This is a genomic window from Pseudomonas fluorescens HK44 (assembly GCF_000217955.3).
Classification (GTDB): domain Bacteria; phylum Pseudomonadota; class Gammaproteobacteria; order Pseudomonadales; family Pseudomonadaceae; genus Aquipseudomonas; species Aquipseudomonas fluorescens_AQ.
This window is the reverse complement of record NZ_AFOY02000004.1, coordinates 1-49,330: the sequence shown is the minus strand read 5'-3', so window position 1 is coordinate 49,330 and position 49,330 is coordinate 1. Positions and strand designations below refer to the sequence as shown.

The 49,330-nt window shown below is 58.0% G+C and carries 79 protein-coding genes, 1 tRNA gene and 2 pseudogenes (1 of these 82 cut by a window edge); 44 read left to right on the top strand and 38 right to left on the bottom strand.

Annotated features, from left to right (window positions below; translation table 11 throughout):
* The 31 genes from HK44_RS02010 to HK44_RS01860 form a co-directional block, all read right to left on the bottom strand.
* A protein-coding gene (locus tag HK44_RS02010; protein WP_019689942.1) for a hypothetical protein crosses the window boundary here: on the bottom strand, window positions 1–73 show its start. Its footprint begins 320 nt before the window's first position; the window shows 73 of its 393 coding nt (coding positions 1–73); the start codon lies at window positions 71–73; its stop codon lies beyond the left edge, outside the window.
* A gap of 17 nt (window positions 74–90) precedes the next feature.
* Entirely contained in the window at window positions 91–336 is a 246-nt protein-coding gene (locus HK44_RS02005) for a hypothetical protein (protein WP_019689941.1), read from the bottom strand.
* Between the two features lie 51 nt (window positions 337–387).
* On the bottom strand, window positions 388–1,542 hold the full coding sequence (locus HK44_RS02000) for a hypothetical protein (protein ID WP_019689940.1): 1,155 nt from the start codon (window positions 1,540–1,542) through the stop codon (window positions 388–390).
* A 15-nt stretch (window positions 1,543–1,557) separates the two neighbouring features.
* On the bottom strand, window positions 1,558–2,316 hold the full coding sequence (locus HK44_RS01995; protein ID WP_019689939.1) for a DUF6651 domain-containing protein: 759 nt from the start codon (window positions 2,314–2,316) through the stop codon (window positions 1,558–1,560).
* Between the two features lie 121 nt (window positions 2,317–2,437).
* The gene (locus HK44_RS01990) at window positions 2,438–3,733 is read right to left on the bottom strand and encodes a DUF4055 domain-containing protein (protein WP_242031532.1); all 1,296 of its coding nucleotides are present in this window, start codon (window positions 3,731–3,733) and stop codon (window positions 2,438–2,440) included.
* Between the two features lie 95 nt (window positions 3,734–3,828).
* On the bottom strand, window positions 3,829–5,310 hold the full coding sequence (locus HK44_RS01985) for a terminase (RefSeq protein WP_019689937.1): 1,482 nt from the start codon (window positions 5,308–5,310) through the stop codon (window positions 3,829–3,831).
* Window position 5,311: 1 nt separating this feature from the next.
* Complete coding sequence (locus tag HK44_RS01980) at window positions 5,312–5,911, bottom strand: hypothetical protein (RefSeq protein ID WP_019689936.1); 600 nt, start codon at window positions 5,909–5,911, stop codon at window positions 5,312–5,314.
* A 12-nt stretch (window positions 5,912–5,923) separates the two neighbouring features.
* Window positions 5,924–6,355 carry a hypothetical protein gene (locus tag HK44_RS01975; protein ID WP_019689935.1) on the bottom strand — a complete coding sequence of 144 codons (432 nt, stop codon included), beginning with the start codon at window positions 6,353–6,355 and terminating at the stop codon, window positions 5,924–5,926.
* Between the two features lie 20 nt (window positions 6,356–6,375).
* Entirely contained in the window at window positions 6,376–6,552 is a 177-nt protein-coding gene (locus HK44_RS01970) for a hypothetical protein (protein ID WP_019689934.1), read from the bottom strand.
* 62 nt (window positions 6,553–6,614) lie between these two features.
* Window positions 6,615–6,998 (bottom strand): hypothetical protein, encoded by a 384-nt coding sequence (locus tag HK44_RS01965; protein ID WP_019689933.1) that lies wholly within the window; start codon window positions 6,996–6,998, stop codon window positions 6,615–6,617.
* On the bottom strand, window positions 6,995–7,267 hold the full coding sequence (locus tag HK44_RS01960) for a hypothetical protein (protein WP_019689932.1): 273 nt from the start codon (window positions 7,265–7,267) through the stop codon (window positions 6,995–6,997). Before HK44_RS01960 ends, HK44_RS01965 begins: the two co-directional genes overlap by 4 nt.
* 1 nt (window position 7,268) lies before the next feature.
* Complete coding sequence (locus tag HK44_RS01955; RefSeq protein WP_019689931.1) at window positions 7,269–7,583, bottom strand: hypothetical protein; 315 nt, start codon at window positions 7,581–7,583, stop codon at window positions 7,269–7,271.
* A gap of 405 nt (window positions 7,584–7,988) precedes the next feature.
* Window positions 7,989–8,534, bottom strand: a complete 546-nt coding sequence (locus HK44_RS01950) for a hypothetical protein (protein WP_019689930.1) — start codon at window positions 8,532–8,534, stop codon at window positions 7,989–7,991.
* Window positions 8,535–8,685: 151 nt separating this feature from the next.
* On the bottom strand, window positions 8,686–9,825 hold the full coding sequence (locus HK44_RS01945) for an oxidoreductase (protein WP_019689928.1): 1,140 nt from the start codon (window positions 9,823–9,825) through the stop codon (window positions 8,686–8,688).
* Window positions 9,825–10,019 carry a hypothetical protein gene (locus HK44_RS01940; RefSeq protein WP_019689927.1) on the bottom strand — a complete coding sequence of 65 codons (195 nt, stop codon included), beginning with the start codon at window positions 10,017–10,019 and terminating at the stop codon, window positions 9,825–9,827. The genes HK44_RS01945 and HK44_RS01940 overlap by 1 nt, the downstream gene beginning before the upstream one ends.
* Window positions 10,016–10,213 (bottom strand): hypothetical protein, encoded by a 198-nt coding sequence (locus HK44_RS01935; protein ID WP_019689926.1) that lies wholly within the window; start codon window positions 10,211–10,213, stop codon window positions 10,016–10,018. The genes HK44_RS01940 and HK44_RS01935 overlap by 4 nt, the downstream gene beginning before the upstream one ends.
* Entirely contained in the window at window positions 10,210–10,794 is a 585-nt protein-coding gene (locus HK44_RS01930) for a recombination protein NinG (protein WP_019689925.1), read from the bottom strand. The genes HK44_RS01935 and HK44_RS01930 overlap by 4 nt, the downstream gene beginning before the upstream one ends.
* Window positions 10,791–11,012, bottom strand: a complete 222-nt coding sequence (locus HK44_RS01925; RefSeq protein ID WP_019689924.1) for a hypothetical protein — start codon at window positions 11,010–11,012, stop codon at window positions 10,791–10,793. Before HK44_RS01925 ends, HK44_RS01930 begins: the two co-directional genes overlap by 4 nt.
* Complete coding sequence (locus HK44_RS01920) at window positions 11,009–11,281, bottom strand: hypothetical protein (protein WP_019689923.1); 273 nt, start codon at window positions 11,279–11,281, stop codon at window positions 11,009–11,011. Before HK44_RS01920 ends, HK44_RS01925 begins: the two co-directional genes overlap by 4 nt.
* The gene (locus HK44_RS01915; RefSeq protein WP_019689922.1) at window positions 11,278–11,748 is read right to left on the bottom strand and encodes a hypothetical protein; all 471 of its coding nucleotides are present in this window, start codon (window positions 11,746–11,748) and stop codon (window positions 11,278–11,280) included. Before HK44_RS01915 ends, HK44_RS01920 begins: the two co-directional genes overlap by 4 nt.
* Window positions 11,741–11,968, bottom strand: coding sequence for a hypothetical protein (locus tag HK44_RS01910; protein WP_019689921.1), 228 nt, complete (start codon window positions 11,966–11,968; stop codon window positions 11,741–11,743). The genes HK44_RS01915 and HK44_RS01910 overlap by 8 nt, the downstream gene beginning before the upstream one ends.
* Window positions 11,965–12,180: a TraR/DksA C4-type zinc finger protein gene (locus HK44_RS01905; protein WP_019689920.1), complete on the bottom strand. Its 216-nt coding sequence runs from the start codon at window positions 12,178–12,180 to the stop codon at window positions 11,965–11,967. Before HK44_RS01905 ends, HK44_RS01910 begins: the two co-directional genes overlap by 4 nt.
* On the bottom strand, window positions 12,180–12,413 hold the full coding sequence (locus tag HK44_RS01900) for a hypothetical protein (protein ID WP_019689919.1): 234 nt from the start codon (window positions 12,411–12,413) through the stop codon (window positions 12,180–12,182). Before HK44_RS01900 ends, HK44_RS01905 begins: the two co-directional genes overlap by 1 nt.
* Window positions 12,410–13,132, bottom strand: coding sequence for a replication protein P (locus HK44_RS01895; protein ID WP_019689918.1), 723 nt, complete (start codon window positions 13,130–13,132; stop codon window positions 12,410–12,412). Before HK44_RS01895 ends, HK44_RS01900 begins: the two co-directional genes overlap by 4 nt.
* Window positions 13,129–13,971, bottom strand: a complete 843-nt coding sequence (locus tag HK44_RS01890; protein ID WP_019689917.1) for a replication protein — start codon at window positions 13,969–13,971, stop codon at window positions 13,129–13,131. The genes HK44_RS01895 and HK44_RS01890 overlap by 4 nt, the downstream gene beginning before the upstream one ends.
* A gap of 243 nt (window positions 13,972–14,214) precedes the next feature.
* Window positions 14,215–14,502, bottom strand: a complete 288-nt coding sequence (locus HK44_RS01885; protein WP_019689916.1) for a hypothetical protein — start codon at window positions 14,500–14,502, stop codon at window positions 14,215–14,217.
* A gap of 303 nt (window positions 14,503–14,805) precedes the next feature.
* Complete coding sequence (locus HK44_RS01880; RefSeq protein WP_141651653.1) at window positions 14,806–15,234, bottom strand: hypothetical protein; 429 nt, start codon at window positions 15,232–15,234, stop codon at window positions 14,806–14,808.
* A gap of 106 nt (window positions 15,235–15,340) precedes the next feature.
* The gene (locus HK44_RS01875) at window positions 15,341–15,556 is read right to left on the bottom strand and encodes a hypothetical protein (RefSeq protein ID WP_019689914.1); all 216 of its coding nucleotides are present in this window, start codon (window positions 15,554–15,556) and stop codon (window positions 15,341–15,343) included.
* 18 nt (window positions 15,557–15,574) lie between these two features.
* Window positions 15,575–15,934 carry a hypothetical protein gene (locus HK44_RS01870; protein ID WP_019689913.1) on the bottom strand — a complete coding sequence of 120 codons (360 nt, stop codon included), beginning with the start codon at window positions 15,932–15,934 and terminating at the stop codon, window positions 15,575–15,577.
* Between the two features lie 265 nt (window positions 15,935–16,199).
* Window positions 16,200–16,415, bottom strand: a complete 216-nt coding sequence (locus tag HK44_RS01865) for a hypothetical protein (protein ID WP_019689911.1) — start codon at window positions 16,413–16,415, stop codon at window positions 16,200–16,202.
* Window positions 16,416–16,447: 32 nt separating this feature from the next.
* On the bottom strand, window positions 16,448–16,657 hold the full coding sequence (locus HK44_RS01860) for a transcriptional regulator (protein ID WP_019689910.1): 210 nt from the start codon (window positions 16,655–16,657) through the stop codon (window positions 16,448–16,450).
* 90 nt (window positions 16,658–16,747) lie between these two features.
* Here HK44_RS01860 and HK44_RS30350 point away from each other — a divergent pair, with 90 nt between their 5' ends.
* From HK44_RS30350 to HK44_RS01695, 34 genes and pseudogenes are all read left to right on the top strand, one after another.
* Complete coding sequence (locus HK44_RS30350; protein ID WP_031319271.1) at window positions 16,748–17,386, top strand: S24 family peptidase; 639 nt, start codon at window positions 16,748–16,750, stop codon at window positions 17,384–17,386.
* 65 nt (window positions 17,387–17,451) lie between these two features.
* Window positions 17,452–17,754, top strand: a complete 303-nt coding sequence (locus HK44_RS01850; protein ID WP_019689908.1) for a hypothetical protein — start codon at window positions 17,452–17,454, stop codon at window positions 17,752–17,754.
* Window positions 17,755–17,824: 70 nt separating this feature from the next.
* Entirely contained in the window at window positions 17,825–18,013 is a 189-nt protein-coding gene (locus HK44_RS01845) for a hypothetical protein (protein WP_019689907.1), read from the top strand.
* Between the two features lie 38 nt (window positions 18,014–18,051).
* Window positions 18,052–18,279, top strand: coding sequence for a hypothetical protein (locus HK44_RS01840; protein WP_019689906.1), 228 nt, complete (start codon window positions 18,052–18,054; stop codon window positions 18,277–18,279).
* A 167-nt stretch (window positions 18,280–18,446) separates the two neighbouring features.
* A complete protein-coding gene (locus tag HK44_RS01835; protein WP_019689905.1) occupies window positions 18,447–19,427 on the top strand; it encodes a P63C domain-containing protein in 981 nt (326 codons plus the stop codon).
* Window positions 19,428–19,697: 270 nt separating this feature from the next.
* Complete coding sequence (locus tag HK44_RS01830) at window positions 19,698–19,943, top strand: hypothetical protein (protein ID WP_019689904.1); 246 nt, start codon at window positions 19,698–19,700, stop codon at window positions 19,941–19,943.
* A 595-nt stretch (window positions 19,944–20,538) separates the two neighbouring features.
* On the top strand, window positions 20,539–20,694 hold the full coding sequence (locus tag HK44_RS01825; RefSeq protein WP_019689903.1) for a hypothetical protein: 156 nt from the start codon (window positions 20,539–20,541) through the stop codon (window positions 20,692–20,694).
* 74 nt (window positions 20,695–20,768) lie between these two features.
* Window positions 20,769–21,212: a hypothetical protein gene (locus HK44_RS01820; RefSeq protein WP_019689902.1), complete on the top strand. Its 444-nt coding sequence runs from the start codon at window positions 20,769–20,771 to the stop codon at window positions 21,210–21,212.
* Window positions 21,213–21,754: 542 nt separating this feature from the next.
* Complete coding sequence (locus HK44_RS01815) at window positions 21,755–22,333, top strand: hypothetical protein (RefSeq protein WP_019689900.1); 579 nt, start codon at window positions 21,755–21,757, stop codon at window positions 22,331–22,333.
* Window positions 22,334–22,667: 334 nt separating this feature from the next.
* Window positions 22,668–23,117, top strand: coding sequence for a hypothetical protein (locus tag HK44_RS01810; RefSeq protein WP_019689899.1), 450 nt, complete (start codon window positions 22,668–22,670; stop codon window positions 23,115–23,117).
* Complete coding sequence (locus HK44_RS01805; protein WP_024264687.1) at window positions 23,114–23,317, top strand: hypothetical protein; 204 nt, start codon at window positions 23,114–23,116, stop codon at window positions 23,315–23,317. Before HK44_RS01810 ends, HK44_RS01805 begins: the two co-directional genes overlap by 4 nt.
* The gene (locus tag HK44_RS01800; RefSeq protein WP_019689897.1) at window positions 23,305–23,466 is read left to right on the top strand and encodes a hypothetical protein; all 162 of its coding nucleotides are present in this window, start codon (window positions 23,305–23,307) and stop codon (window positions 23,464–23,466) included. Before HK44_RS01805 ends, HK44_RS01800 begins: the two co-directional genes overlap by 13 nt.
* Entirely contained in the window at window positions 23,463–23,660 is a 198-nt protein-coding gene (locus HK44_RS01795) for a hypothetical protein (protein ID WP_019689896.1), read from the top strand. Before HK44_RS01800 ends, HK44_RS01795 begins: the two co-directional genes overlap by 4 nt.
* 246 nt (window positions 23,661–23,906) lie before the next feature.
* Window positions 23,907–24,092 (top strand): hypothetical protein, encoded by a 186-nt coding sequence (locus HK44_RS01790; protein WP_019689893.1) that lies wholly within the window; start codon window positions 23,907–23,909, stop codon window positions 24,090–24,092.
* A complete protein-coding gene (locus HK44_RS01785; RefSeq protein ID WP_019689892.1) occupies window positions 24,089–24,286 on the top strand; it encodes a hypothetical protein in 198 nt (65 codons plus the stop codon). The genes HK44_RS01790 and HK44_RS01785 overlap by 4 nt, the downstream gene beginning before the upstream one ends.
* Window positions 24,287–24,442: 156 nt before the next feature.
* Entirely contained in the window at window positions 24,443–25,006 is a 564-nt protein-coding gene (locus HK44_RS01780) for a hypothetical protein (protein WP_019689890.1), read from the top strand.
* Between the two features lie 7 nt (window positions 25,007–25,013).
* A complete protein-coding gene (locus HK44_RS01775) occupies window positions 25,014–25,910 on the top strand; it encodes a hypothetical protein (protein WP_019689889.1) in 897 nt (298 codons plus the stop codon).
* Entirely contained in the window at window positions 25,907–26,548 is a 642-nt protein-coding gene (locus HK44_RS01770) for a lambda exonuclease family protein (RefSeq protein WP_019689888.1), read from the top strand. Before HK44_RS01775 ends, HK44_RS01770 begins: the two co-directional genes overlap by 4 nt.
* 13 nt (window positions 26,549–26,561) lie before the next feature.
* Window positions 26,562–27,200, top strand: coding sequence for a hypothetical protein (locus HK44_RS01765; RefSeq protein ID WP_019689887.1), 639 nt, complete (start codon window positions 26,562–26,564; stop codon window positions 27,198–27,200).
* Between the two features lie 348 nt (window positions 27,201–27,548).
* Entirely contained in the window at window positions 27,549–27,737 is a 189-nt protein-coding gene (locus HK44_RS29515) for a hypothetical protein (protein ID WP_242031531.1), read from the top strand.
* The gene (locus HK44_RS01760) at window positions 27,667–28,182 is read left to right on the top strand and encodes a DUF1566 domain-containing protein (protein WP_024264684.1); all 516 of its coding nucleotides are present in this window, start codon (window positions 27,667–27,669) and stop codon (window positions 28,180–28,182) included. Before HK44_RS29515 ends, HK44_RS01760 begins: the two co-directional genes overlap by 71 nt.
* Window positions 28,183–28,258: 76 nt before the next feature.
* Window positions 28,259–28,879 carry a DUF1566 domain-containing protein gene (locus HK44_RS01755; RefSeq protein ID WP_019689885.1) on the top strand — a complete coding sequence of 207 codons (621 nt, stop codon included), beginning with the start codon at window positions 28,259–28,261 and terminating at the stop codon, window positions 28,877–28,879.
* Window positions 28,880–28,932: 53 nt separating this feature from the next.
* The gene (locus HK44_RS01750; RefSeq protein ID WP_019689884.1) at window positions 28,933–29,289 is read left to right on the top strand and encodes a four helix bundle protein; all 357 of its coding nucleotides are present in this window, start codon (window positions 28,933–28,935) and stop codon (window positions 29,287–29,289) included.
* 370 nt (window positions 29,290–29,659) lie between these two features.
* Window positions 29,660–30,406 (top strand): annotated as a pseudogene (locus HK44_RS01745) (RNA-directed DNA polymerase); the annotation flags it as partial.
* Window positions 30,407–30,491: 85 nt separating this feature from the next.
* Window positions 30,492–31,151 carry a hypothetical protein gene (locus HK44_RS01740; protein ID WP_019689883.1) on the top strand — a complete coding sequence of 220 codons (660 nt, stop codon included), beginning with the start codon at window positions 30,492–30,494 and terminating at the stop codon, window positions 31,149–31,151.
* Window positions 31,148–31,393 carry a hypothetical protein gene (locus tag HK44_RS01735; protein ID WP_019689882.1) on the top strand — a complete coding sequence of 82 codons (246 nt, stop codon included), beginning with the start codon at window positions 31,148–31,150 and terminating at the stop codon, window positions 31,391–31,393. The genes HK44_RS01740 and HK44_RS01735 overlap by 4 nt, the downstream gene beginning before the upstream one ends.
* Window positions 31,390–32,178 carry a hypothetical protein gene (locus HK44_RS01730; RefSeq protein WP_019689881.1) on the top strand — a complete coding sequence of 263 codons (789 nt, stop codon included), beginning with the start codon at window positions 31,390–31,392 and terminating at the stop codon, window positions 32,176–32,178. Before HK44_RS01735 ends, HK44_RS01730 begins: the two co-directional genes overlap by 4 nt.
* 77 nt (window positions 32,179–32,255) lie before the next feature.
* On the top strand, window positions 32,256–32,693 hold the full coding sequence (locus tag HK44_RS01725) for a hypothetical protein (RefSeq protein ID WP_019689880.1): 438 nt from the start codon (window positions 32,256–32,258) through the stop codon (window positions 32,691–32,693).
* Window positions 32,694–32,739: 46 nt separating this feature from the next.
* Complete coding sequence (locus HK44_RS01720; RefSeq protein ID WP_019689879.1) at window positions 32,740–33,129, top strand: DUF7694 domain-containing protein; 390 nt, start codon at window positions 32,740–32,742, stop codon at window positions 33,127–33,129.
* The gene (locus HK44_RS01715; protein ID WP_019689878.1) at window positions 33,126–33,335 is read left to right on the top strand and encodes a hypothetical protein; all 210 of its coding nucleotides are present in this window, start codon (window positions 33,126–33,128) and stop codon (window positions 33,333–33,335) included. The genes HK44_RS01720 and HK44_RS01715 overlap by 4 nt, the downstream gene beginning before the upstream one ends.
* Window positions 33,332–33,961 (top strand): hypothetical protein, encoded by a 630-nt coding sequence (locus HK44_RS01710; RefSeq protein ID WP_019689877.1) that lies wholly within the window; start codon window positions 33,332–33,334, stop codon window positions 33,959–33,961. The genes HK44_RS01715 and HK44_RS01710 overlap by 4 nt, the downstream gene beginning before the upstream one ends.
* A 9-nt stretch (window positions 33,962–33,970) precedes the next feature.
* The gene (locus HK44_RS01705) at window positions 33,971–34,294 is read left to right on the top strand and encodes a hypothetical protein (protein ID WP_019689876.1); all 324 of its coding nucleotides are present in this window, start codon (window positions 33,971–33,973) and stop codon (window positions 34,292–34,294) included.
* On the top strand, window positions 34,294–34,536 hold the full coding sequence (locus tag HK44_RS01700) for a DUF4224 domain-containing protein (RefSeq protein ID WP_024264682.1): 243 nt from the start codon (window positions 34,294–34,296) through the stop codon (window positions 34,534–34,536). Before HK44_RS01705 ends, HK44_RS01700 begins: the two co-directional genes overlap by 1 nt.
* Before the next feature lies 1 nt (window position 34,537).
* Entirely contained in the window at window positions 34,538–35,587 is a 1,050-nt protein-coding gene (locus HK44_RS01695) for a phage integrase (protein ID WP_024264681.1), read from the top strand.
* A gap of 100 nt (window positions 35,588–35,687) precedes the next feature.
* On the opposite strand, the gene HK44_RS01690 is transcribed toward HK44_RS01695, so the two are convergent.
* Window positions 35,688–35,761 (bottom strand) — tRNA-Cys (locus HK44_RS01690).
* Window positions 35,762–36,226: 465 nt separating this feature from the next.
* On the opposite strand from HK44_RS01690, the gene HK44_RS01685 reads away from it, so the two are divergent.
* Window positions 36,227–36,901 carry a DUF3313 domain-containing protein gene (locus HK44_RS01685; RefSeq protein ID WP_019689873.1) on the top strand — a complete coding sequence of 225 codons (675 nt, stop codon included), beginning with the start codon at window positions 36,227–36,229 and terminating at the stop codon, window positions 36,899–36,901.
* Between the two features lie 48 nt (window positions 36,902–36,949).
* Here HK44_RS01685 and HK44_RS01680 read toward each other — a convergent pair whose 3' ends face one another.
* The 3 genes from HK44_RS01680 to HK44_RS01670 are packed head-to-tail and all read right to left on the bottom strand — an operon-like array spanning window position 36,950 to window position 40,193.
* Entirely contained in the window at window positions 36,950–38,296 is a 1,347-nt protein-coding gene (locus HK44_RS01680) for a glutamine synthetase family protein (RefSeq protein ID WP_019689872.1), read from the bottom strand.
* A gap of 24 nt (window positions 38,297–38,320) precedes the next feature.
* Window positions 38,321–38,878: a helix-turn-helix domain-containing protein gene (locus tag HK44_RS01675; protein ID WP_019689871.1), complete on the bottom strand. Its 558-nt coding sequence runs from the start codon at window positions 38,876–38,878 to the stop codon at window positions 38,321–38,323.
* A 25-nt stretch (window positions 38,879–38,903) separates the two neighbouring features.
* Window positions 38,904–40,193: an NAD(P)/FAD-dependent oxidoreductase gene (locus HK44_RS01670; RefSeq protein ID WP_024264680.1), complete on the bottom strand. Its 1,290-nt coding sequence runs from the start codon at window positions 40,191–40,193 to the stop codon at window positions 38,904–38,906.
* 240 nt (window positions 40,194–40,433) lie between these two features.
* Here HK44_RS01670 and HK44_RS01665 point away from each other — a divergent pair, with 240 nt between their 5' ends.
* From HK44_RS01665 to HK44_RS01650, 4 genes and pseudogenes are all read left to right on the top strand, one after another.
* Window positions 40,434–41,975 carry an FAD-dependent oxidoreductase gene (locus tag HK44_RS01665; protein WP_019689869.1) on the top strand — a complete coding sequence of 514 codons (1,542 nt, stop codon included), beginning with the start codon at window positions 40,434–40,436 and terminating at the stop codon, window positions 41,973–41,975.
* Between the two features lie 143 nt (window positions 41,976–42,118).
* A pseudogene (locus HK44_RS01660) lies at window positions 42,119–42,217 on the top strand (hypothetical protein); the annotation flags it as partial.
* 40 nt (window positions 42,218–42,257) lie between these two features.
* Window positions 42,258–42,419: a hypothetical protein gene (locus HK44_RS01655; RefSeq protein ID WP_019689868.1), complete on the top strand. Its 162-nt coding sequence runs from the start codon at window positions 42,258–42,260 to the stop codon at window positions 42,417–42,419.
* A gap of 218 nt (window positions 42,420–42,637) precedes the next feature.
* Window positions 42,638–43,051 (top strand): VOC family protein, encoded by a 414-nt coding sequence (locus HK44_RS01650; RefSeq protein WP_019689867.1) that lies wholly within the window; start codon window positions 42,638–42,640, stop codon window positions 43,049–43,051.
* Between the two features lie 143 nt (window positions 43,052–43,194).
* Here the strand turns inward: HK44_RS01650 and HK44_RS01645 are convergent, their stop codons facing one another.
* Window positions 43,195–44,217, bottom strand: a complete 1,023-nt coding sequence (locus HK44_RS01645; RefSeq protein ID WP_019689866.1) for an AraC family transcriptional regulator — start codon at window positions 44,215–44,217, stop codon at window positions 43,195–43,197.
* A 133-nt stretch (window positions 44,218–44,350) separates the two neighbouring features.
* On the opposite strand from HK44_RS01645, the gene HK44_RS01640 reads away from it, so the two are divergent.
* From HK44_RS01640 to HK44_RS01630, 3 genes are read left to right on the top strand one after another with little or no spacing between them, the layout of a single operon-like run.
* Window positions 44,351–45,535, top strand: a complete 1,185-nt coding sequence (locus HK44_RS01640) for an acetyl-CoA C-acyltransferase family protein (protein WP_019689865.1) — start codon at window positions 44,351–44,353, stop codon at window positions 45,533–45,535.
* Between the two features lie 16 nt (window positions 45,536–45,551).
* Complete coding sequence (locus HK44_RS01635; protein WP_019689864.1) at window positions 45,552–46,403, top strand: 3-hydroxybutyryl-CoA dehydrogenase; 852 nt, start codon at window positions 45,552–45,554, stop codon at window positions 46,401–46,403.
* The gene (locus HK44_RS01630; protein WP_024264679.1) at window positions 46,390–47,010 is read left to right on the top strand and encodes a TetR/AcrR family transcriptional regulator; all 621 of its coding nucleotides are present in this window, start codon (window positions 46,390–46,392) and stop codon (window positions 47,008–47,010) included. Before HK44_RS01635 ends, HK44_RS01630 begins: the two co-directional genes overlap by 14 nt.
* Before the next feature lie 28 nt (window positions 47,011–47,038).
* On the opposite strand, the gene HK44_RS01625 is transcribed toward HK44_RS01630, so the two are convergent.
* Complete coding sequence (locus tag HK44_RS01625) at window positions 47,039–47,563, bottom strand: transporter suffix domain-containing protein (RefSeq protein ID WP_019689862.1); 525 nt, start codon at window positions 47,561–47,563, stop codon at window positions 47,039–47,041.
* A gap of 286 nt (window positions 47,564–47,849) precedes the next feature.
* On the opposite strand from HK44_RS01625, the gene HK44_RS01620 reads away from it, so the two are divergent.
* Window positions 47,850–48,563, top strand: coding sequence for an SOS response-associated peptidase family protein (locus HK44_RS01620; RefSeq protein WP_019689861.1), 714 nt, complete (start codon window positions 47,850–47,852; stop codon window positions 48,561–48,563).
* Between the two features lie 91 nt (window positions 48,564–48,654).
* Complete coding sequence (locus HK44_RS01615) at window positions 48,655–48,855, top strand: hypothetical protein (protein ID WP_024264678.1); 201 nt, start codon at window positions 48,655–48,657, stop codon at window positions 48,853–48,855.
* Window positions 48,856–48,936: 81 nt separating this feature from the next.
* Here HK44_RS01615 and HK44_RS01610 read toward each other — a convergent pair whose 3' ends face one another.
* Window positions 48,937–49,128 (bottom strand): SPOR domain-containing protein, encoded by a 192-nt coding sequence (locus HK44_RS01610; RefSeq protein WP_019689859.1) that lies wholly within the window; start codon window positions 49,126–49,128, stop codon window positions 48,937–48,939.
* Between the last annotated feature and the right edge of the window lie 202 nt (window positions 49,129–49,330).

Genomic DNA, 49,330 nt, shown 5'->3' with positions numbered 1-49,330 from the left:
CCAGCACCACGTCGCCTTGCATCGGGTAACCGGCATAGCGGCGGGCGTCAGACTTTTGTTGATCGGTAAGCATGGTGAGCCCCTTGGGTTTTACTGAGCAGCGTCAAGCAGGGCCTGAAGCTGTTCCTGCGTATCCGACTCGCCGAAGGCAACGCCCTTGGCGGTCAGTGCGGCCTGAGTGTCAACCAGCAACTTGGCAGCTTTCACTTCCTTGGCGGTCGGTTTCTTGGCTTCCAGCAACTCATGGAAGTCCTCGTTGAAGTCGTCTTCGTTGATGATCACGAAGTCGCCCTGCCCTTCACCCCACGGCTTGACCTGAATAGTCTTGTCGCTCATGCGTATCCCCTGAAAAGAGTGAGCCCGGAGCCGAAGCCCCGGGCTCAGTCATCACGCCAGCAGCAGCGCGGTGTGCTCTGGCTTGACCATGGCAACACCCCAGGCCAGCGCGATCTCGTACTGAATCTGGCGGTATTGCTTGTACAACGAGATCTCGAACGACAGGCCGCTGGTTGGGTCGGTGATGATCATCCGATCCGATGCACTGTCGCCGCCTTCTGGCAGGGCTGGTGCGCGGGTTGCCACGGCGAGGGCCGATCGAGCGAACGCCATGCTGCGAGTGGTCGCAGCGATGACGGTGATGGCCGTCGCAGAAGCAGGGATCGCCTTGCGCAGGCCGGGAGCCGCCAGGGTGAAGGTGCCACCGTTGGAGACATCGCCATCACCGGAGGCCAGCACGTACTTGTTGGTGTCACCGGCGATGGTGATGATGTCGCCCGCCAACAGGGTGCCAGTGCCGGCTACGGCCAGAGTGATGACTGTCGCACCAACGGCATAACCGGCGGTGTTGGTGGTCGCCGAAGCGCCAGTGCCAGCAATGACGGTCTTGACCTGCGCCGATTCACGGATTGCGAAACCGTGCACGTCGAGCAGAACGCCACGGCGCAGCATGGTGGTATCAGCCGCTTCGTTCGCCTTGGTCAGTTGACCGAGGGTGCGCATGCTGGCGCCGGCCGAGGTGTCCAGCACCATCTGCAGGTCGCTCATCGGCGCGCCGTTGTCGGCCAGGATTTTGCGCATCTGCGCGGCTTCGGCCAGGTTGGTGGCGAATGGCACGGTGCCTGGAGTGCCGTAAGCGCGGGAGGCACCGAGGCAGAGGTTGGAGATATCGCTTTCAACCTCGTTGACCAGCGCACGCATGCCCTGAGCGAGCTGGTCGCGCAGGATGACGTTGTACGAGGCGCCGTTGTTGTCCAGGCCGCGTTTCTCTTCACCGTTCCAGCGAACCGGTACACGGCGAGACTTGGTGATGGTCATCGACACACTGCCGATGGTCTGATCACCATCGTTTGGCGCTGTCACCGCAGGCGTGAAGTCGGACGCGGTAGCCGCAGGTGCGACTGGCGAGGTCACGGTTTGACCTTTCGCGGCACGCTCGAAGGTCATGTCTGCCGAAACGGCGGGGATAAACCCAACCAGTTCGCGGGACACGACGTCCAGTGCGTTGTAGATCGTGGTTGTCAGGCCGGTGAGAGTGTTGCTCATGGATTACTCCTAGGATCAGTCGGTCACTTCACCGCCCGCAGTGACGTGCGCATGCTTGCCCATGGGGTCAAGTGCGTCGAACTGCGTGCGGGAGATAGTTTTTTTGCCTTGGCCGCCATTCCCACCGTTGTTCGTGGCGCCAGAGCCGGTGGCTCCAGAACCCTTCAAGATGTGATCGCGGTGCGGGTATTGCTCAACAAGGGTTTCGATTGCTTCGTCGAAGTCAGCGATTTCGCCAGGGCGGGTACGGCTGTAGATCTTCTGGCCGTGCTGGTCATAGGCGATGGTTTTGCCATCCTCGACTTTGAAGGCGGCGCCGAATTTGGACTGGACCAGGTCTGCGGGGATTGCCAGCTTCTCGCCGATGTACTTGGAACGGCTGAATGCACCGCCGATCTTTTCTTCGTAGAGCTGCTTTTCGAAGGCCTGCGCCTTGGTGGACCATTCATCAACCTGGCCTTGGAAGGCCTTGCTGATTTCGGTGCGCACCACGTCGATTTCGCCGGCATCCACCAGCTTTTTCTGATCGAGCTTCGACACAAGCTCCAGGGCTTTCTTGGCGGCAGCGCCGTCCGTGATCCCCTCGAAAGCTTTCAGGGCTGTTTCAGCAGCCTCTTTGCCTTCGCGGTGGGTCTTGGCTTCAGCGTTCAGTCGAGTGATCGTGTTGACGGTGCCAGGCGCATCGAATGCGACCTCTTTACCATCGTCGTACACGTACACCGGCTTGCCGTCTTGCAGTACAACGTGGCCTTGGTCGTCCAGTTTCAGTTTCATTGATGCATCTCCGGGCATCCGCCCATTTGTTGAGCCATCCGGCCCGCAGCGGCGCTATCCATCCGGAATCGCGCCCATAAAAAAGCCCCGGCGAGTGCCAGGGCTGTTATTCGGTGTTCGGTTATTGCTGATCGAGCGGTCGAGCGGTCGGTTTCACCGGCTGAGCCTTGATTTTCTCCAGCTCTTCCTCCCAATCGAGGTCTTCGCTAAGCATGCCGCGGCGCTGGACCTCGGCAAACAGGCTTTGATCGGACAGCACGCCGTTGATGTTCATGTTGAGCAGGAACGGCATGGTCATTTCGGGCGAGAAGTCGATATCGAAGTTGCCATTGACCTGAACGTGACCGCCTTCCGGAAGCTTCATCCAGAGCGCGAAGTACTGCAGGATCTGGTCGAGCGCATCTTCAAACTGGCCGGCCATGGTTTGCAGCGGGCTCAGCTCTTGAGCCGCTTCGTCCTCGGCCTGCGTGGCAGTCTTGAGCGTCTGCTTTTCCTTCTGGAGCAGCTTGGCCCCAGCGAGGCGCATGTCGTCGACGAGATCCATCAGCGATTGCCGACCGGCCTCAATGGACTTGCCGGTGTGCTCAACCCACTTCATGTCGCAGTCTTTTGGCAGTCTGGTGGCCGCGCCGGCACCGACGGTGATCGAATCACCCTCATCGAGGCCAATCACCGCCAGCATCGGCACTCGGGCGACGTGCAGGATGTTGTCCTGGTCGCTCTGGGACTGCCAATGCTTGATGTTCATGTTCGCCAGTTCAAGGAGTGGCGGTGTTGCCGTCATGAAACCGGTGCGCTTGGTGTAGAAGGTGGTCAGCGGGATCACATCGAGGCTTGTCAGGCCCTCGGCGTTCTTCTGCCAGGTCTTCTTGCCGTTGCCATCATCAACCTCGACGTAAGTGGCCCAGGCGCCCGGAACGAGCACGCGAATCTGCGGCACGCTCTTGGTTCCAAACTCGCCGTCGTCGACTTCGACGCTCTCCATGTAGCGGAACTGGGTCAAAACCTGTTCACCGCCCTTGTTCGCAGAGCGCCAGCCGAGCACCTGGCCCGGCTTGATGATCACCGCGTAGGGGCGCACACCCGCCGATTTCTCGTCAGCCTTGGTCTTGAGCCCATCCGCCTGCGGATAGTCGACCAGTACGTGACAGATCGCATGCGACAGGCCAATGCTGAACAGCGACTGAGCCCAGACCTGCAGGTTATTGCCCTGGAGGTCGAAGTCCTCGGCCATCTCTTGGATTGGCTTGGGAACATCCTCGGTGAACTTGATCGGATCAGCAAAGACGCGTCCGGTCATGTTCTGCACGGTCTCGCTCAGCGCTGGTAGCAGCGTCGAGGCATTGAGCCGCGCTTGGTAGATATCACTCTCTTCCTTCGGCCATTGCGGCAAGAACTTCTTGCCAGCATCGCGCATGGCCCTCGTCCCACCCATGAGAGCGTCAACGATGGCCCAGTCCTTTCGCATTTCATCTACGACAGGGAGCGTTTTGCTCGGGTCATCACTCATATTCACATTCTCAGAGGTTCGCTGGTGGCGATGCGTTTGCGGCGGCCTTTGGCCACGGCGAAGTAACGGAAGGCGTCGGCGGCGTGGGATGACCAGTCGTGCAGCGGCTTGTCTTTCCAGCAGCCGCGCTTGTCGTCCCATTCCTTGCGGTAGTTTTCCAGGGCGGAAACCCCTTTCTCGCACTTGGAATCATCGAAGGCGCAGCGGGCCAGGATCTCCCGGGCCTGCTCAATGCCTTCGTCGATGCCGAGTTTTGGAACGACGCTGAATTTGATGCTGTATTTGCTGCCGTCGATCTCGTAGCCCTCACGGGCCAGTTCACGGCGGGTCTTGCCGTCGCTGCCAAACTCGCGGTTGTCGATGTCGTGCGGACCCCAGTGCTCGCCGTAGGTGTAGCCTCGATCCTTCAGCGTCTTCATGTAGTGCCGCAGGCCTTCGCCGCTGTTCTCGTAGAAGTCGACGATGTGGTATTCCTCACCAACCATCCGGACGAACCAGATCGCCGTAGAGTCGCCGACGCCGATGTCCCAGAACGTGTGCACTGGTAGGTGATCATTGTTCGGAATGACGCCGACGCGCTGGTTGGCGTAGAGCTTGGCGAACTGCTTGGCGTAGTAGGCGCCTTCGATCGACTGCTGGAACGCTTCGGCCGGCACTGACGGGTATTCCCGCTTCATGTCGTCGCCGAGTGTCTTCTCCTTGGCTGCATACCAGGCTGCCTGAGCGGCGCTGATGCTGATCCCATGCTTCGCCTTCAGCTCTGCAAAATAGTCAGCCAGTCGCTGCGGGAGCACGGCAAGCGGCTCAATTGCGTACTGCGCGTTCTTCCACCAGCTGAAAAAGAAGAACTTCCAGTCCAGCGGGCCGAGCGCAGCCCCTGAAGAGGCCTGCTTTTCTGCCATCTGGCTGTAATCGAAGAAGTAGCCGGCCCGGCCCTCCGCCGTCGACTCAATGGTGACGAAACAGTCAGTGGCCACGGCTTCGAAGGCGCCGGTGACAATCTCGCGGGCCTTGTGTGGAAACTTGGCACAGATCTTCCCGAACTCGGACACATGCAGGTAACGCAGCGTGCCGCCCCGGAAGGACGTGGAAACGTAGATCGATCCGCCCTTGCTGAACACCAGCTCGCCAGATGCATCGTTGCGCGCCGGGTTGGCCTTGCGGATCTCAAGCGGCAGGTTGTCGTAGGCGTACTTCACCTTCTCCCGGAACAGGCGCTTGGCGTCGTTCAGGGTATGAGCAATCAATGCGCACTTGGCCGACTCGAACAGAGCCGCGTCCAGTTGGATAATGCAGCATTCGGTGGTGAAGCCGAGCTGGCGAGCTTTCAGGATGATGTTGCGGGTATGCAAACCATCGAAGTACTCGACCTGCTCGTCCGTCATCCGGAAGCGGACCTTCTTGCCCTGCTTGTCCGTGATGAAGTAGAGATTATTAAGGCGCCATTTCTTGTCCCGGAGCAGCTTCAAGTGCTCGGGCTTCATGTCAGGCTTCCTTCGATAGATCGTCAATCATTCTGGACAATTCATCCGAGTCTCCGGGCTGCTCTTTGTCGTCCAGGCCGAATGCCTGGCGCTCAAGGACCTGCAGGTTCTTCATTGCCGACGACAACTGAAACAAAGTCTTGGCATTGCTCGGAAGGCCAACAGCCGAGAGCATCGAGCTTCGGCGCATACCATTGCTATCTTCCTTGGTCTCTTCGTCAATCGCATCTTCGATGGCTTCACGCTGCTGAATGGTCATCAGCAGATCATCCATCAGTAGGTTCGCAAGGTTCGTGGCCTTGCGGATGTCGCGGCGATGACTGCGAACTACCTGAGCGCCCTCTTCTGCGGCCTCTTCGATGATCTCTGCATCAGGTTCGCAGTTCGCGCCTTGGCTGTTGCGAACCTCTCCGCGAACCAGCTTGCTGCGAACCTCTTTACGCACCTGCTCAGAAAGGTCTCTTGTCCATCCGTGAGCCTTGGCTTTCTTTCTGATCGCCGTGTCGCTTACGTCGTGTCGTTCGGCGATGGTTCTGATGGAAAGCGCGCCAGCCCGGTAGGCTCGTTCAATCGCCTCCCAGTCGGGTTGCTTTACTGCCATGTTGAATTCCTTCTACTGCTCCACCTTCACGGTGAGCGTTCTGATCTTGCCGCCAGTGCAGCTGTCACGCTTCATGGCCATCTCGACGGCTTGGTAAGCGGATGCGCCCATGTCCATTGCGGTGAGTGCGTGGCTGGAGCCTGAACCGATGGCATAGGACTTGTCGGCGAGGATGATGCTCTTCCAGATTCCGGTGTCGTCATCGTGGCCGATATACCAGACTTGCCCGTCCTCTACAGCCATGGCGCTTGCACTGATATCAGTTGCCGGCTCACCGAAGTAGGCGCCTGTGAGCTTCGCGTAATCAGAGGTGTGCCCGGTAATCACGAATTGGACGCCGTCACGCTCCACGCATTTTTCGTAATCGTCATACGAGATCTGTGTGCCGCTGGTGATCCGAGAGTCATAGGCGATCACGCCGTCTTTGTAGGCAATGGTCGTCATTAAGTCTCACCTTTTGGCACTTACTGTTGATCTTCGCGGATCTCAAGCTTGCGAAACCGGATGGCCTTGCGGGCCTGCTCGGTCACCTTGCCGGTATCGACGTCCAGGTTAGTCATCCAAGCGAAGACGTAGACGGCTCTCAGGTAAAACACGAACCACCACGGGAGATAGGCCTGCAACTGGAAGGTCTTGGCCATATCGTCACCGTGGATGTGTAGAGTGGCGCCCGCACGAAGCCAGGCGCCCTTTGGTTTAACTGTTAAGCCTTCTTCGCCAGCGCTACAGCCTCAGCCCAGAACGCAGGGAGTTCGTGGCCCAGTGCACCTAGGATGGTTTCGAGCTTGGTGATGGTGCCGGCCGGGATCATGGCGTCCAAGGCAAGGACCGCATCAACTGCGGGCGCAGCTGCGGGATCGACCAGCTTCACGGCTACAGCAGCCAGACCGAGCAAATCGACAGGCTCTGAGGCTGGGGACGCTGAACCCGCATCGAGCAGTGCTGGGGCGGCAGCTGGAGCCAGCGTTGCTTGCAGATCGTTCACGGTCATTTCAGCTGCTGGCGCGCCATCATTGGTGTCAGTCATGGTCTTACTCTCGGTGAAGTGCTTCGCAATCCATGCGATGAGTGAATTCAGAAGGCTCATTTCTGAGCCATCCCGACAGAGTCGAAGATGTGCTCCCGGCGTACCCAGGCGTACAACACGAGGGCCGCATGCAGCAGGACTGCGTACGGGCTGACAATCTGGCCATGCAGCGCCTGAACGAAACTGCCGAATGCGGCAATCGCCACCATGTAAAATGATAGGCTCAGCAACGGCTGATCAGCCGGTCGGACCTTGCGCAGGTACTCGACAGCGGCCGTGACGACCAGCACGCACAGGAAAGCGTCAATAGAGACAAGAATGATGTTCATGTCAGGACGCTCCTGTAGAGCCGAACTTCCCTGCCAGCGCCTTCAGGCCCGGAATGATGTTCATTGCGAGGAGGCCAATCAGGAAGGCGACGCCGTATTGAATGGCCCCGTCAGCCGGCAGCGCGAAGTAATGCAAGGCAAGCGGCGTGGTGAACACTGAAGAGGCGAAGCCCGTCAAAAATGCGCTCGCAGCCTGCTTTCTGGTCAGCCCCTGCAAGAAGGTTAACGACAGCAGCGCTCCAGCGAAGCCAGCAATGAATGCGCCGTACTTCACGAGCAGCATGCCCGCGGCAGTTGTGCTCGCTGGTTCGGCCATGGTTTGACTCCAAGGAATAAAAAAGGCCGCAGTGTGAGCGGCCAAGACTGCTTGGGAGCAGTAGATGGGAAAATAAATACTTGCGGGTGCGACCTTGATGTGCAAGACGGCGTCCACTGTCCTAGGACGAAGGACATAAAAAAGCCCAGCTGGTTTAGGGCTGGGCTTTGCCGGACGATTTGTGCATCGTCGAGAGGCTGTCCGGACTTGAACAGGTGCGGGTGTTCGCGCGACCCGGTGTACCACGTATGTCTGGATATCGCTCCTGAGAGCCCCGGCACGACAGTCATGGCGCATCACCCGCATAGCAAAAAGCCCGACGCTTGGCCGGGCTTTCTTCCTGCGCTACCTACACACGTAAATTCAACAGGATGACGAGATAATGGCTCATTGGCTCAGCCATTGTCAAGCAGCTTCTGTGCCAATTAGGTCTTCTTGATCAAGAATTTCTTGGGCAGCCTGCAAGGCGTTGTCTACCGCCGACTCCAGGCTCTTGCGAATCTCTCTGCGCCACCGCTCTTGTGTCTTGATTGGATGCGGCTCATCACTCCAGTTATCGAGCTCGTACCATGCGGCCGGTAGCACATTCGTCGAGCGCTTTCCTTCCACGCCTGGCAGCTTCGGGAGCGCCCAGGTGACCACTGCGCAATGGCGAAACCGTTCTGGCGCAGGCGAGCGGATAGCGCGCGTCAGTTCAGCAATGGCCGCATGCTTACGATCGGTGTGCGTGGAGAACTTCGCAACCAGAGCGCGCCACTGTGAGGCTTCAAGCCCTTTATGCAAGCGGCCGAACACCCAGCAGTCAGTGAGGAAAGCAGCTTCCTTCCCGACGATCTCCCCCTTCTGCTTGGCACACTGGACCTTCGGTTCAAAATCACACCCACCTGCAGAGTTGATGGTCTCGGCGGCCAGAGCGCGCACCACTGCGGAAACGACGTTTCTGTAGGTCATGCTGCCACCCCCAACACATGCTCAGCGAAAAGAACCCATGCCACCGGTGGGATGACGGAACACAAGACTGTCATCCAGAAACCCTTCGCTAGTGCAATGCCGCAAACCCATGCAGTCACCATCGCAAGCCATGAAATAGACGATTGAGTTTTCATGCCGCCCCCACTTTCAACATGTCGGAATTGATCGTCAGGCGCCCTACCTCGCCGTACTGCTTGTGGTAGGTGATGACCTTGGCGTCACGCCCACTGATCCAGCCACCACGGCTGGCATACGCGTCAGGCGCGGCCAGGGTACGATGCTGCTCCACGATCATCAGGTTGTTTTCCTTGATGTCGACGTGATGCAGGTGGCCGAGGTGTGCGTAGCTGTGCTGGGTGCGGCCGAAGACGTCGCGGAACTTGGCCACGAACACGTCTGACACCGACGCTGGTTTCTTTTTGTGCCCGTGATGAAAGAACAGGCTGGTCTGGCCGTGCTCGACGCAGTAGTAAGGATCGGGGCTGCGGTCGACGGTAATACGCGGCTCGTTCTCGTAGATCGCGGAGAACCATTCGCGCAGCCAGATTGAGCTAGCGGTGTCGTGGTTGCCCTCAGCCATCAGGACGTGCACCTTCTGGTGCTTGGTTAGCAGCATGTCGACGACGCGACGAGTCACGCGGATTGCCACACGCACTAGCTTCTGGAACCGGGTGTCAGCGTCGAGCAGATGCTTGCTGGCCGGAGTCACGGCATCGAGGCCGTCCCAATGCAAATAATCCCCGAGTTGTGCGAACACCCCGATCTCGGCATCAGGCGCCATGGTGATTGCAGTGGCGAACCAGGCAACCAGCTGCTGTTCTGCAATGTTCAGGTCGTAGTCCGCGCCCGTTTCCTCGTGCCAGGAGAGAAGGCCGAGATGGTAATCGGTCACCACGTAGCAGTTCAGCAGATCGGTATTGCACGCGGCCGGCGCCGGAGCGAATGCCATGCGCGGCAGGTCTTCGCCCATTGCTGCGATAGCCGCTTCCATCAACTCGCGCTGCCGCTCATGGTCTATCGAACTTTTCACCCACTGTAAAACCGGCGCCTTGACGCCCTCCTTATACAAACTTGAGGTGCCCTTCAGGTGGAAACCGTCCGGTACCGCGTGCGTCATGTCGTGTTCGGGGCTGAACCCTTTACGGGCCAGTTGAGCCTTGCGCTTCAGCAGCGAACGCGGATGCATGCCCAGATGAGCCGCCGCCGTAGGGTTATCCATCGTCTTCAGCGCTTCGATGATCTGCTCGTCGGTGACGGTGCGGACTGGCATCAGACATGCTCCCCGGCGATGGTGTTGGCGGCACAGAAGCCAATCCAGCAGCCGTGCATATAGGCGTGTTTGCTGTAGTCGTCACTTTCCCCGCGCAAGTGCTGCATTTCCTCGATCGACAGATGGTTGCCTGTGACTCGCAAGTGCTGCAGCGCGAACCAACTCTCGAATCTTTGACGGACTGACTCGCTCATGCTGCTTTCCCCTGGGTCAATTCAAAATGGTCAACACATGCTGCTTTGGCCTTTGCCGCGTCGTCGCCAGCGTGGATGAGTTTCCCTTTCGGGCAGCGCACGGTGTAGCCATACCCGTGCTGCAGGGCGTACCGGCTGACCAGATAGCCCTCTTCGGAGGACATGCAGTTTTTGCTGATGGCTTTCCAGATCATGCGATCGCCCTCTTCAGTTCACGGGTCTTTGCTCGGTATTCAGCGGTGATGGCTTTCAGGTCTTCGATGGTGTATCGCTGGGGCTCATGAGGCCCTTCAATCCAAGCCAGCATTTCAGGCCCGATCTTTTCCAGTAGGCGCGGGCGATAGGCAACGATGTTCCCGGACTTCTCCATGTTGCAGTTCTTGTTGCATTGGAGATGCACGTTGTGGGGTTCGAAGCGGAGCTCTGGGCATGATCCAACTGTCCGATAGTGGCCGGCGCAATACTGGACATTCGCGGTTGTGCCGCATGAGATACATGGCTGCCCGGCGTCTCTGAGGCGAATCCAGGTGTTGAAGGATCGTTGCGCATCCTTCATGTGGTCGGCGCGCGTCTTGACCTTTTCCTTCGCCGCACGCAGCTCCTTGCGCCCCACATCGGCAAGAGCCTTGCCTGCCCTCTCGTGATTCTTCGGAGCATCAAGAATCGCGCAGGCCGGGCTGCAAACTGCCTGACCCAGACGCGAAGGGACAAATAAGGCCCTGCATGATTCGACGCGACATTTCTTGGGGCGTGGCTGCTTGGCTGGAAGACTCATGCTGCAGCCTCGAACAGATCCAATTGTCCATGCTGCACATCGAGATAGGTCTGTGCTCGGCGATGCGCCATGCACTTACGGAAAGCGGCGCGCTCAAGGCGACGATCAGCAGGACCCGCCCCGTTGTACCGGTAGCAAGCCAGATTGAAACGCGCACGATCAGTCCAAAACTGACGATTCGCTTCAGGACAGAGCCTGATTTCTTCGCCGGTTTTCATGCGACCACCTCCAGCACCCTCTGCTGCTCTGGGGCGAAGTCTTTGCGCAGCGGCATCAGCTCCCCGTCGCCGTAGGCCAATTGGAAGGCAAGACCTTCGCGAGATACCAGCCAGCCAGCGCCAGGCGAAGGGACTTCCTTCCAGTCACGCGTCTCGAGCAGATCGCCTTTCTGAATCCGCGACTCGATCTGCACCACGCTGTAGGCCGGCAGCTCGACGTCGTGAACGATGGTCAGGGCAAGATCGCCCGCGTTGAAGTTGTGGTTCATGCCGCCACCTCCCCGAGGATGTCGCTGAAGAAGACGCCCTTGGCTGTGAACTCATCCACGATGCGATCGGTGAAGGCGATGCCCTGCGCGCGGTTGAACAGGCGCGTCACCGGGAAACCATCGGGGCCGAACAGCGCGTTCGCGCCCATCAAGTCCAGCTTTTCCTCGTAAGACAGGTGCCGCATGGTTCGGTACCAACCAGTGCGAAAGTCTTCGTCCTCGTTCAGCAGGATCTGCACGCCAAAATGGAGCTTGCAGTAACGCCGCGCATCCTCGACAACACCGATCTGTGTCATTTCGGAGATACGCTGATACAGGGCGAACCACAGGGCGTTTTGATCGAGGGTGCGGTCCTTGCCCGGACGCAGCGACACCACCACGAACTTCTTCTCGCGGAACATGGCGGTCAGCTTGGTGATGGCCTCGGAGAGTCGGGCTGAGCTGTTGACTGATATCTTGTCAGTCATGATCCACCTCGTCGTATTCCTTGCGCCCGCTCCAGGCTGTGCACAGGATCGGAATCCATGGAAGCGCCGCGACTGCCGGGTACACGGTCAGCCAGAAAATCAGCGGTGGCATATCGTTACGGACCAGCATTGCGACAGCGAGTAGTGCCGGCCACATCCAGCCAATAGTCAGGCCGGGGTGATTGGCGAGGGATAGGCGGAACAGCTTCCAGTTGCTCATGCTCTGCGCACTCCCTGTTTCACCAGCGCTTCACGCTCAGCACAAGGCGTGCACAGCTTCACCCCCGGAATGGCCAGGCGACGTCCTTCAGGGATCTCCTCGCCACACTCGCATTCAGTGGCGCTGATGCCGGTGTAAACCGTGCGCTGGGCCAAAGTCCGATTGAGGGCTTCTTCGATTTCGTTGTCTGCCAGATCTGCGATGTCAGCCATTACTTGGCCCTCCGGTAAGCCAGAAATGCGGCCCATAGAGCGAGCAGCAGTGAATACGCACCAACGGCAATCAGTACTGACTCAACCACGCTGAAGCCGAGAGAGTTCACGTAGTTCAGGGAGGCTATGACTACAACCCCAATGCACGCCGTCACCGTCACGCACAGAGCAATAAAGCCCAGTGTCTTCAGGAACTCCCTGACGGCCTTCTTAAACGGGTTGCTGATCTTCATTGCGCACTCCTCTTGCCAAATTTCGCCATCAGCTGAGCACGAGCAGATGCGCCGTCGGACGGGATGCCTTGCTTCGCGATCCGCTCTTGGGTCTGCTGGTCAGCCAGTTCATCAGCCAGTTCAAGCTGGGATTTCTGACTGTCGTGACCGATGCCGGTGAGAATCTTGCCGTCGAGCGGCTGGCCGGACTGGGCGCGGCGTAGAACGATTTCGTAGTTGCGTTCGAAGCGTGCACGCATCGCCTTGTCATCCTGCTTGGCTGATCGCAGGTCGAAAATTCCGGTAGCGTTGGCGGCGATTCGCACTGCTTCGTGGCTGGCAGTACCCATGAGAGCCTCCATCCATGCGTCAGCGGCTGCTGGCATGCCGTAAGCCGCTGGTCCAGGCGTGCACCACTGGATGAACTGGCCGATGCTTGGCGCGAACGGCGAGCCGCTCTTGCGGCATTGCTTGATCCCGAACTCGACTTGGTTGATGTCGCAGATACCGGCGTCGATGAAGCCCTTGGTCCAACTGCGCTGCGCCGAACCGAGCGCCTTTTCGTCTGGCCAAGCGGTTTTCCATGCCGGGAAAATAGCCTTGAGCTGGCGGAAAATCTTCTCGACCACTTCAGCGGTCTGGCTGTCGACATTGCCCAGCTGGACAGGTGCCGGGGCAGATCCTTGTCCGGTGCGTATCGCCTTTGCAGCGGCGGGCGTGACCGACTTGACGATTCTCATAGCTCGTCGCTCAAGTCATTGCGCCATGCGGTGCTGTAGAAGTCTGGGCCGGCAGAAGCGGCAGACGGGGCACGGCCAGCTTGAGCGAGTCGATTAGCGATCCAGTCGGCCTTGAACCCCTGCCAGCCAGCGGACAGGGCCTCGGTCATCGCGTCCTTAGCGAGGATCCCCAGCTCGGCGCACTTGGTCAGTTCGGCGTTCAGGGCATCCCACACGGTCAGGCTGACGGCGGCGCGCTTGGTCTTGCGCAGGGCCAACCAATCGACAAGCAGTTGATCAGGGATCTGGTGCGGGTTGTCAGCGAGCATCTGAGCCTTTCCGAAAGCCGAGTCGGCAGCTGGCTTGGTTTTTCGGGGAGCGCGCTTGGATTTCTCAAGGGGGGCATTACTCTCTTTCGTAGAAAGAGGTAATAAGGTTTCTTTCTTAGAATAAAGAAGGGAGTCGTCTGTTTTGGTCTGTCTCGTGATGCTTACGACTCGGCCCATATGGCCCGAGTCAGACCGTTTGGTCCGACTCGGACATTCAACATAGGCCCATTCCTTCGGGTCGCACAGACCGATATCGCCGCGCGAACCACCCTCACGGAAGATCACGCGGCGCTTCAGTAGGTGGCTGATGGCCTTGGAGACGACGTCAGGGTGCAGGTTAGTGGATTTGGATACCTCAGCAGCCTTGATGCGAACAGGGCCAGCCTGGAAGTTGATAGTGGCCTTGGCGATGAACAGGGCAACCTTCAGCTCACGGCCTGGCAGATCAATGACCATTAAGGCATCCATCAGGCTGTTTTCCATTCGGGTGAACCCCCGAGGATTGATTGCGATGATGTTGTCGGTTGTCATTGGGTGACCTCCGGCAAATTAGTGCGCGACACGTTTTTATGAATCTGAAAGCGTGTCGCGGATTCGTGGGTATTGCCTGATTCGGTGTGATGGTTCATTATCGGCCTCACTAAATGTTGTCGAATCAGCCGGGCTCTTACCCCGGCTTTTTCATGTCTGCGATTTGTCATCGCGGTTAAGGTCGGAACCACCTGCTACGCTGGGAAGCTCTCACCCAACCCAGTGAATCAGGAGGTTCCGATGTCAGAAATTATTCCCGTGGGGAGCTTCAGCCCCACCTGCGAGCAATGCGGCAGCACAAAGCTCATCAAGCCCGGCGAAGCTGGTGGGGATGACGTAATGGTTGTCTGCGGTGAATGTGCGGCTCTCTGCACTGTCGATGAGCTCAACGCGCGCATCCGAAAGCAGGGCAAGGACATCGTTGAGAAACTGAAGGCGCGCCTCCGGGGCGAGCTTTAAAGCGGTCGACTCAACTTGGTCGGCAAATGGTTTTATGGTGATCGAAAACGTCACTTGCTGGTGTTCGGCCATTACCTTTCTCCTGCTGATTGGCGTGTCGCGGTATAGGTGTCCGGCGCATCCGTGATAGCTTTTTGCTTACACACAAAAAGGCCTAGGAGGCCGGACATATGAGCGAACCTGTGAACTACCCGAAGGTATGGAGGGAGCACACCGGGCTTTCGGATTCCGAGCAGAATCTCGGGGTTATCAAGTCGGCTGTCATCAAGGCTATTCCCGGATACCTGCTCTTCTGTTTTTGCGAAATGCAACGGGAGGCGCAGGCAACCTTTTGGGAGCCAATGGACGGCAACAAGCCGGTGAGCGCCTACCTGATCAAGAAGCATCACTGGCACCCTGATCAGGTTTCAGCTCTTTCGAACGAGCTGCTTCTTCTTGTGCTTCACGACGAGCTTCTTCACCTACAGGGATCTCCGATGTACGACCCTGTGCAGAAGGACATCGATTTTCTTGAAGGGAGGGGAGTTCACATTTGATACCTCTCTGGACCCAGTAAGCTTCACCCTCTGCAATCAACTTACGAAGCTCGGTCGCCTGGCTTTCATGCCAGGCCGCCATTTCTGCCAGAGTCATCGAAGGGTCTCGAATGCTTGAGCGTTCGGGCCAGAACACGACCGGCCTGCCAGGCATATCCAATGCAACAATCCCTTCCAGGATTTGCCTTGCCGCCTCGGCTGGAGAGCCGCCTGCCCTGGCCGCGATGGCCTGAATAGCGATTTCACGCTCTTTGGATGTCAGGTTCATGCCCTTCTCCGTTATCAAGTTCAGGTCTTTCGTTTGAGTTGCTGGCTTGTCCTGCGCTTACCCCTAATTAGGTGCCAGCCACGGCCCCTAATTAGGGCTCCGAAGCTCACTTCACAGGGCCGAACGGAAGGACGTTTCCGCCCAATGCCTCAGTGATTGTCTTGGCAGCACGGCGAGCGGCGCGACGTTGCGCAGCCTCCTCTGCTCCAGCCAGGAGCTGGTCGAAAAAATCTACCGCGCTGATACCCATCTCATCAGCCAAGCACTCCAACGCATCCTTCTCGTCCTGCTTGCACTGCCCTACTGCTGTTACTGCAGACATAGGTGCCTCCCTTCGGAATTAAGCGCTGTGTTTCTTGTCATCGAGCAACGACAGCTGCTCGTGCTCCAGCTTGATCGCCAGCGCTTTGCGGGCGAGATCAAGGATCAGTTCGCGAGGCTGAATGTTCAGTTCGCGGGCCAGCTCACGCAGGGCCGGAAAGTCGTCCAGTTCACGCCCCTCAACCCCCTGGTCGTCCAGCAGCGGGAAGTACCCGTGCTCACGCTTGAACTGCAACGCTGCCAAAGTCAGGTCGCGAACCAGTGCGCCCGGCTGAGTCTCCCGCTCCAGCGCTTCCGCTCTGAGATCGGCGTAGGCGTCGTCATTCAGGCGCGACTTCAACTGGTGGGTGTTGCAGTGCGCTTTGTTGTCGTAGGCCATCTGGAAGCCCCTGGTTGTGCTGCTTAACTAGCCCCTATCGAGGGCCCTTTTGTGTCCTACAAGCTCCAGTACCGGGGCTTTGCGGGAGTTCTGAACAACCCTTCCTGCGGCAGCTATCGAGCTGGCTGCCAACAAGTACTCTTCAGTCGCCAAATCAAGGCTCCATCCGAGCTGATGGGCTAGTTCTCGAATCTCCTGCTGCGCCCCCGCGGGGAGCGAACTAAATTCGCAGTCAAATTCGGGCACACGACCCTCCTGAGGGCCCTCAGGCCGTCTTATGATTGTCTTGGGCGCTTACCCCGTGGATTTCCCGGACTGCTTCAGCAGCACGGTGGGCGCGCCCAAGCTCTGCCAGTTCATGCAGGTAGGTGGCGAGCTGCATGCCGGCCATTTTTGCTTCCATCTGCAGCTGTCTCTTGGCGCGCTGGGTAAAGCGAACCTTGCAGATGGCGTCGCGCTTGTTGGCTGGGTCTGAGTGCATAGGGAGGCTTCCTTACGTGGTTGGAATTTTGGTTAGGCGGCTAAAACTGGAATGCTCGGGCGGAGATCGCGGGCCTTGATAGCGCCTGCCGTTGCGATCTCTGCGCGCATAGCAACTTCGGCGGTGCAGCCATGCAGGCCGCGAACCCACCCGCTCACAGTCCCCTGCTTAACGCCAAGGGCGGCAGCTGTAGCCATTTGCGAGCCGAAATGATCGACCAGCTTTTCAAAGGAATTATTCATGATTCTCCGCCCATTTAAAGGGATGCCTTTATGTTAGAGCAAAGGAACACCTTTTTGCAACTTCAAAGGCTGCCCTTTATCTTTCCGGTCATGGAACTCAAAGACAGACTGAAAAAAGCTCGCAAAGATGCAGGTCTAACGCAGGCCCAGCTCGCCGAACGCGCAGGAATAAAGCAGGCCTCCGTTTCCGAGATAGAGCGAGGCCTTACGCGCACCAGCGGTTATCTGGTAAAGCTTGCGCAGGTATGTGGCGTCGACCCTGTGTGGCTGTCTGACGGATCTGGAGCGGCAGAGTCAAACGTTGAGCCCGGACCACCAATAACCTCCCCTCCGCGAAGGATCGACATTGTGGGCACCGCTCAGCTTGGGCCGGACGGCTATTGGATCGGCGTCAATCAGGCCGATGGCTGGGTTGAAACCTACTCGCGGGATGAGGATGCTTATGCCTTGAGGCTCAAAGGCGATTCCATGGCCCCAGCCATCCGCAATGGCTGGGTAGCCATTTGCGAGCCGAACCACCGCTTGGTTCCCGGCGAGTACGTCATGGTGACCACCCTGGACGGCCAGAGCATGGTCAAGGAGCTGCTGTTCCAGAACGATGAAGAAGTCAGCCTGATGTCGGTCAATGCTGCCTATGGTGAGCGCCGGACGATCGAGCGCAGCGACATCGAGAAGATCCACTACGTCGGCAACATCCTCGCGCCCAGCAAGGTGCTCGGCCGCTACTGAGCATTCCAAGTCTGGCGATCCGGCGCAGCGATGCAAGCCAAACTCCCGATAGTAGAGAGGTCAATATGTCAGGCATCAAGAAAAAAAGGGACAAGGTCGAGGATCTGGAAAAGATAGTTGATCTTCCATCTTCGGCGGTAAGCGCCGCGCTCAAGGAAATTGGGCATATGAAGTCCTGCTGGATCTGCGACTCCTCGAAATGGATTCTCGAAAGCCTGAAGGGAAAGGCCACTCCTATACGATTCGAAGGCTTGGCAAGGGGTTACACGGCTGCCTTTCAGCTCACCTGCTCCAGCTGTGGGCACCTGAGGTTTGCAGATGCCCAGACGGTATATACCCATCTTCTGAGGCTGGCCGAAGAAGCCTGATGAGCCTCTTGGGCCGAGTCATCTGGTGCGGCGGGGATTTGTAGGAGATCTAGCGCGAGGATTGACCAAGATGGCGCACTCACTTCAATACCATATAGGCGAATCCGTCCACGCCATCGAGGTCGAGGTGGAGAAACTGCTCGATGTTGTGGACGCTCTTCAAGTAGCAGGGAGTGACGATCTGGCTTCGGTTGTCGTGACCCAGGTACAAAAGCTACTTGAGGCTGTGATAGTGCTGAGAATGGCTATGGCAGGCTGAATGCCAACTGGCGCGGCGGGGATTTGTAGGAGGTCATCATGGGTCTGACAAAACCTGAGCAGGACCTGAGGCGCGACCTGAAAGGGATCGCCTTCAACCTTGAACAGTCCTGCATTGACCTCGGCAGGCTGGCGCAACGGATCAGTGACGCTGATGCTCTGGAGCTGATGCAGCTGGTCGGCAGACTCTATGAGGATGCGGATCGGCTGACTTCGTATGCTGATGAGGTGAAAGCGGGAAGGATTGTGCGGGGGAAGGCCGAGTAGGTGGGGTGGCGGGGATTTGTATATTTATTAAACATAAGCATCCGAAAAACCGAATAGCACAAGAAATTACAGAGGCGCCAGCTTTGCAAGCATGGCGCCTTTTTTATGCTTGCACTTCCCCAGCCCATACCAATACTATGCAAGCATACAAAAGTGAGGATGCTTGCATGTCGGAACCATCTGGAAAAGCTAAAGGCGGTATAGCAAGAGCGGAAGCTCTAACGGAAGCAGAGCGAAAAGCGATAGCGAAGAAAGCCGCTGCAGCTCGCTGGGGAGATAAGCCAATGCGCGCCACGCACAAAGGAAATTTCAGCACCGATTTTGGATTCGACGTCGAATGTTACGTTCTTGATGACGATAGGAAGACAGCGGTAATAAGCCAGCGTGGTATGGGTGAAGCGCTAGGTCTTGGGGAGGGGGGGAGTCGTCTTCCACGCTTCGTAAGCGGGAAAACGATATCTGCTTACGTCGGGCCAGAACTCCGCGAAAAGTTAGATAATCCTCTTGTTTTTCAAGGGCCTCCCGTGGGCCACAATCAGCCGCCTAGGCAGCTTAATGGCTATGATGTAACAATCCTTATCGATATCTGCAAGGTAGTAATTGCGGTCGAAAATGACGGGAAATTGCTGCCGTCCCAGGTCAACGCCGCCAGGCAAGCTCACATCATCCTGAACGCCTCGGCAAAAGCTGGTATTACTGGACTGGTTTATGCTCTTTCCGGGTTCGACAGAACCAGAGAAGAAATCGTTGCAGCCTTCAAACATTTTGTGCAGGAAGAGGCTCGGAAGTACGAGCAGGAATTCCCTAATGAGCTCTATCTTGCTTGGCACCGACTCTACCAAATTCCAGTGCCCGCTAGAGGTAAACCATGGAAGTTGATGCACCTCACTCGCCGGCACATTTACTATCCCCTCGCTCAAAGCAGCGGAAAGATTCTTGAGCTACTCCGCGCTCTGAGGGATCGAGACCCAAAAAAGAAGAAACTCTTCCAGTTCCTCAATGAAATTGGCGCTCGAGCACTACGTATTCACATGGGCCGCATTTTGGAGATGGCCGAGTCATCAAGTTCAAGCGCTGACTACGAAAAGAAATTTTCCGCGAGATTTGGTACACAACAAGAGCTCGACCTGAAACTTGCTGAAGACTAGGAAGATCGCATTTCGCCTCAAGCCCGGCCCAGCGCCGGGCTTTTATATTATTGAATCGGTATTCACGCATAGGGGCGAGGCTCCTTGAATGGCCAAGCCCGCCGAGTACGGAGCTTTTCGTATCGACCTGGCGCCCTCTTCCTTTCGACCTACACTGACCTCAGCTGACGTATCAGTGACACTCCCTTCAAGGATTCCCTTAGGTCCGCCCTCATGCGGGCCATTTTTTTGGCCGCTGCTACCCTTTCCTTCTCTAATGGAGGAAATGCCATGCCGACCCTTCCCGACGATCCGACCCCCGCCCTGCTCTACCGCCTCAACCAGAACATCATGGCGCTCGGTTGCGCGATCGAAGAGATCAGCATCTGGATTGATCAGCGCGGCTCCACGGATACATATGGCCGAGTCAGCGAGCATCTAGAGGTACTGGCGGACAACAGTGACGCCATTGCCGAGCTGATGGCTAACCTGGTTGCCAGGTGGAAACCAGAGGAAGAGATCGATCCAGAAGACTGAACCAGTCCCGGATAGATGAGGCCGTCCAGCGCGGGCTTTTTGGTTCTCGCCTTGCAATACCGCATATACCGCTTACACTGAGTTCGCCGAGTCTTAAACTCCTTTCTCTCGGCATTGGCCCGCCATCGTGTGGGCTTTTTTACGCCCCTGACATCCCACCCGAATTTATGATCCCGCCACTGAGCGGGATTTTTTGTGCCCGAGCAAAAAAATAAAGGCAAGCCTGTTGACTCGAAATAAAGGCTATCCTATATTTCACCCATCGCCACCGAGCACCTAACAAGGGACCGGCAGCGAAGGGCCTGAAAAGGACCGACCGCTCTTTAGATGCACCAGCTTCAAGACTGCCGGATCAACACCGGCCAGCAAGAAGGCAGCGATGAACCGGCCTAACGGTTCAGAGGGTTGGCAACTGACCCGGGTGTGCAGCGTAAAGCACCGAAAACAGTTTTCTGATGGGCAGAGCCGCGATCAGACAAACAACAAGAGATTCAAGCCAGTGGCCGACGCCAGTAGCGGGTCACGGCGAACAGATTTCCTCGATGACCTTGGCGACAGGGTCATCTGGAAAATCACCCCGAAAAGGAGCAGCGCCATGAACTACCAAGAAGCCTGCGATGCCACCGTCAGCCGAGAAGAAGCTCGCCGAGAGATCGACAAGCACGGTTCATCGTTCGTCGAGTTCATGCAGGACATTGGCGACCGCGAAGAATACAGCGGTGAAGAAGTGCTGGGTTGGCTGGGTTACTGAGGAGAAAGGCAATACCCACAGATTTACTGATGCCGCTTCGATGAGGCGGCATTGGAAATCAACGGGAGTCACAAATGAGTGAATTCAATTACGACTTAGCTAAATCATCGTTCCCCAGCTTTGGCGATTACGCGCTGATCGAGATGAAACGCCACGGCGTGCCGAACGAGATCTACACCCACAAGGTGGTCGGCACCTATCAGTCGAACACTTGGGTGGATGTGCCGATCCAGTCCCCGCCAACTGCAACGATTCACAAGGGCAACATGGAAGCAGTAGCTCGTGTGATTGTCTGCGGGATAAGCGAGGACAAGGTTTACACCGTGCGCGTGGCAGATATGAAGCCACGGACAATTCCAATGCCCGACACGGAGGTTCAGCAGTTGATGCAGTTCTACGAAGTCAAAGACATTCGCGGTCTGATCGACCAGCAGGCCGACCACGTGAAAATGCTTCAGCTGAGGTTGTCGCCATTTCTGAATGAGCCGAACTCGATCAGCCGAGTTCGTGAAGGCTGAACAACCAGCGCCACGTCAGTCTGACGAAAACTGCCCGATCCTCTCTATGAGAGCGCATCGGGGTGTGATCTGGAGTTTCACTCGGCGGATCAGGGTGCCCGGTATAGCCGGTGCGGTCGACTAGGTAGCGCTGCCGAAATCGACGTAAGTCTTTTGGGTTCGAATCCCTGCCAGATCACACCCCGATGCGGAAGAGTCCACACCGCGCAATGCGGCCCCCTGCATCACACCACTGACGAAACACCCGGTCGCCGACTCCAGCAGAGTGCGACCGGCTCACAGATCGCGGCCAGCTGTTTCTGGCTTGCGGTCTGGTTGATTGGAAAGCCCGACTACCCCTCGGGCTTTCTTCATTCACTCCCATGGAGCACAAATCATGATCGCCCTTCTCTGGCTTTACGTCTTCATCACGCAAGACGCGCCAAGCCCGAAGCTGCCCGACACCCGCTCGGCTCAAGCTGCGTAAACCCACGATTTTCACCAGTGTCGATGGATCGTCGGCAGTGGGAAGGCAACGAACAATCCCGACAAGGAACCCAATCATGCAACTGATTACCGTAAACCACGGCGCAACCACACTAACCACTCCTTGCGCCGCGCTGGCTCTACAAGTGCTGACCGGCCTTGTCGGTGCCGCGCCAGCCAACACTCAGGCCACCGACTTCATTCCGGCGCTGGGCGATTACTGGCCCGGCCAAGGCGGTGTGAATGGCGGCCCAGTTCCAGCTCGCGAAGGTGCTCCTTTCCACTACCTCATCCTCGCCACCGAGGACGTCGGTGAGCACGCATGGGGCGGTCGCGGTATCGAATCTGGCGCCACAAGCAAGTGGGACGGCATGAGGAACACCGAGCAGCTTGTATCGGAAGGTGATCGCCCTGCCGCCAACGCCGCCGCCAAATACACCGCCGACGGTCACCATGACTTCTTCCTAGGCTCACCTGCAGATATGCACCAGGTGTGGGTGAATGGACTGATTACCAAAGGGGCGTACTGGACCAGCACGCAGCGCTCCGCCGACTTCGCGTTCACCATGGTCTTCGGTGGTGGCTACTCCTACTACGGCGGCGTCAAGGTCAACGAGCTCCGCGTCCGCCCCGTCCGCAGATTATTCATTCGTTAATTCATTTATTGCTCTTCTTTGCAGGTGAATCGAGGGGCTGCGCGAGTCGGCGTGGCCAGACCTGATACGTGCCGGGACGTGCCGGCCGCCTGCACCCACTTCCCTCCGAATCCACCCGCATGCACTCCCCTCCACGCCCAACGGCAACCAGTGGAATGGATGAGTGCAGCCGAGTGTTTTCAGCAACCAAACAGTTGGAGGAAATCATGAACACCAGCATCCCGCGCAACCGTGAAGCCGACGCGCTTCTCCTGCGTACATGCTTTTCGAATGCAGAGCTTTACGGCCTGGCGTGCGTGTTCGTGCCAGCGGTTAAACGTCGGAGGGTTCGGCCATGCAAGAAGCACTGAGAGATTGCCAGGCGCGGTACGACAACATGCTGCCTCCGGAAGACGAAGAGGCGCCGGTTGACGAGCAAGACGTCGCCGAGTGGAAGAAGGCGGCAATAGAGGACCTTATGGACCAAGGGTCCGCCTATGCCCCGAACCCTTGGGGGCGTGAGCGCGAACTGGTCCGGCACAAGGATCTGGTCCGCTCCGTGGTCACCCACATGGAAGCCCAGCTAGACCAGGAGTGCGGAATCGAAAAGATCCTGATCGAGATCGTCCGTCGCGGCCATACGGATGACCATCTGTACAAGTGGGCAGTCTCGGCGCTAGGGCCTCATCAGGGCGAAGGCACGGTCATTCATGCCCTGGCTGATGCGCTGGTCGAGAGCAAGGTCGACGAGTACATCGAGGCCAAGCGCGAAGCTGACCATGAAAAGCGACGGTGCGGATTTTGAGCCCGCACATCGCCATCGACCGGGCACTGGAAGCCCTTGAACTGCCAGAGGCGACCGATCTTGACGAAACCCTCACTGAGGGCCTGATCGTCCGCCACTTCACCGCCAGCGACATCACCGCCGAAGAATTCCACCACTACAGCGCCAAGCTGCTGAAGATCAGCCGGCAGCGCAAGGAGTTGTCTGCATGCTCAAGATAACTGTGAATCCCAACTGCAAGTACGGCGAAGGCTTCCTGGCCTACGGCAAGACCACTTGCAACCCGTATGAGTACGGCAGTAACGAGGCGTTCAGCTGGCAGCTCGGCTTCGACGACGCCCGACACGATCGGCATGGAGATCCGGAATGACAACTTCCCTGGTAAAAACCCTGATCGACGAAGAGTTGGAAGGGGTTCTCAAGCGTCCGCGCGAAACCCTCGTATGCGAGCTTGAATGCCCAGTGAAAGGCAGCTGGCGTCATCATTGCCGTGACAACGGCGCATTCATGGAGGGCGACTGGGATATAGACCCTAGAGGCCGGCTGGTTGAGGTGTCTCCATGAAACGCCTCGCCACTCGCATTTGCACCTTCGACGAACTCCTGAAGCGCATCGACTTGGACCTGTGGCGGGTCCATCGGCACGGACCAGGGCAATACACCTTTGTGCCGATTCAGTATTGGAGGGAGTAGCAATGAAGACCTTCTACTGGATCCTCGCCTGTGGCCTGACCATCTGGCTCATGCAATACAGCCTATTCAAAGAAACCGGCGCGCCTCGGCAGATCAGCCTGCCTGTGGCGGTGTCGCGATGAACATCTCGATCGTGCAAATCATCATCGAAGTCGACGGCCAACTCTGTAACGCTAAAGTGCCACAGGGCATGGAACACATGATCCTGAGCATCTTGCAAGCCAACGACGACGGCAAGATCGCAGCCGTAAAGCTGCCACCATCGTGGAAGAAGATCAGCTTGGCTGAGGCGGTGGCGGAATGATGCTCTCAGGATGCGAATACACTGAGCGCGAGCTGCTGGAAAGTGTCATGCGAAACATGCGCGGGAAACGGCGCGGCGGATACATGAATCAGCGCTGGATTCTCTTCATGGATATTTTTGGAGTCGGATCGGGCGTGGCATATGCGCTTTGTCGTGAGTTCGGCCTTGACCCAGACGAGGAGCTGAAGCCATGACCTCTCACCAACGCGCACGCCGACTTCTGATCTGGCGCGGCTCCTTCCCTGCTCTCGCCGTCTTCACCTTCCTGATGCTGCTCGGTGCTCTCGCTGATCGCGTCACTCAATAAACAATAACTTCAAGCGCTGCCTGCATGGCGGCAAGGAATCCCCATGTCCGCCAATCAGCTTGCCGTCACCATCGACGACATCAGCGAAGCCAATGCTCCGGCCATCTACGTGAAGGACGGCCTGAAGCCATTCCTACAAGCGGTGAAGGAGGAAGTAGGCTCCCAGGTACCGGACCTGTCCACCGCCAAGGGCCGCGACCGTATCGCCTCGCTGGCCGCCAAGGTCAGCAAGTCCAAGGTTGCCGCCGAGAAGCGCGAGAACGATCTGAAGCTCGCTGCCGCCGAATCTGAGCGCAAGGCTGAGCAGGCAAAGCGTGAACAGATAGAGGCCGAACAAAAGGCCGAGCGTGATCGGCTGGCAGCCATCGAGAACCAGAAGGCTGCAGTTGAAAAGGCCAAGCAAGACGAGATCGCCCGCCAGAAGGCCGCCGCCGACGAGATCCTGCGCCAAGAGAAGCTGCGCGAGGCTGACAAGGCCCACAAAGCCAAGATCAATCGCGCGGCACTCGACGCTTTTGTTGCTGGCGGTATGACCGAGGAATGCGCGAAGCAGGCGATCACCCTCATCGCTCAGCGCAAGATTCCAGCCATCGCTATCACCTACTGAGGTCGTCATGAACGAGATTATCCAAATGCCAGCGCGCGAGACCTCTGGCCTTACCGCCGCCGAGGCACACCGCTTCTCTGCCGTCGAGATTCGCCAGCGCGTTAACCTGGTGCAGGAAGTGATGCGAGACATCATGAAGCGTGAGACCCACTACGGCACCATCCCTGGCACCAATAAGCCGACCCTCTACAAGCCCGGCGCTGAGGTGCTGTGCGTGACCTTCCGGGTGGCGCAGGAATACAAGATCGAAGACCTGTCAGTGCAAGGCGAGGCCCGCTACCGCGTCACCTGTATGGGGCGTCACCAGACGACCGGCGTAGCCTTGGGCGAAGGCGTTGGAGAATGCTCGTCCAACGAAGAAAAGTACAAGTGGCGTGCCGTGATCTGCAAGGCGGAGCTGAACGCAACCCCGGAAAACCTGCGTCGGAAGAAGTACTACAAAAACGGCAACACCGCAGATCAGGTCCGCACCGAGGCCGCCGATCTTGCCAACACCATTCTAAAGATGGCCTGCAAGCGCGCCATGATCGCCATGACGCTGAACGTAACCGCCGCTTCGGACATCTTCACGCAGGACATTGAAGACCTGCCGGAAGAGCTTCGGCCGCAGGAAGGTACCCAGACCACCAATCAGAAGCCTGGCCCGGCGCCGCATGATCCAGAACTTGCCGCTCACTGGATCGCCCAAGCCAACGCAGCGGCAACCCCGGAAGCTCTCACCGAGGTATGGAAGGCCGGCGTTTCGGCCATCAATGAGGTCAAGGACATGACCTCTTACGATGCATTTAAGACGGCGGTCGGTGCTCGCGGCGTAGTGCTGAAAGCCTCCGCACCTAAAGCTGAGTCGGAGCCGGAACAGTCGGATGCCGATGACGAAGTCGAATTTGAGGAGATTCCCCAATGAAATCCACTATCTCAACTCATGCCCAGGGCACCCTTGAATGGAAGCAGGACCGTGCAGGACGCGCAACCGGCTCGCGCGCCAAGGACATCCTGGCGGCAATCAAATCAGGCGAAGCAGCGACGCGGCGCGATTACCGAATCCAGCTTGGCCTTGAGCGTCTAACCGGCCTACCCGCCGATGACTTCTTCGTCAGCAAGGAAATGATGTGGGGCACCGAGCAAGAGCCGTTCGCCCGCATGGCCTACGAACAGAAAACTGGCCTGATCGTTCAAGAGTGCGGATTCATCTGCCTGACCGACTTCATGGCCGGTTGCAGCGTGGATGGGTTCATCGAGGACCAGGGCCGCAAAGGCGTATGGGAAGCCAAGTGCCCGAAGAGTGCCACGCACCTTGGTTACCTTGAAGCTGATCGCCTACCACCAGAGCATGCCCCGCAGATCCTACACAACATGTGGGCATCGGATGCGGAGTTCGCTGATTTCGTCTCGTTCGATCCGCGCATGCCCGAGCATCTACAGCTATTCATTCACCGCGTCGAGCGCAATGAAAAGGCAATCGCAGACTACGAAGTCGAGATAGTCGACTTTCTTCGCGGTGTCGATGACATGGTCATTCGCCTTATGAAAAAGGCGGCGTGAGAGGTAAAGCAGCATGAACGCATACGTCAGCACTGAGCTTTCCATGATCCAGATGCTCGACCCTCAACGCCACGAACTGGCCCTACTTCAGGAAGCCTTCTTGAACAAAGGAGGGACTATTGAGGTATTGCAAGGGCCGAACTTCATCCCTCCGCCGATTCGCCATGAGCCGCCACCACGCAAGAAGGTCAAGCCAGTCCAGAAAGCAGTTGAGCCTAAATGGCTCGACAAGCTGGCTCAGCGCGACATCGAGCGCGAAGAGCGGGCGGCAATGCGCGAACAGGCTAAGGCTGAACAGGTGGAACATATCCGTTGCCTGGCTGAGACCATGACCTACGCACAAGCAGTTCTGTGCACAGGGATTCCGCTCCGCGAGCTGAACAGGATTGCCAAGAAGGGTGACTTCAAGTTCCAGCCAGCACATACCCGGGCCAACAAGGGCGGAAAGATTGTTGATGATGAGCGGGACGCCAAGAACGCCGAGATGATCAAGGAGTTCAAAGCACTCGGATTCAGCAGAAATAAGGCGCGAGAAAGCATCCAATCCACCGCCAAAAACTTCGAGCGGCTACTGGCAAAGTTCGATATTGACTATCCGAAGGCTAGCAGCGGCCCTCAGCCGGCCTTTTTCGCGAAAGAGCCAAAGCGATAGGAGTTGACGATGGCTGCCGAACCGAAAGACCGCTCAGCCAAGGCTGCGGCGAGACGAAAGACTCGCGGCGAGGAAGAGTTGCGAATGCATGCCATGGCCGGTCCCGGCAGGTGTTGGCCGACTTGATGGAGTGGCACCAGATCGATGAGCAAGGCGAGGCAATGACCTTGGCCCTACATCATCTGCATGCCCTCGGACCGCAGGGTTCAGCGCCATTCTTCGCACCTCCGCGACACAATTACGCAATACCCGAAAACGTGTCGCGCAAATTGGAGCTCGCCTACAACCGAGAGGCTCTGCGCATCTGCCACGACGAATAACTTCAACTTCACATAAAGAGGTATCACGATGAAACCTGAAATGATCACCCTCAAGCACGGCGACACCACGATCAAGATGCCCGCGTCACAACTGGCAAAACTGGCGCTGGCCAGTACGTTTGCCCTGGTGCTACCGCCAGCTGCGAATGTCCAGCCAATCGCACCAACCAACAGTCCAGCCAATCGCACCAACCAACATCCCGGCGCTCGGCGCTGAGTGGCCCGGCCAAGGTGGTTTCAACGGAGGTCTGGTAGCGACTCGTGGCGATGTGCCGGCGCACTACCTGATCATCGCAGCCAAGGATGTCGGCAGTCTTGAGTGGGGTGGCCGTGGAGTTGAGGTGGAAGGCCTCAGCAAGACCGACGGCTATAGCAACACGCAGGTACTGATTGGCAACGATGACGAGAGAAAGTATCCAGCAGCAGATGCATGCGCCGAACACCAGGCAGACGGTCATCACGACTTCTACCTGCCAGCCTGTGCCGAGCTGTACCACTGCTGGGTGAACGTGCCGGAACTGTTCGCGAAGGATTGCTACTGGTCGAGTTCGCAGCGCTCCGCCAGCTTCGCATTCGGCATGACCTTCGCTGATGGCACTCAGACCTACAACGACAAGGGCAACGAGCTCCGCGTCCGCCCCGTCCGCAGATTCTTTATTTAATCCTTCAATCATTCGTTCTTGATCGGCACCGGGCGCAGCAGCGCCTTTTTTGTTGCCTTCGAAAAGAGGAAAGACCATGTCAGCAGCACAGCAAGCAGCGCCAGCAATAACTATCCCGGAAATCGGCCAAGCCTACGGCGGCGGCTTCTTCTCTGGTATCACCCGTGACCCGGACACCGGCAAGCGCTACCTGAACATCACCGCCGGCGCCGCGCACGAACTGAGCGGTGCCTGGGGCGAGTACGGCGAAAAGATCGAGGGTGCTAACAGCTTCACCAGCAGCCGCGCCAACACCGAAGCGATGGCGGCCGCTGGCAGCGAACTAGCACAGCAAGTGCTAGCTCTGGATATCGGCGGCTTCACCGACTGGGCGATCCCGGCCCGAGACGTGCAAGAGCTGCAATACCGCCTCTTCAAGCCGACAACCGAAACGAACTGGCAGTACGGTCGCAGCGGTGACAACCCGAACAGCGAGCCTGTGGGGCTGCTTCACACTGAAGACTCGCCAGCCCAGACCACGATGGAAGCCTTCCAGGCTGGTGGCGCTGAAGCCTTTAAACCAACCTGGTACTGGTCATCTTCGCAGCGCTCCGCCGACTACGCATTCCTCATGCTCTTCGATGATGGCTACTCCGACACCAGCGGCAAGAGCTACGAGCTCCGCGTCCGCCCCGTCCGCAGTCAATTGATTGATTAATTCGCTTATTTAATCCGGCCGCTTGCGGCCGGTTGCTCTTGGAGAGCTGCCGAATGGCGATGCACACGGATTTGAGCATCTATAAGGCTTCGCTCGGCCTGCTTCAGATGGCCACGAACCTCACTCGCAACATACCCCGAGATCTCAAGCAGTCTCTCGGAAAGCGAGTCATCGATGAGTGCATCGACGTGCTGATGTTGATTGCCCGGGCTAACTCGACCCGGGACAAGCGCCCACACCTGACCTTGCTGGTTGAGAAGGTCCAGGTGATCGAGTTCCTGATGCGGCTTTTCAAAGAGAGCCGGTTCATCAGTGTCGGGCAGCACGCCACCGCGATCGAGGTCACCACCTCAATCGGCAAACAGGCCAATGCCTGGAAACGCTCCACCCCAACCGCGCCCGCCACCTGAGAGTCACGGCTTTCAGGTCTGTGCGAATTGAATCTGGTCGTGCCGCTGACCTCTGGGTCACCGCCATACGCATCAGAGATACCGACGGTCTAAAGCGTCCGTGCAGGTCTCGCGTAGTTTCCTCGCTGATCGGCCCTGCCTTCGGCTTGGCGACGTAGATAGCACGATAGGTCGCAGCGCTCCGCCAACAACGCATTCAACATGAACTTCGATGATGGCAACTCCAACAACAACGACAAGAACAACGAGCTCCGCGTCCGCCCCGTCCGCAGATTCGAATGTTGGTCCCTACCCGTTCAGCGAGCTTGTTCAGGCTTATTACGACTGCCGCCGCACGAAGCGCAACAGCGCCAGTGCACTGGCTTTCGAGATGGACCTGGAGAAGAACCTGATCGGTCTACACGACGACCTGATCGCCGGCACCTACCGGCCAGGCCGTTCGATATGCTTCGTGGTCACCCGCCCGAAAGCCCGCGAGGTTTGGGCGGCAGCGTTCAGGGACCGCGTCGTCCACCACCTGCTGTACAACCGTGTGGCACCGCGCTTCTACGCCAGCTTCATAGCGGACAGTTGCGCCTGCATCCCAGAGCGCGGCACGCTGTACGCTGCTAAACGGCTTGAGGCAAAAATCCGCAGCGCCAGTCAAAACTGGTCGAAGCCGATTTTCTACCTGAAGTGCGACCTGGCCAACTTCTTCGTTGCGATCGACAAAGAGGTCCTGCGCAAGCAGTTGGCCGCCAAGATCACCGAACCTTGGTGGTTGGCACTCGCCGAACAGATCCTGATGCACGACCCTCGCGAAGACTATGAAGTGCGCAGCCCGGCCCATCTGTTCAACCGGGTACCGCAGCACAAACGCCTCACCGCGCAGCCGGCACGCCTCGGTCTGCCGATCGGCAACCTGTCATCGCAATTCTTTGCCAACGTGTACCTCGACGCGCTGGACCAGTTCGCCAAGCACAAGCTCGGCGCCAAGCATTACGTTCGCTACGTCGACGACTTCGTGTTTCTGCATGAATCACCGCAACAGCTCAACGCCTGGCTGACAGAGGTTGAAGCGTTCCTGCCCTACCTTGGCGCAAAGCTGAACCCGACGAAGACCATCCTGCAACCGTTGCCCCTCTTGTCATGTCGTTCCTGGCTGGACGCAAAGAGCCGCACGGGGCCGCCGTGAATGATCTGGTATCGATGGAGATTGCAGGATGAGCGAAGTGAAGCGATTCAAGATATGTGACGACGGAATTGAGTGGGTCAAAGCATCTGATTATGACGCCGCCCTGGCCCGCGAGGCTGCGCTGCGGGAAGAGCTTGAGCGCCAAAAGCGTTACGTTGAGATCAACTCCAACTCAGTACACGGCAAGCATAAAGAAGGTCAGCGATTCAAGGAAGAGCGTGATGCGCTGCGGGAAGAGCTGGCAAGTGTTCGTGCCATAGCTGGAGAGGCGGCCAGCAATAGCAAACGTGCGCGAAACGAATTCAAAGCCAGCCGAGACAACCTGCAACATCGCCTGACAGCCGCCGAGCAGCGGAATGCAGCCTGTAATACCGAGATCGTCGCCATGGTTGAAAGCGCTCTTAGACGGTCATTCAGTCTCGGTCAGGTTTATTGGCAGCAAGCGGATTCTGATTCGACATGCCAACAAAACAAGTCTGATCAGACTATGGAAACTCAGGCCCAGCACATTCTGAATGTGGTCAAGTCGATAAACGCACTGACTAAGCCCACCGAATCAGGAGCAAGTGAAGACAAATGTTCAGCCTGCTTCGGAACTGGGCAGGCTTACAGTAATGGTATGCCCATAGGCGGAACATGTTATGCCTGCAAAGGGTCAGGCTATGAAGAATCGGGAGCAAGCGAATGAGAAACATAAAAACGCGTGAAGGCTTTGACCTTTGGGATAAGGTCCACGAATTGCCACGCTTCAACTTTTGGCGTGGTGGCGAAGATGAAAAAGGCAGCGTTATTCGTGTCCCAGAAAAACACGGCCACTGGGTTAACTTCAATGACCTGACAACCTTGGCTGACCAGTACCAAGACGAGATTAATAGCCTGCGTGAGCGTCTTGCGCGCCTTGAGCCGAAGTCAGTAGGAGCAAGCGAATGAGCAGTAAAATTGAAGTGTCGCGGGAGCTGGCAGAGAGGCTTGCTCACGTCCTGTACATGCATGACGCCGAGAAAACCGGAGCAGCAAAAGAGCTTGATGCATTGATAGCCGCCCCTGTCGTCGAGCGCCAGCCCAATGTCATTGACCTTGATGCAGTCGATTGGGAAACCATCCAAAAGGCTGCCGACGAATCCAATTGGATGCCGAACGAATACATGCGGAACGAGTGGGTATCTGATGTTTGCAACTTTCTGAAGTATGGTCGCGCAGAGCATCCCGCCCCGCCCGAACTCGCCGAACTGCAAGCCACCATCGCACAGCTGACGGCGGAGAACGAGCGATTGCATGACGAGGTAGATGTGATGCGCAGAGGGCGTGATGCTGCTTTGCGCCAATGCAGCACCCTGCGCGCCGAGATTGAGCGGCTGAAGGGTGAGCCGGTGGCTGTGCTATACGCAGACGGAACCGTACTAACCAAGGATGAATGCGGCAAGTCTTTCGACATCTGCTGCAAGGTTGAGACGCCGCTCTACACCTCGCAGCCCGCGCCGGTATCGGTGGTGCTGCCGTTCGCTGACAAAGTGATCCGCAAGTTGCAGCGGTTTCAAGAGTGTTGCGATGACGGTCAGGGCGCAGATATTGGCCGCCACTGGTTTGACCTGCTTACCCAGCTAGGCCTGCTGAATCGAGTTCAACGCAGCCCGGCATTGTGGGAAATCACTCAACAGGGCGAAGACAGCCTCGACAAGGTCAAGGAGCTGAATCCATCCATCGCGAACAGCTGACCGACCTGCTCTCAACTCCGCAGTAACTCCCTCCCCCTTCAAAGTCAGCCGCTATAGCGGCCTGGCGGAGCTTTGTCATGACCAAAGAACAGCTCGCAACACAGTTGAGCGGTATTCAATACCCAGCACATCGCAACATCACCAAGGACCATATCGAAGCAGCAAAGGCTGCCGGACTGGTAATCGTGTTCGGCGCCAGCGACGACCTGATGGAGTTCGAAGGTGCCATCCGTGATGAGTTCAGCTGCTACAACGGCGGCACCGCACTGGTCGATGCAGAAGGATTGCTGCCAGATCGGGAGAACATCGAGGAAGACGACGAGCTTGAATCGTTCTTCAAGCGCAAAGCTACCGCCATGAAGATCGAAGCGCTCTGGTGCAGAGAGGACGGCTACTCCTGGACCTACTCAACTGATATCCCGCACTCCACCTTTGATGTGATGGACGATGAGGATCACTACTGCCGCGGCATCGTGTTTGCGCTGGCTGACCTCGGCCAGCAGGTGACCCCATGATCGCCCTCGCCTACATGGCCTGGCTCATCTACACAGGGCCACGGCGATGAGTCCATCCAGACAACAGCGCCGGGCGCTGGAGAAAGTAAACGCCAAGCTGCCACCGTACCTTCAGCAGGTTCCAGCAGATCAATGGGAGAACTTCAGGCCGCCTGACCTGGTCGAGGTATGGCGATCGCGACACTTCCTAGTGCAGATCTACACCGAGCTGAACGATTACCAACGCATGAGCGTCTGCCGGTCGGCGCACAACGGTGATAGCTGGGTTGACCAAGTGACGTGGGACGAACTGATGCGGCTCAAGCGTGAATGCGGTCGAGGCGATCGGGATGCCGTGGAAGTCTTCCCGGCTGATCGCGACATCGTGAACGTCGCGAACATGCGCCACCTGTTCTTCCCGCCAGCGGATCTGCCATTTAAGTGGAGGAAGCCATGAACTTTGACATCCATGAAAGACGCCCAGGCGGTGGCGTCGGCAAGCTGCTCGACGTCATCGACCGCCAGCCAGAACACCGCAAGACCGGCCAGTTCGTCGAGTTCGACGGCGAGATGCACCCGGTGCTGACCGGGATTCGCAACTTCATCATCGTCACGACCGAGCGCTGGGCGCGGGTGTCGGCTGCGGCATGGAGGAAGGTATGAGCGATCAGATGCGCGAAGAGTTTTCCGCCTGGTATCTGGCCGAGGTTACTCAATCATACGGCGAGAGCGTCAGGCCTCAGGCACAGAAGAATCTGGATTGGGTGCGTCAGGATGGCAGCTTTGCAGACCCGATGCTCAGACTGGCCTGCTTGGCATGGCAAGCCTCCCGCGAATCAATGCCTTCAGGCTACACAGCTGCCGACATGACACCGCTGCGGCTCAGGGATGGGGTGGCGAGCGTGGTGATGTTCCGGCCTAGAAAGGATTTAGTGGTCAGGGTTTGGAATGCAGGCGATGACGATGACGCGTTCATCTGCGCTGTAAACGGCGAGGTAACGGTAGACGCCCTGGCCGAGATTGAAGAGGAATTGAAGGGCGAGCACGAATTCAGCAATGGCCCTGGCGAGTACGTCTATTACGCCTGCCACGATCAAGGTGAAAGTGATGAATGCGGCAATGTCCTTTTCCGGCCGGGATGGGAGCTGACAGAGATCAGTTTCGAGAAGCCGGACTGGATGAGCATGACGCATGAGCCCGAAAAACACGTCGCACCATCCGATGAGCCATGCGACGACTGCGGCGAGGCTGGCTGCATCTTCAAGCATCACTGCCAAATTCCATTCTGAGGAGAAGTCATGACCTACGTCAGAGAGCAATCATCCGACGAGCTTGCCGCGCACATGCGCAGCTTGCAAAGGATGGCCGGCTGGTTTGACCCGCTGGCGGATCGGCTTTGGCAGGAGGTGGAGAAGCTCAAGGCCGAAGTCGCCCGCTCAACCGAGCGAGAAATTCACCAGCTGGCAGAGATAGAGGCGCTGCGCAAGAATTCAGACCGATACCTGCACCTCAAGGCGACTTGGAGCGACGGCGGCCTGATTCGACACCTTGCGGACAACGTGCTCCCTGAAGACTGGGATGCGGAGATCGACAGAGATATGGGCAAGGAGGTAAAGCCATGATGGAAGCTGAAATCCTCTCCGACGAAGAGCTCGCGGAGATCACCGGTTACAAAGCCCGGGCCTATCAGCGCCGATGGCTGATCGATCGACAGTGGGTGTTTGTCGAGAGCCGCGGCAAGCGCCCACTCGTTGGCCGAATGTATGCCCGCATGAAGCTGGGCATGGTTTCTCCTGCCATCGCAGACCCAAACCCACCCCCGGCTCGTCCGGCCTGGACGCCTGACTTCTCCAGAGTGAACTGATATGCGCCCGCGCAAGACAGAAAATAGGGATTTGCCGCCAGGGATGGTGCGGCGTAAGCGACCCCGAAAGAACGGAACTGTTTGGGTGGGGTACTACTACCGGGATGCGAACGGCAAGGAGCTGTCGCTTGGCAGTGACTTCGACAAGGCAAGGCTGAAATGGGCCGAACTGGAAGCCAAGGCCAAGCCGGCCGACCTGAAGATCATGATGGGGATTTTTGACAGGTACGAGCGGGACATCATCCCGAAGAAGGCGCCGCGCACGCAGAAGGACAACAAGGCTGAGCTCAAGCACCTGCGCAAAGGGTTTGAAGACGCGCCAATCGACGCAATCACCCCATCCATGGTTGCGCAATATCGGGATGCGAGGATAGCCAAGACCAGGGCGAACAGAGAAATTGCCCTTCTCTCCCATGTGTTCAACATGGCACGGGAATGGGGCTTCACCGACCGGGAGAACCCATGCGCAGGCGTTCGGAAAAACAAGGAAAAGGTCCGGGACTACTACGCCAACGACATGGTCTGGGCAGCGGTTTATGGACAGGCTCCGCAGGAGCTGAAGGACGCGATGGACTTAGCCTATCTAACAGGGCAGCGCCCGGCAGACGTTATCGCAATGACGAGTGGAGACATCGAGGGGGATTACTTGACAGTGCAGCAAGGAAAAACCAGTAAGCGCCTTCGAATCCAGATGCAGGCCGGCGGTGTGAAAAACAGCCTAGGTCTTCTCATTGAGGAAATCATGGAACGGAACAAACAGCACAGCTCGCAGCACTTCATCCTCAGCAGGTCAGGGATGCGCGTTTCTCAGCAGATGCTGCGCAATCGATGGGATGGCGCCCGGGAAGCGGCTCGAACGCTGGCGGTCAAAGAGGGCTGGACTGATGACGCAGAGAAGATCCGCCAGTTCCAGTTCAAGGATATCCGACCAAAAGCAGCCTCGGAAATCACCGACATCGCGGATGCGAGTTTGCTTCTGGGCCACTCTGAGCAGGAGATTACCAAGCGCGTTTATCGTCGTATCGGTGCGATCGCCCAGCCGGCAAAATGAAATAGTTTCGGAACTCCACCCCCTAAAGTTTCGGAACTCCTGCACTTTCCTGCACGCAATAAAAAACCCCGCAGACGTTAATCTGCGGGGCTTTTAATAGTGGAGGCCGAGGTCGGAATCGAACCGGCGTAGGCGGATTTGCAATCCGCTGCATAACCATTTTGCTACTCGGCCTCAAACGTCCGATGCCTTAAAAACAACATCAAACGCATACAAACTGGAGAGGGAAACTGGATTGTTATCTGTTTCCAACCCTTTGATATCTAAAGGGTTTTTCTCTTTCCTGAATCAGGAATGGACGCAATTCTGGACGTGTTCGCCGGGCATGTCAAGGACAGGAAGAAAAAAATTCTATAGCACGCTACCAAGTGCATTCTGCAACCAGGCAGACGATGTCACGGGGTAATGCGTCCACGAGCATAACTACTGGATATTTCGCCATTCGTACCTACGCTGATTCGCAAGGGTTCCAGGTTTCTGGCGGGTTGTGGTTGAGCGCGGCACGAATAAAGCAGGCCTCACCAATACCGGCGCTGCCAACCGGGCGCAAAAATCATCAGTTATCCCCACTTGCCCGGCGGACTCGAGCCAAGTACAAGGCGACCCGAATAAAACGTCTCAACCCAGGGAGTAAAAAATATGAACCTGTCCAGAAACTTGCTTATCGGTGTTGCCTTGACCGGCCTGCTGCTCGGCGGCTGCACCTCAAAAGTTACAGAGAAGGAACAATACTCAGGGTTTCTTTCCAACTACAGCAACCTGCAAGAAGTCACCACACCCAGTGGCGAGAAAGCCATGCGTTGGGTGACGCCTTCCTGGAACCCGAACGCTTACAACACGGTGGCCTTCAAGCAACTGGAACTGTACCCGGCCCCCAAGCCCAATGAGCGAGTCAACCGACAGACGCTGGATCAGCTGCAAACCTACATGACGGACAGTGCCAAGAGCACACTGAGCCAGAAGTACCGTGTGGTACCAAACGTTCAGTCGGCCCCTGCCGGTTCGCGAGTTCTGATCGTACGCGCCGCGATCACCGGGGTCACGGCCTCTAACGAGGGCATGAAATGGTATGAAGTGGTTCCGGTCGCGGCCGCGATCGGTGCGACTCAGGCGGCCACCGGTCACCGCGACCAAGACACCGAGTTGTACATCGAAGCCGAGATGATCGATGCGAGCAACGGCCAAACCGTGGCTAAAGTTGCTCGCAAGGTCTTCGGTGAACAGTTGAAGAATACAAGCCAGCAGGTGACTGCCAACGATTTCAAGGCGGCAATCAAAAAACTGACCAGCGACATGCAGGCATTCCTTCGCTAACAACGGGGTAAAACGCCGACTCAGTTCACGGGGCTGAGTCGGCGGTCGTTACAGATACCAACGGTACTCGCGCGCACTGATCTCCTGCATGAAGGCCAGGTGGTCCTGGCGCTTGTTCTCGCAGTACACATCAACAAACTCGGCCCCCAAACCCTCACGCAAGTGTGGCTGATGCTGCATGGCGCGCACGGCTTCGAGCATTTCCAGAGGGAAATCGATCCCGCTGTTGCGGTCTTCATTGAGGGCTGCAATCGGCTCGCGACCGGCTTCCAGCCCCTGCTCCAGCCCCACCAGAATCGCTGCCAGCACCAGATAAGGGTTGGCATCCGCGCCCGCCAGGCGATGCTCTATACGCAGATTTTTCGAATCCGAATCGGGAATCCGCACACACGCATCGCGATCCTCGAAACCCCAGCTGGCACGTGTCGCCGCGTTCACCGTACCGCCCAAACGCCGGAAGGCGTTCTGGTTCGGCGCGAAGATCGGCATGCAATGCGGCAACAGTTCCAGGCAACCTGCCACCGCATGCCGCAGTGCTTGCAGCTGATTGGCTGCCAACAGGTTTTTACCCTCGGCATCATAGAGGCTGACATGCACATGCATGCCGCTGCCCGGATGCTGCAAGTAGGGCTTGGCCATGAAGCTGGCGCGGTATCCGTGCTTGAGCGCGACGCCACGGGTGCTACGGCAAAACAGCGCCGCCCAGTCGGCAGCGCGCAGGCCGTCATCAAGGTGGCCGAAGTTGATCTCGAACTGGCCCGGCCCAAGTTCGGCAGTGATCACCGTGGTATCGATACCTTGCGCCCTCGCCGCTTCGACCATTTCATCGAGCACCGGTGAAAAGCGCGACAGCCGCTCGATGTGCATGTTCGGCTGGTCATCGGCATCGTCCGACAGCTGATCGCGGGGGAACTGTGGCTGCCCCTCGCGCAGCTGTTTATCGAACAGATAGAACTCCAGCTCGAACGCCACCACCGGATGAATACCTTTACCACGCAACCGCTCCAGCACTTGCGCGAGGACCTCGCGGGGCTCGAAGACGATCGGCTTTTCAGTGCCGTCCGAGGTGATCAGCATCTGACCCAGTGGCTTTGATTCCCAGCTCACCGGCTTGAGTGTGCCTGGCACCAGGCGCCGCAGAGCATCCGGGTCGCCGTCGTTAAAACAGTAGTCGCCGATTTTGAACAGCCCACCCTGCACGCCCAGCAATACGCAGTTCTGCGGCAGCTTGAGGGCGCTGCCGGCAGCCACCTTTTCGAGCATCTCTATCGGATAACGCTTGCCGTAGAAATGCCCTGGAATGTCCAGGGAAATCAGGTCGACATAGCGCACCTCGGGGTAGCGTTGGCGAAAAGCACGAACTTCGGCCAGCAGATCAGAGCAGGCAGCATCCATCGTTGTTGTTCCTTTTTTTCGTTATCAGGTGTAAACCCAAAGCACTCGCGTGAGCTGGTCGGTGAGGTTGCCGTAGCGACAGCGCGTGTGACTGTCGAGCTGAAAACTGTCGCCGGCCTGCAAGGTGACCGGCTCGTCGTCATCGCCCAACCACAGTGTCAATGCGCCTTCCAGGACGTAGCCGCCCTGCTCGGAGCTGTCGCTCAAGTGCCGCTCGCCACTGCTGGCGCCCGCCTCCAGTTGGCTTTCAAGCATCGAGAACGAGGCCCTGATCTTCGGCGAGACCAGAATGTCGGTAATTCCGTTGGCGTAGTACAACGTGCGCCGCTCATCCGGCCGGGTCACCCAAGGCAACACCTTGGGTTTCGGCAGGCTGTAAAAATAGGTGGTTGGCACGCCGAGGGTTTCGCTGATCGCGGTCAGGTCCGCCACGGTCGGCCGTGACAACCCCCTTTCGACTTGCGAAAGAAAGCCCACGGAACGGTCGATTTTGTCGGCCAATTCCTTGAGGGTGTATTTCTTGTGCTTGCGCAGATCGTGGATCAGGATCGCCAGCGCGGCGATTTCTTCTTGCTTGTTCATGCCAGTAATTCCGGAAGATGACTCATCAAATGCTGTCGCGCAGTCGGTACCAGGCCTTGCCGATGGCTTCCAATGGCGCTGCCAGGTATTTACCGCCGGGGAAGCTGTCATTACTCAAACCCTGGTACAAGGCCAGCTCGTCCGACTGACCGAGAATCGCATCGGACACGGCACGAGCCCCTGCCAATGTTGGAAGCACGCCATGCCCGGAATAACCCTGCAGCCAGTAGAGGTCGCCGCGCCGGCCAATGTCAGGGGTGCGCTTGAGGGTCAGGTCGATATGCCCGCCCCAGGCAAACTCCAGCTCGACACCTTTGAGCTGCGGGAAGACCCGCTCCAGATAGGGCCGTGTCGCGGCGGCGATGTCCTTGGGCATCCCGCCCAGATAGGTGCAGCCGCCACCGAACAACAAGCGGTGATCCGGTGTGCGACGGAAATAATCGAGGACGAACTGGTTGTCGGTGACGCAGACATTACTTGGCAGCAGCGCGCTGGCTTGCTCGGCTGTCAGCGGCGCGGTGGCCACCTGATAAGTGCCCACCGGCAACACGCAACTGGCAAGTGCAGGATCGAGTTGATCGAGATAGGCGTTGCACGCCAGCACCAGGACATTGGCCCGAATGCTCCCGCGCTCGGTAGTCACCCGGTACTGATCGCCTTCTTCGCGATAGCTCAGCGCCTTGCTTTGCTCAAAGATGCAGCCGCCAGCACGTTCGATGGCTGCGGCCAGGCCAAGCGCCAGTTTCAATGGATTCAGATGGCCGCCTTCGGGGTCATAGAGCCCCGCTTGATAACGCTCGCTGGCGACCCACTGTGGTAACTGTTCACGCGCAATGAATTGCAGGCCATCGTGGCCCCACTTATGGCTGGCCTCGCGTTGCCACTCTGTCAGGAGACTGACCCGACGCGGCATGACCGACGTCCACAAGTGACCGGGGTGATAATCGCAGTCGAAACCATGGCGCGCAGGCAACTCGCGCAGCTCCTGCGCCGCCCAGCGCATGCCATCCCACAAGCGCCGCGCGCGTTCATGACCCAGCGCAGCCTCCAGGGGCGGCATGTCACACGACCAGCCGAGAATCGCCTGCCCACCATTGCGCCCCGAGGCCGCCCAGGCGACGCGACTGGCTTCCAGCAACGTCACGCGCTTGCCAGCCAAGGCCAGTCGCAAGGCGGTATGCAGACCACTGAAACCGGCGCCGATGATCAGCACCTCGGCAGTGTGTTCACCTTCCAAAGCGGCTCGATCCAACAGGCGATCAGCGCAACTGTGAGCGTAATAGCTGGCGACGTGCTGCGAGGACTGCTGAAACATTCAGGCACCCATGAAATTATGTTTTTATAATTTCATGAAAAACTACAGAATAAATTTCATGAGCGCAACACTCGTCTCATCCTTCGCAGCCGGATGAGTCGCCAGGCACCTGCAATTACAGGCACCGCCAGGCAATCGCTTTCGCTGCTTTACTGTAAGGGTCGAGCCTGCCAAACGGGGCACAGTTTCATTGACGTTCCCCGCCCGACTCCAACGGAAAATGCCTCTTGGAGAGTTGCCATGTCCCTGCACAACGTCGCCCGCTTTATCGACCTTCGTGAAGACCGCGGTACTCGCGTTGAAATCGGCTCACTGAAGATCGTGCTGTTGCGGGCCGGCGAACGGGTCTACGCCTATCAGGGCGAATGTCCGCACGCACAGGCTCCACTGGACGAAGGCGTTGTCTGCAATGGTCGGTTGATTTGCCCGTGGCACAAGGCGATGTTCACGGTCGAGGACGGTCAAGTGTGCGAGCCGCCAGCCCTGAGTGGACTGACCCGCTATCCGGTCCAGGTCGTCGATGGCGATGTCCATGTGGACGACCAACCCCTTACGCCCATCGTAGCGGCTCGTGCCCCCGACTCGCGTTGCTTTGTGATCGTCGGTGCAGGCGCTGCGGGCACGGCGGCAACAGCCGCCCTGCGTGAGCACGGCTTTGTCGGGCGCCTGGTGTTGATCGATCGCGAAACAGACCCTGGCTATGACCGCACCGTACTGAGCAAATACGTGCTTGCCGGGGAAATGTCTGCTGAAGAAACGCCGCCGCTGCTCGATGAACGCTTTTACAACGAACAGCGCATCGAGCGTGTTCAAGGTGAAGTCATCCGTCTCGATGTGGCCGCCAAAAGGGTTTCCCTGGGTGACGGGCGTACCTTCGACTACGACGCCGCGCTCCTGGCCAGTGGCGGCGAACCCAGGCCGCTTTCGGTAGACGGTGCGCATCTGCACAACATCCTGGCGCTGCGTTCGCGAGCAGACGCCGAGCGCATTTTGCACATCGCAAAACCCGGTGCCCGTGTGGTCATCATCGGTGCCAGCTTCATCGGTCTGGAGTCGGCATCGGCCTTGCGCCGCCATGGCCTGGAAGTCAGCGTGGTCGCGCACCATGAAACACCGTTCAGCACGCTGTTTGGTGAGCGCATCGGCATGGCGATTTTGTCCCTGCACGAAGACAACGGCGTGGTCTTTCATGCCAATACCCAGCCGAAGGCGTTCGAGGGCCAGGACAACGTCGAGGCCGTTCTGCTCGAGAATGGCCAACGACTGCCTGCCGACCTGGTGCTGATCGGCATCGGCGTCAACCCGGTCACCGATCTGCTCGAAGGTATTGAGCTGGACGATGACGGCGGGTTACCGGTAAACGAAGGCATGCGCGCGGCGCCTGGCTTGTGGGCCGCTGGCGACATCGCCTCCTTTGCATTGCAAGGTGTCCCCACACGCATTGAGCACTGGCGCCTGGCCCAACAGCAGGCACGGATCGCTGCGCAAAACATGTTGGGTGCTGAAACACGCTACGTGGATGTGCCGTTCTTCTGGACGTATCACTTCGACAAGACCTTCGAGATGCTCGGTCACGCCGACCAATGGGACCGAATCGTCTTCGAAGGCAACCCCGAGCAATACGCCTTCATCGCGTTGCTGTGCAAGGGCGAACAGGTCGAGGCGGTGGTCGCCTGCGAATATTCGCGGCAAATGGCATTGCTGGCCGAGCGGATGAAACAGCCCTTGCTCCGCGAGGAAGCCCTGCAGATCATTCGACGAATCGCCGCGCAAGAAGGCTGAACAGTCATCATTAAACAATGCACTTACTGGAACTATCGTACTGAATTACCCGAAAAATAAACAACGTAGCGCGTACGAGCAGTTGGCTAAGGAAATCGCACGCCTGGAACGGCACTAACTGCTGTTTCCGCTCCCCTATTGCAATGGAGGCAATTATTATGTCTGGTTCTTCTCAGCACTCTATCGGTTTATTCCCACTCTGCTATCAAATTGGTACTTCGGCACTGGACGCACAAAACCTGGCGCTCAATTTGCTGGTTTTTACACCCGAGCAAACTGTCAGTGGATGTGCATTCCGATGTCTGGGGCGAGTACACCTGCCCGCATTGCGCCGCCGATGTCGCCGCCGCAGAAGCCGAGCACCAGGTCAACCGCGCCCGGCAACAGACCATCCTCAATACGCTGACCGGCCTGCTGGGGTTGCCGCAAAACAACTTGATGTAGCTATGCCTCAATACCTGGGGGCGCTATGCCCCCTGCGATCGTTTGTCCTCCAGTCATAACGCTCGCCCGCAGCAAACAAAATCATCTAAAAAAACCACACATGTCAGCCATAATTAGCACCCTGCTACTCGATAGCTGAACGTCTTTCCCATGGTTTTAACCACACGGGCACGCTGGAACACATAGTGCCCTCTCCCTCTGCGTTCCTGGAGCTGACGATGAAAATCAATCCCTACCTGATCTTCAACGGTGATTGCAAAGCAGCCTTCACGTTCTACGCGCAATGCCTGCAAGGCACCCTTGAAATGATGATGACCTTCGGCGAGTCGCCGGCTCGCGATCAAATTCCGGCGAGTAGCCATGACCTGATCATGCATACCCGGTTGGTGGTCGGCGACCAGGTCCTTATGGGGTCCGACACCACACCTGAGCGGCCCTACCATGGCATCAGCGGTTGCTCTGTTTCGCTGAATGTCACCAGCATCGCTGAAGCCGAGCGGATTTTTACCGCGCTGGCGGACCGGGGCACCATTCAGATGCCGCTGGAGGCGACGTTCTGGGCCGCACGCTTCGGCATGCTGGTTGACCGTTTCGGGGTGCCATGGATGGTCAATTGCGAAGCAGACAAGTAAGCGTGCCGATACCGTTCTTTCAGTTTCTGTCGACCGACCGCAGTTGTGGCGAGGGAGCTTGCTCCCGCTGGGGCGCGAAGCGGCCCTGAATTGGGCCTGCTACGCAATCCAGCGGGAGCAAGCTCCCTCGCCACAGATACTTCTCAGGTATCGACGCGCTTGCCCTGAAACCTCGCCCGGTAACGACCCGGACTTTCTCCGGTCCATTTCTTGAACGCCCGATGGAACGCGCTGGGCTCCTGAAACCCGATCTGCTCGGCAATCGCAGTGATGCTCGATTGGCTCTGGCGCAGCTGTTCAAAGGCAACGCCACGACGCACTTCGTCCTTGATCTCCTGAAATGAACAACCTTCACGCTCCAGTTTTCGGCGAACGGTGCTGGGGCTCAAATGCTGTTCGAGCGCAAACGCCTCCAAGGTCGGCCATTGGCTGTAATGGCTGTTGCGCAAACGCTGATGAACCTGCGAGGCCAGACCATGCTGGTTACGGAAACGAATCACCAGCCACTGCGGCGCACTGCGCAAAAATGCCTTGAGCGAAACAAGGTCCTGAACCACCGGCAATTGCAGATAACGGCTGTCGAACTCGATCTCGGTGCGCTCGGCGCCAAAGGTCAGGTTGGCGCCCCAGAGCAACAAATCATCACTGAGTGACAAACGCTCATGACGAAAGTCTGCACGATCGATGGGAATGCGCCGCCCGCCCAGCCAGCACAGCAGACTGATCATCAACACCAGAAACGTCTCCTCACCGAAATGCGCGACGTCGCTGTTTTGCGCCTGAGTCTGCAAGCTGATGACTGCACGCTTGCCACGCACCGTTAACGTGCCGCGAAAATCCCGCAGGAACAAGCCGAAATTGGCCAGGCACTGACGCATGGCTTTTTCCAGCGTCGGTTCCTGAATCAACGCCCGACAGATCAAGGCAAAACTGCCCGGCAGCATGCCGTGGGAGTCCAACTGAAAGAACTCGTCATTCAGCTCACGAATCTGCACCAGCCATAACGCCGCAAAAGCCGTGGCCGGCACCCGTGCCGTAGGCTGATCCATCAGTGCCGGATCGATTCCCACCTGCTCGAGTACCGACCGCAGGCGCTGCGGATTTTCACGCAGGGCATGGATCATTGGATACATGAAATAGACCGCCACCGAATCCGTATCCCGCATGTGATCGTCTCTCTCCTCAGCATCTGAAAGTGGCAAAAAACGCCATCACCGTTGAACAGTTCCGGCATAGGCCAGCGGCGTTGCTGATTCTAGACTCGTGCCCAACAAAAAAGACCTCTTTCAGGAAACCCACATGAACCCTTCCGATATTTTTGTTGTGAGCGCGGTCCGTTCTGCCATCGGCAGTTTTGGCGGTTCACTCAAGGATGTACCACCTATCCAGTTGGCAACCGACGTGTGCCGCGCAGCCATTGAACGTTCAGGCCTGGCGCCCGAACTCATCGGTCATGCGGTGATGGGGCATGTGATTCCGACGGAGGCGCGCGACGCCTACATTTCACGGGCCGTGGCGATGAATGCCGGCCTGCCGAAAGAGACCCCTGCCTTCAACGTCAACCGTCTCTGCGGTTCGGGTTTGCAGGCGATTGTCAGTGCTGCACAAAGTCTGATGCTCGGGGATGCAGGTGCCGCGCTGGCCGGTGGTGTCGAATCCATGAGCCGCGGTGCCTACTTGTTGCCACAGGCGCGCTGGGGTGCACGAATGGGCGACATTCAAGGCATCGACTACATGCTCGGCGTACTGCAAGACCCGTTTGCCGGTTTCCACATGGGCATCACTGCAGAAAACATCGCCGAGCACTATGGCATCTCCCGTCAGACCCAGGATCAACTGGCGCTGCTCAGCCAGCAGCGTGCCGCGCGGGCGATTGCCGAAGGACGTTTTGCCGGGCAGATCGTGCCGATCGAAGTGGCGAGCCGCAAAGGGACAGTTTCGTTTTCGACGGATGAGCATGTACGGGCAGAGGTCAGCTTCGAGCAATTGAGCGGCATGAAACCTGCGTTCAAAAAAGACGGCAGCGTCACCGCCGGCAACGCGTCTGGCCTCAATGATGGCGCCGGCGCGCTGATCATGGCCACCGGGCAAGTCGTCCAGGAACAAGGTCTCAAGCCTATGGCCCGACTGGTGGGTTATGCCCACGCAGGCGTTGAGCCCTCGATGATGGGACTGGGACCGATTCCTGCCACCCGTCTGGTGCTCAAACGCGCCGGTCTGACCGTTGCCGACCTTGACGTGATCGAGTCCAACGAAGCCTTCGCCGCCCAGGCGTGTGCCGTGGCGCAAGAGCTGGGCTTCGACCCCGAGAAGGTCAACCCCAACGGTTCAGGCATCTCGCTGGGCCATCCAGTCGGCGCCACCGGCGCAATCATCGCGACCAAGGCCATTCACGAACTGCATCGGATTCAGGGACGTTATGCCCTGGCGACCATGTGCATTGGCGGCGGCCAAGGCATTGCCGTGTTGTTCGAACGGGTTTGACGGGAAGGACATGACGATGAATCTGCAGAACATTGGCGTCATCGGCGCCGGCACCATGGGCAACGGCATTGCGCAAATCTGCGCACTGGCCGGTTTTAACGTGACCTTGCTGGACATCTCCGACAGCGCCCTGCAAAAAGCGCTGGCGACCGTGGGCAAGAACCTCGACCGGCAGGTCGCCAAGGCGTCGCTGACCGAGGAGCAAAAGCTCGCAGCACTGGACAAGATCCGCACCAGCACCGACTACGGCACCCTGCACAATGTGCAGTTGGTGATCGAGGCCGCGACCGAAAACCTCGAACTGAAACGGCGGGTGTTGCAACAGATCGCCGCTCAGGTCAGCGCCGACTGCGTGATTGCCTCCAACACCTCATCGTTGTCGATCACCGAGCTCGCCGCCAGCGTCAGTTCGCCGGCGCGTTTCATCGGCCTGCACTTCTTCAACCCGGTGCCGGTCATGGGGCTGATCGAAGTGATCCGCGGCCTGCAAACCAGCGACGCTACTCACACCCTGGCCCTGGAACTGGCGCAACGCCTGGGCAAGACCGCGATCACCGCCGGTAACCGTCCGGGCTTTGTGGTGAACCGGATTCTGGTGCCGATGATCAACGAAGCGATCCTGGTATTCCAGGAAGGCCTGGCCAGCGCCGAAGACATCGATGCGGGCATGCGTCTGGGCTGCAACCAGCCGATAGGTCCGTTGGCACTGGCCGACCTGATTGGCCTGGATACCTTGCTGGCGATCATGCAGGCCTTCTACGACGGCTTCAACGACAGCAAGTACCGCCCCGCTCCGCTGCTCAAGGAAATGGTCGCGGCCGGTTATCTGGGGCGCAAGACCGGTCGCGGTTTCCATAGCTATGGCTGAGCGTTGCTCACGCTTCGCCGAGAGCCGGGACAAGGCCCTGGAGCTGTTCGCCAGCAAGGGTTTTGGCCAGGTCGGCATGCGTGAGCTGGCAGCGTTCCTGGGCCTCGCCCCAGGCTCGCTGTATCACCATTACCCGAGCAAGCAGCACTTGCTGCTCGACTTGATCGAAGAGTTTTACGAGGAGCTGCTGGCAACCCTAGGACGCCTCGAGCGACAGCCGCGAAACTTGCACAGCAGCCTGCACAACGTCATCCATGCGCACCTGAACCTGCATCGGGAAATGCCCTGGCATTTTCGCCTGGTGGAGCGCGACAGCGGTTGCCTGAACGAGGATCAGCAAGCGCATGTTCGGCAGTTGCAGGAACATTACGAACGGCAATTGCTGATGATCCTCTGCCCCACCCCCCGATTCAGTGAACAAGGCCTGCTCGCCACAGGGCACGCCATTGCCAGCATGCTCAACAGCGCACCCAGCTGGCTGGCGCTGCACCCGCTGGATGATCGGGAACGCAACGAACTGCTGGAGAACCTGCTGAGCGGAGCCATTGAGCGTTTGCTGGCCCATGCTTGCGGTGAACTGCCAGATATTCAGATAAAGGTTGCCTGAAAAAACACACCGCAGATTCAATTCGATCTCAGGCAGCGCTTGAGTTACTGACCCGTGCGGTTCGGATAAACAGTGCGCGTACCTTCTCCCAGAAATTCCCCCCCAACACGAAAAAGCTGCCGACCAACATCGCGTCGCCCAACAGTTGCAGCTGCCAGATATTCGGTCTGAGCCCAGGCCAGATGTTATCGATGTAGGGTTCAAGAAAGGATGAGATCAGCGGCAGGCAGAACATGACCAGACCGATTCTGTGACGAGCGGGACCTACTTCGAATTCTCGGCTGGGCGCAAGCGCGGCCACGTAACCGAACAGGCTGCGTTTCAACTGCTGAAAACCGGACTTTCCCATGACCGCGATGACCAGGATCAACAAGATTTTGTTGCTGATAAACAGGACGCCGGTCAGCGCCGCGATCTTTGAGCCAGGCACATCAGCGACTGCGGCGAGCGGCACCATCAGCCAGGATCCCAGCATCAAACAGATAATGACGATGCCTACTTTGAAGCGCCAGCCAGCTGAATGCTGTTGAACTACGCCTTCGGTGCTATCCATGGTTTTCGGACCTCTTCTTGTTCGGCCATTGATTTGATAGCGCCTAAAAAGCGTAGCAGTTGGACGGCGAGACTGGTCTTCGAGATTCGGACGCCTGCCCCCCGATATTCGCCAGTGGTGGCAGGTCTTCGCCACCTCGGCCCTCGAGCATCTGATGGCCGAGTCGGGTGCTCGCAACTCAAGCCTGAAGCTAGCCGGCCTGCGCGTCTTGGCGAGTTTATAGATCCACTCGCCTCACCCCCGGCGCGACTCGACTAAGCTGAAAGCTCCACCGGAGGATTTTCCAATGTGTGGAAGACTTTCGCAGTACCGAGGCATCCACGAATTCGTCGCGGCGCTGAGCATGCCCAATCCCTTGGTCAACGCTGTGGGCGACCAGCCTCTGGGCCTTTACAACGTCGCGCCATCGACCCAGGTTGCGCTCTTGCACCTCGAAGGCGAAACCCTGCACGCTGACCGGGTACGCTGGGGATGGCGACCGGCCTGGTCGAAAGACAACTCCGTGCCCATCAATACCCGAGTCGAGAAAGTTGCCCACGGCTCATACTTCCGGGCGATCTGGCCGCATCGCGCCATCGTCCCCATCGATAACTGGTTCGAATGGGTTTATGAAGGCGGCCCGAATAAACAGCCTTACCTTATCCGGCGCCGGGATCGGGCTCCCATACTCTGCGCGGCCATTGGTCAGTACCCCGCGGGTGGGCGGGAACCGAAGAAGGACGATGGATTTGTGATTTTCACTGCCGACAGTGGGGGTGGCCTGGTCGATCTGCATGATCGGCGACCGGTGGTGCTATCGCCGGAGTTGGCCCGCGAATGGCTCAACCTGGCAATGCCCAAGGAGAGCGCCGAGCAGATGGTGCTGCACCAGGGCGAACCTGCCGAAACCTTCGAGTGGTTCAAGGTAGATATGGCGATCGGCAACGTGAAGAACCAGAGACCTGATCTCATCACGCCGATCGGCAAGATCATCAGTGGTGCTCACAAAAGCAATGGCTGATCGGGTGGCGACACCGAGGTTTCTCGACTAGGATTTTCGCGATATGGAAACGCGTCGCGCTGTTAGCGCGCACTTGGTCTGGGAGACGAAAATGAACCCGATTCGAATGGCCGAGCGGACCTATCGTACTTGGTCCAGCCCGATCCTGCTTGAGCTCAAAGAGAGGGAACATCAGCTGCAACCTTCAGACCGCCAGGCACTTGAAAATGTACTGGTGGAGAGGAGGCTTCTGAACACCGGCAACCCTGCCGGCAAGGATCGACGCAAACCTCAGTCGACCGATAACACCTGACAAAAGAGCCCGCTGAAAGCGGGCTCTTTTTCGTTTGCGGCGGCTGGAAGAAAGGCCGACACATTCATCCAGATGATCGCCTCACTGTGTATTGGAAACGGGTTTCGTTCGGGATGCACGGGCGGGCAACGACGCGGCGTAGGCCAGCGCTTCTTCTCGGCTGCCAAAGGACCCGAGCCGGTCACTACGGGTACAGACCTTCCAGAGACCGCTGTTGACGCTGACCACTTGATAGCCGTTCATCTGCATTTTGCTAAGCATCGGAGCGCTCATAGTCACCTCCATTCAAGTACAGACAGGTCCGGACCTAACTTACACCCGGTCTGGCGTTCTGTGGGCTGAATAGGTCGAACGGTCGAATGGCCCGGCATTACATATGAAACATCTTTCACAGTGATTTCGACGCTTAGCGCTTATATTGTTCGCCGCTCATTCAAGAAACATTCGGCCCGCACCCTCCCGCGGGCTTTTTTTT

Bases quoted from the DNA above. Each gene is read 5' to 3' on its own strand.
- HK44_RS02005 (WP_019689941.1), bottom strand. From the start codon at position 336: ATGAGCGACAAGACTATTCAGGTCAAGCCGTGGGGTGAAGGGCAGGGC.
- HK44_RS02000 (WP_019689940.1), bottom strand. From the start codon at position 1,542: ATGAGCAACACTCTCACCGGCCTGACAACCACGATCTACAACGCACTG.
- HK44_RS01995 (WP_019689939.1), bottom strand. From the start codon at position 2,316: ATGAAACTGAAACTGGACGACCAAGGCCACGTTGTACTGCAAGACGGC.
- HK44_RS01990 (WP_242031532.1), bottom strand. From the start codon at position 3,733: ATGCGCGATGCTGGCAAGAAGTTCTTGCCGCAATGGCCGAAGGAAGAG.
- HK44_RS01985 (WP_019689937.1), bottom strand. From the start codon at position 5,310: ATGAAGCCCGAGCACTTGAAGCTGCTCCGGGACAAGAAATGGCGCCTT.
- HK44_RS01980 (WP_019689936.1), bottom strand. From the start codon at position 5,911: ATGGCAGTAAAGCAACCCGACTGGGAGGCGATTGAACGAGCCTACCGG.
- HK44_RS01975 (WP_019689935.1), bottom strand. From the start codon at position 6,355: ATGACGACCATTGCCTACAAAGACGGCGTGATCGCCTATGACTCTCGG.
- HK44_RS01970 (WP_019689934.1), bottom strand. From the start codon at position 6,552: ATGGCCAAGACCTTCCAGTTGCAGGCCTATCTCCCGTGGTGGTTCGTG.
- HK44_RS01965 (WP_019689933.1), bottom strand. From the start codon at position 6,998: ATGAGCCTTCTGAATTCACTCATCGCATGGATTGCGAAGCACTTCACC.
- HK44_RS01960 (WP_019689932.1), bottom strand. From the start codon at position 7,267: ATGAACATCATTCTTGTCTCTATTGACGCTTTCCTGTGCGTGCTGGTC.
- HK44_RS01955 (WP_019689931.1), bottom strand. From the start codon at position 7,583: ATGGCCGAACCAGCGAGCACAACTGCCGCGGGCATGCTGCTCGTGAAG.
- HK44_RS01950 (WP_019689930.1), bottom strand. From the start codon at position 8,534: ATGACCTACAGAAACGTCGTTTCCGCAGTGGTGCGCGCTCTGGCCGCC.
- HK44_RS01945 (WP_019689928.1), bottom strand. From the start codon at position 9,825: ATGCCAGTCCGCACCGTCACCGACGAGCAGATCATCGAAGCGCTGAAG.
- HK44_RS01940 (WP_019689927.1), bottom strand. From the start codon at position 10,019: ATGAGCGAGTCAGTCCGTCAAAGATTCGAGAGTTGGTTCGCGCTGCAG.
- HK44_RS01935 (WP_019689926.1), bottom strand. From the start codon at position 10,213: ATGATCTGGAAAGCCATCAGCAAAAACTGCATGTCCTCCGAAGAGGGC.
- HK44_RS01930 (WP_019689925.1), bottom strand. From the start codon at position 10,794: ATGAGTCTTCCAGCCAAGCAGCCACGCCCCAAGAAATGTCGCGTCGAA.
- HK44_RS01925 (WP_019689924.1), bottom strand. From the start codon at position 11,012: ATGAAAACCGGCGAAGAAATCAGGCTCTGTCCTGAAGCGAATCGTCAG.
- HK44_RS01920 (WP_019689923.1), bottom strand. From the start codon at position 11,281: ATGAACCACAACTTCAACGCGGGCGATCTTGCCCTGACCATCGTTCAC.
- HK44_RS01915 (WP_019689922.1), bottom strand. From the start codon at position 11,748: ATGACTGACAAGATATCAGTCAACAGCTCAGCCCGACTCTCCGAGGCC.
- HK44_RS01910 (WP_019689921.1), bottom strand. From the start codon at position 11,968: ATGAGCAACTGGAAGCTGTTCCGCCTATCCCTCGCCAATCACCCCGGC.
- HK44_RS01905 (WP_019689920.1), bottom strand. From the start codon at position 12,180: ATGGCTGACATCGCAGATCTGGCAGACAACGAAATCGAAGAAGCCCTC.
- HK44_RS01900 (WP_019689919.1), bottom strand. From the start codon at position 12,413: ATGAAGATCAGCAACCCGTTTAAGAAGGCCGTCAGGGAGTTCCTGAAG.
- HK44_RS01895 (WP_019689918.1), bottom strand. From the start codon at position 13,132: ATGAGAATCGTCAAGTCGGTCACGCCCGCCGCTGCAAAGGCGATACGC.
- HK44_RS01890 (WP_019689917.1), bottom strand. From the start codon at position 13,971: ATGACAACCGACAACATCATCGCAATCAATCCTCGGGGGTTCACCCGA.
- HK44_RS01885 (WP_019689916.1), bottom strand. From the start codon at position 14,502: ATGGCCGAACACCAGCAAGTGACGTTTTCGATCACCATAAAACCATTT.
- HK44_RS01880 (WP_141651653.1), bottom strand. From the start codon at position 15,234: ATGAACCTGACATCCAAAGAGCGTGAAATCGCTATTCAGGCCATCGCG.
- HK44_RS01875 (WP_019689914.1), bottom strand. From the start codon at position 15,556: ATGTCTGCAGTAACAGCAGTAGGGCAGTGCAAGCAGGACGAGAAGGAT.
- HK44_RS01870 (WP_019689913.1), bottom strand. From the start codon at position 15,934: ATGGCCTACGACAACAAAGCGCACTGCAACACCCACCAGTTGAAGTCG.
- HK44_RS01865 (WP_019689911.1), bottom strand. From the start codon at position 16,415: ATGCACTCAGACCCAGCCAACAAGCGCGACGCCATCTGCAAGGTTCGC.
- HK44_RS01860 (WP_019689910.1), bottom strand. From the start codon at position 16,657: ATGAATAATTCCTTTGAAAAGCTGGTCGATCATTTCGGCTCGCAAATG.
- HK44_RS30350 (WP_031319271.1), top strand. From the start codon at position 16,748: ATGGAACTCAAAGACAGACTGAAAAAAGCTCGCAAAGATGCAGGTCTA.
- HK44_RS01850 (WP_019689908.1), top strand. From the start codon at position 17,452: ATGTCAGGCATCAAGAAAAAAAGGGACAAGGTCGAGGATCTGGAAAAG.
- HK44_RS01845 (WP_019689907.1), top strand. From the start codon at position 17,825: ATGGCGCACTCACTTCAATACCATATAGGCGAATCCGTCCACGCCATC.
- HK44_RS01840 (WP_019689906.1), top strand. From the start codon at position 18,052: ATGGGTCTGACAAAACCTGAGCAGGACCTGAGGCGCGACCTGAAAGGG.
- HK44_RS01835 (WP_019689905.1), top strand. From the start codon at position 18,447: ATGTCGGAACCATCTGGAAAAGCTAAAGGCGGTATAGCAAGAGCGGAA.
- HK44_RS01830 (WP_019689904.1), top strand. From the start codon at position 19,698: ATGCCGACCCTTCCCGACGATCCGACCCCCGCCCTGCTCTACCGCCTC.
- HK44_RS01825 (WP_019689903.1), top strand. From the start codon at position 20,539: ATGAACTACCAAGAAGCCTGCGATGCCACCGTCAGCCGAGAAGAAGCT.
- HK44_RS01820 (WP_019689902.1), top strand. From the start codon at position 20,769: ATGAGTGAATTCAATTACGACTTAGCTAAATCATCGTTCCCCAGCTTT.
- HK44_RS01815 (WP_019689900.1), top strand. From the start codon at position 21,755: ATGCAACTGATTACCGTAAACCACGGCGCAACCACACTAACCACTCCT.
- HK44_RS01810 (WP_019689899.1), top strand. From the start codon at position 22,668: ATGCAAGAAGCACTGAGAGATTGCCAGGCGCGGTACGACAACATGCTG.
- HK44_RS01800 (WP_019689897.1), top strand. From the start codon at position 23,305: ATGCTCAAGATAACTGTGAATCCCAACTGCAAGTACGGCGAAGGCTTC.
- HK44_RS01795 (WP_019689896.1), top strand. From the start codon at position 23,463: ATGACAACTTCCCTGGTAAAAACCCTGATCGACGAAGAGTTGGAAGGG.
- HK44_RS01790 (WP_019689893.1), top strand. From the start codon at position 23,907: ATGAACATCTCGATCGTGCAAATCATCATCGAAGTCGACGGCCAACTC.
- HK44_RS01785 (WP_019689892.1), top strand. From the start codon at position 24,089: ATGATGCTCTCAGGATGCGAATACACTGAGCGCGAGCTGCTGGAAAGT.
- HK44_RS01780 (WP_019689890.1), top strand. From the start codon at position 24,443: ATGTCCGCCAATCAGCTTGCCGTCACCATCGACGACATCAGCGAAGCC.
- HK44_RS01775 (WP_019689889.1), top strand. From the start codon at position 25,014: ATGAACGAGATTATCCAAATGCCAGCGCGCGAGACCTCTGGCCTTACC.
- HK44_RS01770 (WP_019689888.1), top strand. From the start codon at position 25,907: ATGAAATCCACTATCTCAACTCATGCCCAGGGCACCCTTGAATGGAAG.
- HK44_RS01765 (WP_019689887.1), top strand. From the start codon at position 26,562: ATGAACGCATACGTCAGCACTGAGCTTTCCATGATCCAGATGCTCGAC.
- HK44_RS29515 (WP_242031531.1), top strand. From the start codon at position 27,549: ATGAAACCTGAAATGATCACCCTCAAGCACGGCGACACCACGATCAAG.
- HK44_RS01760 (WP_024264684.1), top strand. From the start codon at position 27,667: ATGTCCAGCCAATCGCACCAACCAACAGTCCAGCCAATCGCACCAACC.
- HK44_RS01755 (WP_019689885.1), top strand. From the start codon at position 28,259: ATGTCAGCAGCACAGCAAGCAGCGCCAGCAATAACTATCCCGGAAATC.
- HK44_RS01750 (WP_019689884.1), top strand. From the start codon at position 28,933: ATGGCGATGCACACGGATTTGAGCATCTATAAGGCTTCGCTCGGCCTG.
- HK44_RS01740 (WP_019689883.1), top strand. From the start codon at position 30,492: ATGAGCGAAGTGAAGCGATTCAAGATATGTGACGACGGAATTGAGTGG.
- HK44_RS01735 (WP_019689882.1), top strand. From the start codon at position 31,148: ATGAGAAACATAAAAACGCGTGAAGGCTTTGACCTTTGGGATAAGGTC.
- HK44_RS01730 (WP_019689881.1), top strand. From the start codon at position 31,390: ATGAGCAGTAAAATTGAAGTGTCGCGGGAGCTGGCAGAGAGGCTTGCT.
- HK44_RS01725 (WP_019689880.1), top strand. From the start codon at position 32,256: ATGACCAAAGAACAGCTCGCAACACAGTTGAGCGGTATTCAATACCCA.
- HK44_RS01720 (WP_019689879.1), top strand. From the start codon at position 32,740: ATGAGTCCATCCAGACAACAGCGCCGGGCGCTGGAGAAAGTAAACGCC.
- HK44_RS01715 (WP_019689878.1), top strand. From the start codon at position 33,126: ATGAACTTTGACATCCATGAAAGACGCCCAGGCGGTGGCGTCGGCAAG.
- HK44_RS01710 (WP_019689877.1), top strand. From the start codon at position 33,332: ATGAGCGATCAGATGCGCGAAGAGTTTTCCGCCTGGTATCTGGCCGAG.
- HK44_RS01705 (WP_019689876.1), top strand. From the start codon at position 33,971: ATGACCTACGTCAGAGAGCAATCATCCGACGAGCTTGCCGCGCACATG.
- HK44_RS01700 (WP_024264682.1), top strand. From the start codon at position 34,294: ATGGAAGCTGAAATCCTCTCCGACGAAGAGCTCGCGGAGATCACCGGT.
- HK44_RS01695 (WP_024264681.1), top strand. From the start codon at position 34,538: ATGCGCCCGCGCAAGACAGAAAATAGGGATTTGCCGCCAGGGATGGTG.
- HK44_RS01685 (WP_019689873.1), top strand. From the start codon at position 36,227: ATGAACCTGTCCAGAAACTTGCTTATCGGTGTTGCCTTGACCGGCCTG.
- HK44_RS01680 (WP_019689872.1), bottom strand. From the start codon at position 38,296: ATGGATGCTGCCTGCTCTGATCTGCTGGCCGAAGTTCGTGCTTTTCGC.
- HK44_RS01675 (WP_019689871.1), bottom strand. From the start codon at position 38,878: ATGAACAAGCAAGAAGAAATCGCCGCGCTGGCGATCCTGATCCACGAT.
- HK44_RS01670 (WP_024264680.1), bottom strand. From the start codon at position 40,193: ATGTTTCAGCAGTCCTCGCAGCACGTCGCCAGCTATTACGCTCACAGT.
- HK44_RS01665 (WP_019689869.1), top strand. From the start codon at position 40,434: ATGTCCCTGCACAACGTCGCCCGCTTTATCGACCTTCGTGAAGACCGC.
- HK44_RS01650 (WP_019689867.1), top strand. From the start codon at position 42,638: ATGAAAATCAATCCCTACCTGATCTTCAACGGTGATTGCAAAGCAGCC.
- HK44_RS01645 (WP_019689866.1), bottom strand. From the start codon at position 44,217: ATGCGGGATACGGATTCGGTGGCGGTCTATTTCATGTATCCAATGATC.
- HK44_RS01640 (WP_019689865.1), top strand. From the start codon at position 44,351: ATGAACCCTTCCGATATTTTTGTTGTGAGCGCGGTCCGTTCTGCCATC.
- HK44_RS01635 (WP_019689864.1), top strand. From the start codon at position 45,552: ATGAATCTGCAGAACATTGGCGTCATCGGCGCCGGCACCATGGGCAAC.
- HK44_RS01625 (WP_019689862.1), bottom strand. From the start codon at position 47,563: ATGGATAGCACCGAAGGCGTAGTTCAACAGCATTCAGCTGGCTGGCGC.
- HK44_RS01620 (WP_019689861.1), top strand. From the start codon at position 47,850: ATGTGTGGAAGACTTTCGCAGTACCGAGGCATCCACGAATTCGTCGCG.
- HK44_RS01615 (WP_024264678.1), top strand. From the start codon at position 48,655: ATGAACCCGATTCGAATGGCCGAGCGGACCTATCGTACTTGGTCCAGC.
- HK44_RS01610 (WP_019689859.1), bottom strand. From the start codon at position 49,128: ATGAGCGCTCCGATGCTTAGCAAAATGCAGATGAACGGCTATCAAGTG.